Annotated in this window: 48 protein-coding genes and 1 pseudogene; 28 read left to right on the forward strand and 21 right to left on the reverse strand. The window is 37.2% G+C overall.

The window, feature by feature from the left end; all coding sequences use genetic code 11:
- Nucleotides 1-183: 183 nt before the first annotated feature.
- Nucleotides 184-366 (forward strand): annotated as a pseudogene (locus AOB46_RS22850) (helix-turn-helix domain-containing protein); the annotation flags it as partial.
- A 105-nt stretch (nt 367-471) separates the two neighbouring features.
- On the opposite strand, the gene glsA reads toward AOB46_RS22850, so the two are convergent.
- Nucleotides 472-1,485: a glutaminase A gene (glsA, locus tag AOB46_RS02815; RefSeq protein WP_062696511.1), complete on the reverse strand. Its 1,014-nt coding sequence runs from the start codon at nt 1,483-1,485 to the stop codon at nt 472-474.
- Nucleotides 1,486-1,658: 173 nt separating this feature from the next.
- Here glsA and AOB46_RS02820 point away from each other — a divergent pair, with 173 nt between their 5' ends.
- The 3 genes from AOB46_RS02820 (at nt 1,659) to AOB46_RS02830 (ending at nt 5,073) form a co-directional block, all read left to right on the forward strand.
- Entirely contained in the window at nt 1,659-2,240 is a 582-nt protein-coding gene (locus tag AOB46_RS02820) for a YdeI/OmpD-associated family protein (protein WP_062696512.1), read from the forward strand.
- 195 nt (nt 2,241-2,435) lie between these two features.
- On the forward strand, nt 2,436-3,134 hold the full coding sequence (locus tag AOB46_RS02825) for a DUF1826 domain-containing protein (RefSeq protein WP_062696513.1): 699 nt from the start codon (nt 2,436-2,438) through the stop codon (nt 3,132-3,134).
- 139 nt (nt 3,135-3,273) lie between these two features.
- Nucleotides 3,274-5,073: a POTRA domain-containing protein gene (locus AOB46_RS02830; RefSeq protein WP_062696514.1), complete on the forward strand. Its 1,800-nt coding sequence runs from the start codon at nt 3,274-3,276 to the stop codon at nt 5,071-5,073.
- A gap of 252 nt (nt 5,074-5,325) precedes the next feature.
- Here the strand turns inward: AOB46_RS02830 and AOB46_RS02835 are convergent, their stop codons facing one another.
- The 5 genes from AOB46_RS02835 to AOB46_RS02860 all read right to left on the reverse strand — a co-directional run bounded on the left by AOB46_RS02835 (nt 5,326) and on the right by AOB46_RS02860 (nt 11,048).
- On the reverse strand, nt 5,326-5,547 hold the full coding sequence (locus AOB46_RS02835; protein WP_062696515.1) for a hypothetical protein: 222 nt from the start codon (nt 5,545-5,547) through the stop codon (nt 5,326-5,328).
- Nucleotides 5,548-5,622: 75 nt separating this feature from the next.
- On the reverse strand, nt 5,623-5,910 hold the full coding sequence (locus AOB46_RS02840) for a helix-turn-helix domain-containing protein (protein WP_241489150.1): 288 nt from the start codon (nt 5,908-5,910) through the stop codon (nt 5,623-5,625).
- 23 nt (nt 5,911-5,933) lie between these two features.
- Nucleotides 5,934-6,362 (reverse strand): helix-turn-helix domain-containing protein, encoded by a 429-nt coding sequence (locus AOB46_RS02845; RefSeq protein WP_062696517.1) that lies wholly within the window; start codon nt 6,360-6,362, stop codon nt 5,934-5,936.
- Nucleotides 6,363-7,530: 1,168 nt separating this feature from the next.
- A complete protein-coding gene (locus AOB46_RS02850; RefSeq protein WP_062696518.1) occupies nt 7,531-8,982 on the reverse strand; it encodes a helix-turn-helix transcriptional regulator in 1,452 nt (483 codons plus the stop codon).
- A gap of 1,493 nt (nt 8,983-10,475) precedes the next feature.
- Entirely contained in the window at nt 10,476-11,048 is a 573-nt protein-coding gene (locus tag AOB46_RS02860) for a hypothetical protein (RefSeq protein ID WP_062696520.1), read from the reverse strand.
- Between the two features lie 308 nt (nt 11,049-11,356).
- Between AOB46_RS02860 and AOB46_RS02865 the strand changes: the two genes are divergently transcribed.
- From AOB46_RS02865 to AOB46_RS02895, 7 genes are all read left to right on the forward strand, one after another.
- Nucleotides 11,357-12,592, forward strand: a complete 1,236-nt coding sequence (locus AOB46_RS02865) for an exonuclease SbcCD subunit D (RefSeq protein ID WP_062696521.1) — start codon at nt 11,357-11,359, stop codon at nt 12,590-12,592.
- Between the two features lies 1 nt (nt 12,593).
- On the forward strand, nt 12,594-16,331 hold the full coding sequence (locus AOB46_RS02870; protein WP_185113839.1) for an AAA family ATPase: 3,738 nt from the start codon (nt 12,594-12,596) through the stop codon (nt 16,329-16,331).
- A 28-nt stretch (nt 16,332-16,359) separates the two neighbouring features.
- Entirely contained in the window at nt 16,360-18,384 is a 2,025-nt protein-coding gene (locus AOB46_RS02875; RefSeq protein ID WP_062696523.1) for an ATP-dependent nuclease, read from the forward strand.
- Nucleotides 18,365-20,218 (forward strand): UvrD-helicase domain-containing protein, encoded by a 1,854-nt coding sequence (locus AOB46_RS02880; RefSeq protein ID WP_062696524.1) that lies wholly within the window; start codon nt 18,365-18,367, stop codon nt 20,216-20,218. Before AOB46_RS02875 ends, AOB46_RS02880 begins: the two co-directional genes overlap by 20 nt.
- 139 nt (nt 20,219-20,357) lie before the next feature.
- Complete coding sequence (locus AOB46_RS02885; protein ID WP_062696525.1) at nt 20,358-21,977, forward strand: hypothetical protein; 1,620 nt, start codon at nt 20,358-20,360, stop codon at nt 21,975-21,977.
- A 433-nt stretch (nt 21,978-22,410) separates the two neighbouring features.
- The gene (locus tag AOB46_RS02890; RefSeq protein WP_062696526.1) at nt 22,411-24,138 is read left to right on the forward strand and encodes a caspase family protein; all 1,728 of its coding nucleotides are present in this window, start codon (nt 22,411-22,413) and stop codon (nt 24,136-24,138) included.
- The gene (locus AOB46_RS02895) at nt 24,138-25,022 is read left to right on the forward strand and encodes a hypothetical protein (protein WP_062696527.1); all 885 of its coding nucleotides are present in this window, start codon (nt 24,138-24,140) and stop codon (nt 25,020-25,022) included. Before AOB46_RS02890 ends, AOB46_RS02895 begins: the two co-directional genes overlap by 1 nt.
- A 678-nt stretch (nt 25,023-25,700) precedes the next feature.
- On the opposite strand, the gene AOB46_RS02900 is transcribed toward AOB46_RS02895, so the two are convergent.
- The 6 genes from AOB46_RS02900 to AOB46_RS02925 form a co-directional block, all read right to left on the reverse strand.
- Nucleotides 25,701-26,807 carry a site-specific integrase gene (locus AOB46_RS02900; RefSeq protein WP_062696528.1) on the reverse strand — a complete coding sequence of 369 codons (1,107 nt, stop codon included), beginning with the start codon at nt 26,805-26,807 and terminating at the stop codon, nt 25,701-25,703.
- A 75-nt stretch (nt 26,808-26,882) separates the two neighbouring features.
- Nucleotides 26,883-27,263 carry a helix-turn-helix transcriptional regulator gene (locus tag AOB46_RS24025; protein WP_062696529.1) on the reverse strand — a complete coding sequence of 127 codons (381 nt, stop codon included), beginning with the start codon at nt 27,261-27,263 and terminating at the stop codon, nt 26,883-26,885.
- A 119-nt stretch (nt 27,264-27,382) separates the two neighbouring features.
- Nucleotides 27,383-27,664, reverse strand: a complete 282-nt coding sequence (locus AOB46_RS02910; protein ID WP_062696530.1) for a hypothetical protein — start codon at nt 27,662-27,664, stop codon at nt 27,383-27,385.
- A 119-nt stretch (nt 27,665-27,783) separates the two neighbouring features.
- On the reverse strand, nt 27,784-28,098 hold the full coding sequence (locus AOB46_RS02915) for a hypothetical protein (RefSeq protein ID WP_131724308.1): 315 nt from the start codon (nt 28,096-28,098) through the stop codon (nt 27,784-27,786).
- 804 nt (nt 28,099-28,902) lie between these two features.
- Complete coding sequence (mnmE, locus tag AOB46_RS02920) at nt 28,903-30,288, reverse strand: tRNA uridine-5-carboxymethylaminomethyl(34) synthesis GTPase MnmE (protein WP_062696532.1); 1,386 nt, start codon at nt 30,286-30,288, stop codon at nt 28,903-28,905.
- A 437-nt stretch (nt 30,289-30,725) separates the two neighbouring features.
- Complete coding sequence (locus AOB46_RS02925) at nt 30,726-32,495, reverse strand: aminopeptidase P family protein (protein ID WP_062696533.1); 1,770 nt, start codon at nt 32,493-32,495, stop codon at nt 30,726-30,728.
- A 301-nt stretch (nt 32,496-32,796) separates the two neighbouring features.
- On the opposite strand from AOB46_RS02925, the gene AOB46_RS02930 reads away from it, so the two are divergent.
- The 5 genes from AOB46_RS02930 to AOB46_RS02945 all read left to right on the forward strand — a co-directional run bounded on the left by AOB46_RS02930 (nt 32,797) and on the right by AOB46_RS02945 (nt 35,987).
- A complete protein-coding gene (locus AOB46_RS02930; RefSeq protein WP_062696798.1) occupies nt 32,797-33,234 on the forward strand; it encodes a DUF6526 family protein in 438 nt (145 codons plus the stop codon).
- A gap of 21 nt (nt 33,235-33,255) precedes the next feature.
- Entirely contained in the window at nt 33,256-33,423 is a 168-nt protein-coding gene (locus AOB46_RS22855) for a phosphatidate cytidylyltransferase (RefSeq protein ID WP_082377001.1), read from the forward strand.
- 9 nt (nt 33,424-33,432) lie between these two features.
- Nucleotides 33,433-33,633: a hypothetical protein gene (locus AOB46_RS02935; RefSeq protein WP_062696534.1), complete on the forward strand. Its 201-nt coding sequence runs from the start codon at nt 33,433-33,435 to the stop codon at nt 33,631-33,633.
- Nucleotides 33,634-33,895: 262 nt separating this feature from the next.
- Nucleotides 33,896-35,521: an L-glutamate gamma-semialdehyde dehydrogenase gene (pruA, locus tag AOB46_RS02940; protein ID WP_062696535.1), complete on the forward strand. Its 1,626-nt coding sequence runs from the start codon at nt 33,896-33,898 to the stop codon at nt 35,519-35,521.
- A 250-nt stretch (nt 35,522-35,771) separates the two neighbouring features.
- Nucleotides 35,772-35,987, forward strand: a complete 216-nt coding sequence (locus AOB46_RS02945; RefSeq protein WP_062696536.1) for a hypothetical protein — start codon at nt 35,772-35,774, stop codon at nt 35,985-35,987.
- A 56-nt stretch (nt 35,988-36,043) separates the two neighbouring features.
- Here the strand turns inward: AOB46_RS02945 and AOB46_RS02950 are convergent, their stop codons facing one another.
- Complete coding sequence (locus AOB46_RS02950; protein ID WP_062696537.1) at nt 36,044-36,916, reverse strand: TraB/GumN family protein; 873 nt, start codon at nt 36,914-36,916, stop codon at nt 36,044-36,046.
- A gap of 237 nt (nt 36,917-37,153) precedes the next feature.
- Between AOB46_RS02950 and AOB46_RS02955 the strand changes: the two genes are divergently transcribed.
- Nucleotides 37,154-37,363, forward strand: a complete 210-nt coding sequence (locus AOB46_RS02955; protein WP_062696538.1) for a hypothetical protein — start codon at nt 37,154-37,156, stop codon at nt 37,361-37,363.
- 331 nt (nt 37,364-37,694) lie between these two features.
- Here AOB46_RS02955 and AOB46_RS02960 read toward each other — a convergent pair whose 3' ends face one another.
- Nucleotides 37,695-39,296, reverse strand: a complete 1,602-nt coding sequence (locus tag AOB46_RS02960; protein ID WP_157845031.1) for an AraC family transcriptional regulator — start codon at nt 39,294-39,296, stop codon at nt 37,695-37,697.
- Between the two features lie 319 nt (nt 39,297-39,615).
- On the opposite strand from AOB46_RS02960, the gene AOB46_RS02965 reads away from it, so the two are divergent.
- Complete coding sequence (locus AOB46_RS02965; protein WP_062696540.1) at nt 39,616-40,776, forward strand: thioredoxin family protein; 1,161 nt, start codon at nt 39,616-39,618, stop codon at nt 40,774-40,776.
- Between the two features lie 91 nt (nt 40,777-40,867).
- On the opposite strand, the gene AOB46_RS02970 is transcribed toward AOB46_RS02965, so the two are convergent.
- Complete coding sequence (locus AOB46_RS02970; protein WP_062696541.1) at nt 40,868-41,890, reverse strand: 3-oxoacyl-ACP synthase III family protein; 1,023 nt, start codon at nt 41,888-41,890, stop codon at nt 40,868-40,870.
- A 72-nt stretch (nt 41,891-41,962) separates the two neighbouring features.
- Between AOB46_RS02970 and AOB46_RS02975 the strand changes: the two genes are divergently transcribed.
- The 4 genes from AOB46_RS02975 to AOB46_RS02990 all read left to right on the forward strand — a co-directional run bounded on the left by AOB46_RS02975 (nt 41,963) and on the right by AOB46_RS02990 (nt 46,623).
- A complete protein-coding gene (locus AOB46_RS02975) occupies nt 41,963-42,862 on the forward strand; it encodes a CorA family divalent cation transporter (protein WP_062696542.1) in 900 nt (299 codons plus the stop codon).
- A 54-nt stretch (nt 42,863-42,916) separates the two neighbouring features.
- Nucleotides 42,917-44,503 carry a patatin-like phospholipase family protein gene (locus AOB46_RS02980; protein ID WP_062696543.1) on the forward strand — a complete coding sequence of 529 codons (1,587 nt, stop codon included), beginning with the start codon at nt 42,917-42,919 and terminating at the stop codon, nt 44,501-44,503.
- A gap of 57 nt (nt 44,504-44,560) precedes the next feature.
- Nucleotides 44,561-45,025 (forward strand): hypothetical protein, encoded by a 465-nt coding sequence (locus tag AOB46_RS02985; RefSeq protein WP_062696544.1) that lies wholly within the window; start codon nt 44,561-44,563, stop codon nt 45,023-45,025.
- Between the two features lie 122 nt (nt 45,026-45,147).
- Nucleotides 45,148-46,623 (forward strand): T9SS type A sorting domain-containing protein, encoded by a 1,476-nt coding sequence (locus tag AOB46_RS02990; RefSeq protein ID WP_082377002.1) that lies wholly within the window; start codon nt 45,148-45,150, stop codon nt 46,621-46,623.
- A gap of 64 nt (nt 46,624-46,687) precedes the next feature.
- Here the strand turns inward: AOB46_RS02990 and AOB46_RS02995 are convergent, their stop codons facing one another.
- Nucleotides 46,688-47,218 carry an NAD(P)H-dependent oxidoreductase gene (locus tag AOB46_RS02995; RefSeq protein WP_062696546.1) on the reverse strand — a complete coding sequence of 177 codons (531 nt, stop codon included), beginning with the start codon at nt 47,216-47,218 and terminating at the stop codon, nt 46,688-46,690.
- A gap of 92 nt (nt 47,219-47,310) precedes the next feature.
- On the opposite strand from AOB46_RS02995, the gene AOB46_RS03000 reads away from it, so the two are divergent.
- Together AOB46_RS03000 and AOB46_RS03005 are read left to right on the forward strand one after the other, a co-directional pair.
- On the forward strand, nt 47,311-47,676 hold the full coding sequence (locus AOB46_RS03000) for a winged helix-turn-helix transcriptional regulator (RefSeq protein WP_062696547.1): 366 nt from the start codon (nt 47,311-47,313) through the stop codon (nt 47,674-47,676).
- A 255-nt stretch (nt 47,677-47,931) separates the two neighbouring features.
- A complete protein-coding gene (locus tag AOB46_RS03005; protein WP_062696548.1) occupies nt 47,932-48,441 on the forward strand; it encodes a hypothetical protein in 510 nt (169 codons plus the stop codon).
- A gap of 86 nt (nt 48,442-48,527) precedes the next feature.
- On the opposite strand, the gene AOB46_RS03010 is transcribed toward AOB46_RS03005, so the two are convergent.
- Complete coding sequence (locus tag AOB46_RS03010; RefSeq protein WP_062696549.1) at nt 48,528-49,088, reverse strand: DNA-3-methyladenine glycosylase I; 561 nt, start codon at nt 49,086-49,088, stop codon at nt 48,528-48,530.
- A gap of 196 nt (nt 49,089-49,284) precedes the next feature.
- On the opposite strand from AOB46_RS03010, the gene AOB46_RS03015 reads away from it, so the two are divergent.
- Genes AOB46_RS03015 through AOB46_RS03025 form a run of 3 tightly spaced genes read left to right on the forward strand, consistent with a single transcriptional unit; the run spans nt 49,285 to nt 51,651 of the window.
- Entirely contained in the window at nt 49,285-50,199 is a 915-nt protein-coding gene (locus tag AOB46_RS03015; protein ID WP_062696550.1) for an alpha/beta fold hydrolase, read from the forward strand.
- Between the two features lie 37 nt (nt 50,200-50,236).
- Nucleotides 50,237-50,590 carry a hypothetical protein gene (locus tag AOB46_RS03020; RefSeq protein ID WP_131724309.1) on the forward strand — a complete coding sequence of 118 codons (354 nt, stop codon included), beginning with the start codon at nt 50,237-50,239 and terminating at the stop codon, nt 50,588-50,590.
- Nucleotides 50,591-50,640: 50 nt separating this feature from the next.
- Nucleotides 50,641-51,651: a TQO small subunit DoxD gene (locus AOB46_RS03025; protein ID WP_062696552.1), complete on the forward strand. Its 1,011-nt coding sequence runs from the start codon at nt 50,641-50,643 to the stop codon at nt 51,649-51,651.
- Between the two features lie 51 nt (nt 51,652-51,702).
- Here the strand turns inward: AOB46_RS03025 and AOB46_RS03030 are convergent, their stop codons facing one another.
- From AOB46_RS03030 to AOB46_RS03045, 4 genes are all read right to left on the reverse strand, one after another.
- A complete protein-coding gene (locus AOB46_RS03030; RefSeq protein ID WP_062696553.1) occupies nt 51,703-53,280 on the reverse strand; it encodes a DHA2 family efflux MFS transporter permease subunit in 1,578 nt (525 codons plus the stop codon).
- A 125-nt stretch (nt 53,281-53,405) separates the two neighbouring features.
- The gene (locus AOB46_RS03035) at nt 53,406-54,509 is read right to left on the reverse strand and encodes an HlyD family secretion protein (protein WP_062696554.1); all 1,104 of its coding nucleotides are present in this window, start codon (nt 54,507-54,509) and stop codon (nt 53,406-53,408) included.
- Nucleotides 54,510-54,525: 16 nt separating this feature from the next.
- Entirely contained in the window at nt 54,526-55,842 is a 1,317-nt protein-coding gene (locus tag AOB46_RS03040; RefSeq protein WP_062696555.1) for a TolC family protein, read from the reverse strand.
- On the reverse strand, nt 55,826-56,452 hold the full coding sequence (locus AOB46_RS03045; RefSeq protein WP_062696556.1) for a TetR/AcrR family transcriptional regulator: 627 nt from the start codon (nt 56,450-56,452) through the stop codon (nt 55,826-55,828). The genes AOB46_RS03040 and AOB46_RS03045 overlap by 17 nt, the downstream gene beginning before the upstream one ends.
- Nucleotides 56,453-56,562: 110 nt before the next feature.
- Between AOB46_RS03045 and AOB46_RS03050 the strand changes: the two genes are divergently transcribed.
- Nucleotides 56,563-57,630, forward strand: coding sequence for a hypothetical protein (locus AOB46_RS03050; protein ID WP_062696557.1), 1,068 nt, complete (start codon nt 56,563-56,565; stop codon nt 57,628-57,630).
- Nucleotides 57,631-57,671 lie beyond the last annotated feature (41 nt).

The raw sequence follows: 57,671 nt of genomic DNA on the forward strand, positions 1-57,671 counted from the left end.
AATGATGTGTAAACTTACGAACTTTGCTCCAGTCTGTACCCGAAGCATATTGCTCAGGTAGTTCGGACTTAAATTCAGTTGATCTGCTATAAAATGAACGGTGGGAATGCCTTTGGCAGCAAGATTATCAGCTTCAAAATAATCATCGAGAAGAGCTTCCATTTTGGTCAGAAGATCATTGTTACTACTCAGCAGCACATCCAGAACCGGCTGATAGAAAAAGCCAAACAACTTTTGTCTACTACAAAGATGTCTGTTTCTGAAACTGCATATCATCTGGGATTTGAACATCCGCAGTCATTTCACCGTCTGTTTAAAAACCGTACTGCTGTTTCGCCTTTGGAGTTCCGGGCTTCATTTAACTGAAGCGGTTTCATCTTCTGACTTACGTTGTTTTAAATAGAAATTTTTATGGTTCTTGAAAATTTTATCAGATTTAGCATTTTTTTTAAGCTCAGTCAAAAAAAGAACTTAAAATATGCTCAGATTATATTGTTTCACCAGATCCAGGATCATATGATACCCTGCGAGTGAGTTTCCATGCTGATCCAATGAAGGACTGAATACCCCGATTCCCATTTTTCCGGGAACACTTACGGTAATTCCTCCGCCAACACCGGATTTACTTGGAAGGCCAACAGTTCGGGCATATTCTCCGCTGAATTCATACATCCCGGCAATCAGCATCTGTGATTCTATCAATTTAGCTGTCTCAGCATTCTTGTAGGTAGAGTCTCCGTCGAAACGGGTACACTGATTGGCAAAGAAATATCCGATTTTAGCCAGGTCTTCTGCTGTCAGCTCAATGGAACATTGCTTGAAATAGTTATCCAGCTGATCTTCATTTCCTGAGATCAGTCCGTTATTTTTCATCAGGTAAAACATTCCCCGGTTCCGGTGGCCGGTAGATTTTTCTGATTCATAAACGGATTTACTGTAATCAACTGATGGTTTTTTTGTAATATAACGTACCATATCCAGTACTTTAAGGAAAGGTTTTTCTCCATCTCCTGAGATCAGGGAAACAGTAAGGATAGCCCCAGCATTCATCATCGGATTAAGCGGCTTTCCGGTTGTTTCCAGATTGGAAAAATGGTTAAAAGGCTTATCAGACCCAAAATATCCCATTTTGCTGAATACATCAGCCTCTCCCCTTTCATTTACTGCAATCATCAGGGCAATAATCTTAGAAATGCTCTGCATGGTAAATTTCTTGTGAACATCTCCTACATTCAACACTTTTCCGTTTTTATCCACTACTGAAAAAGCAATGGCTTTGGCATCCATTTTCCCCAGCTCAGGAATATAATCAGCTACTTTACCCTGAGTATAATACGTTCTGTTTTTTTCTAAAATACTGTTCAATGCTTTTTCTGAAACTACCGGAATGTCCACCGTTTTCTGGGCATAAACCATTGTGTTGAAAGACAGAAAAGCTGCTATAAAAATTCCTTTTGCTGAAAACAGAATGCTATTTTTTTTCATGTAGAATATTTTCAATTACCTGTTGGAATGAGTTCCGGAACAAAGATAAAATATTTTGGATTGTGGAGGTTATTCTTTGTAGCATCAGATTAATAAAAAAATATTTTTCCATCCTGACACACTGCTGTCATTACTCCTGTTTAATTTTACATCGTCAGCAAAATGAAATCAGCATGCAAACACTAAAAGAAAGACCTACCGTATATGTAAGCACAAAGGCAGAATGGCGCCAGTGGCTGCAGGAGAATCATCAGACGGAAACATCTATATGGCTGGTCTGCAACACCAAAAAATCGGGCTTACCCAGCATCAGCTGGAGTGAACTGGTTGATGAAGCCCTTTGTTTTGGGTGGATCGACAGTACCCGGAAAACAATTGACGAATATTCTTTTGTACAATTGTTCAGCAAACGGAAACCCAACAGCACATGGTCAAAAATCAATAAGGAGAAAGTAAAGAAACTGATTGACAGCCAAATGATGACAGAGGCTGGCTATGAAACCATTAAAACAGCAAAACAAAATGGTTCGTGGACTCTCTTAGACAGCGTTGAGAAACTTGATATACCTCAAGACCTTAACGAAGCCTTTGAAAATTACAGCGGTTCACGGGATTATTTTATGAGCCTGAGTAAATCTATAAAAAAGATGCTGCTTCAATGGATTGTTCTTGCCAAACGACCGGAAACCAGGAAGAAACGTATTGATGAAATTGCAGAACTCGCAGCCCAGGGAAAGAAACCAAAGCAGTTTTGATTGCCCCCACAATAAAAATTGAAAGGCTGGAAGATGGAAGAGGGAGGTTGGAAGTTAATTTTAGTGATAAGCATTGAAAGCCTCCGTAAAATCAGATTACTTTAAAAGAGATAAAAACAAATTTGGCCTGGTTATCTTCTGTTCTATTCCTTATTTTTGCAAAGAATTTAAACGGCATAACAGTTTACTTTAAATATGGACGATCTATTTTCTAACAGCAATCAGATTGGGATAGTTTCCACTTTTTCCGAACTTGTCAACACCCATTTTCAGGGAAGTATGAATGCCATCTGCTGGCACAGAAATTTAGCCGGAGATTTTAAGGAAATTGTATCTAAACTTCAGCTAAAAGAGAATATTACAGAAGTCTCCTCCGAAGATCTTTTAACATTGCAGCTTTCAGAAGAAGGCCATATTGCCAGAGAAATTATTTTACATGATCTGCAGCTTTTAACAGATTTCGAAGCATCACCCTCTCTTAATTTACTAAAATGTTATGAACGGGATGAGGAATTCGATTTCATTTCAACAGATGTCTATTCCTTCCATGTAGACCGTTCTCCCATTGGAACGAATACTTTTTTATGCACCTATCACGGTACGGCAAGTGATATTTTACCTAATGATCAGGCAGAACAGAAAGTTATGGTACCGGAAATCAAGGAAAAGCTTAAAGAGCTCCACGACGGTCCGGAAGCAGAATTTGAAAATTTCCTGAAAGACTGTTACTTTGACCTTCATTACCAGCCAAAGCCCAATGCAAAACCTGTCAATTTAGGGTTGGGACATTTGTGGCGTCTGGCAGTAGATCATCCGGACCAGGAAGTTTTACCCTGTATACACAGAGCGCCTGTTGAAAATAAAGGAGAATACCGGCTGCTTTTGATCTGTTAAACCTTTTAAGCCTGAATTTCGTTTTTATACCTAATGAAAAAATCAATAAAATAATAATTGCTACAGTATATTCCTTTGTTTTTATTGGGCATTGGCGTATTAATTGATGCTGTTAATTTCATTGAATTCCCGATGGCTAATGACTAGATCAATTATAACTTTACTTTTCTTTTTATATGGTTTTTTCTTTATAAATGCGCAGGAAAAAAAAGATTCGCTTTATTATAAAATAGAGGAATTTTCCGATAAAAGAAAAGTTACCAAATTTATTCACCGTTTAATATTCCGCAGGGAGGCAGATTCAACGTCTGTTAAATCCAGAACTGAAAAACTGCTGCAGGAGACTTATAATAAAAGATACATCAGAAATGTCCGTATTGAAACCATTGACCCTTTTGGATATGGCTCCCAAAACCATAAAGAAAAATTAAAATGGTACGATTGGGTGGCGGATCAGCTCCATTCCACTACAAAAACTTCCACGGTTAATAATTATCTACTTTTTAAGAAAGGGGAAGAATATAATGCTCAGAAGCTCTACGAGTCTGAACGTTTACTGAGAACCATGCCTTTTATAAACAGGGTTAACATAAGTGTTTCTGACAGTACTTCCGGCAAAGACTCTATTGATGTTGTTGTAAAAATTCTTGATTCCTGGAGCCTGAAACCAAGTCTGAATTATTCCGGGAGCAAAATTGGCCTGGGAATTACAGAACAAAACGTATTGGGCTTAGGCCACACGCTTGATTTTCTTTACAGAAACGATTCCAAAGAAAAACAAAATTATCTTTTGGGAAGTTACACCGCCTATAATCTTTTTGGAACCTATGTGAACGCCCAAATCCTGGGAGAGCGGGATTTTCTCAGAAATGAAAGAATCAATTTCAATATGAGAAGAGATTTTTTTTCTCCTCTTACAAAATGGGCAGGCGGCTTTACTTTTGAATATTTCATGCGGAATGTTTCACTTCCTACGGAAACTGATACTCCATTTCCGGAAGTTCAGATCAAGGTATACAGCCAGGATTTATGGGGCGGTTATCAGATACCGGTTTCCTCTGATCCGGTTGAAAAAGTAGCCAGTAATATTGCCATTATAGGAAGGTTTCAGAATTATCAGTATAAAGACAGTCCGGAAATAGATCATTACAGCTATTTCAGCTCTTATAACAGCTTTCTGATGTCTGTTGGACTTATTAACAGAAAATTTTCCGTGCAGAAGAATATTTTTCAGTATGATCTTCCGGAGGATATCGCTTATGGAAAATCGGTGAGTTTTATCGCAGGCGGTTTATCCAGAAACAGAGAGGTGAACCCGTATGTAGGAGTTTCTGCATCTTACGGTAATTTTACAAAGCTGGGATATTTCACTCTGAAAGCCCAGTTTGGAAGATTCCTTAATGAAGATAGCCAGAACCGTGAATCTTTCCGTTTAGACGGGACTTATTTTACCCATCTTCAGGACTGGAAGTTTGCCAGGGTAAGGCATTTTTTTTCACCTACCATAGCATTAGGAAATCCGCAGCATAATTATTCTTATAAAGACAGAATCAATCTTTCTTCTTCAGATGAGTTTCCGGTTTACAATCCTGATTATATAGGAACTAAAAAAATGGTTTTAAGATATCAGCTTCAGATGTTTATCAATAAAACCTGGAAGAATTTTCATTTCAGTCCTTATTTAACGCTGGCAGCCGGCTGGCTGGGAATGCCAAATGAAAAGCTTCTGAAAACGCGTACCAATACAAAAATCGGAGTTGGTGTTTTAATTAATAATCCGTTTTTGGTCTTCAACAGAATCCAGATCTCTTTCACTTATTATCCTCATGTTCCGTTTGATGATCATTCGGTTTTTGATTTTAACAGCAACCGGAATAATCTTCTTCCGATGAACAGTTTTGCCACGGAAGTCCCTCGTTTTGTTAATTTCGGGAATTGACGGTTTGAGTTTTTTTAAATCACATACAGCCTCCACAAGTGAAGCTGTTGATGAATTATAAATTGTGTTTTATTTCTTTATCAACTTAAAGCTTGGGGCTTGTTGTTTACCTGTACAAGATCATTCTTCAAAAATCTGAATTTATTATTTGTAAGGAAGAATCTGGAGTTATGAAAAATCAGGTCCTATTCTGTAAGGACTGCGTTGCCATATTTTTTTACAGCTTCAATAAAAGGGTTGATTTTAGCATGTTCATTCTTTGCCATACTTTGAAATGGTGTATTGCGCAATTACAATATCATTATCATCAAATTCAAGGTAAAGTACCCTTGTTTTTCCGTACCAATATTTTTTGACAATATAGCTCCATTTATGATCAAGATAAAAATTACATCCATCACCTATTTTTTGAATAAGCTCCTTTTTAGATAAGCCTATCAGCCTTTCATCTTTTCCGGAAAGTATATTTTTCATACAGGTGTGTTTTTACTGAGTATTGTGTATCCAAACAGATAAGCTTGACAGTCTAAAAAAACAGATATTTGAGAGTCAGACAAATATTTTCTTCCATTTGGTAACTGAATTTCTGCTGAGTTTAAAATGCCGTGCCAGCTCACGGTTATTAAGATTATTTTTTTTCTGATAATCCAGCATCCGCAGAATATCTGATTTGCTGTAAGAGCAGTATTTTCTGTTTTCTCTCGTCAATTCCTTATCTGAAATACCGAAAACCTTTTGATTAAGGTTCTGAATATCCAGCGCATTGAGATGTTTCTTTTCCAGAAGGCTTTGGCAGTCTTCCATCTTTTCCGGAAATTTTTTTTCCAGAATGTCCATATAAATACGTTTATAGTCGGGCACTATTTTTGAGGTTTCTCGTATTTGCTTATCCATTTGTATAAAGTTGTTTTAGGTATTTTATAACGTTCCATTATTTCAGTTCGGGACATTGTTCCCGTCTGTATCTCTTCCAGTATATAATCAATAACCTCCCGGGTATAAATATTTTTACGGAACTGTGGCAGTGATGTCTTTTTTATATCCCGTTCCTTATCTGGCAGAGTAGGTGCATATAAAATCAAATGCTGAGAATACACCCTGAAAAAATCATATTCTAAAAGTTTGCACCATTTTAGCAGTACCTCAGTGTCTATACTTTTTGTCTTATACATTTGTTGTATATCTTCTTCAGAGGACTTAAAAAAATTACAGATACGCTGGATTTCGACCCCTTGCTCTGAAACCAGGGTTTCTATCATCTGTCCGATATGGATGTCCTTAAAATTCATGGTTCTATAAAATCAGTTATTTAAATTTTTAAAAATTCGCAACCGGTTCCAAGGTCGCAAAAAGCTTTTTATTTAGGGTTTCCGGAAGCTCCAGACAGTGCGTTGAATACCGCCAGAGTTATGTTAAATTTAAGCTTGGTGAGAAAATAGCATAGAGACTGTAGTCATTCTCTATGCTAAAAAGTTTTAAATAGTATTTGATATGAGAATGTGTTTTGTTGTACAAAAGTCATCATTTCCCACATACTGCAACTTGGAGTTATACACTCAATATCACTTTATTACACCCCCAATTACACTCGAAATTGTTAAGTTAACCGGCCCCAATAAACAAAAAGAGCCAGATCATTATACCAATCTATTTAAGACCTTAAATTTTCATCTGTAGGGATTAGTATTTTTTCTTTAATCCTATATTTTGTTCAGCTGTTTTCCTGGATACCACTTCTTCCTGATATCAAAAATTGTGATTTATTAAAGAAGATATTCAAGATCGGGTGTTTTTAGCCGAAACAGCCAGACAATTTCCGGAAATACATTTTTTAAAAGACAAATAAAAAGTCAGGATCACTCTCATTTATCAGCTTGGCTAGTCTCCACTGACATAATAATCTCCGATTATCAGGGCAATAGGGAAGTAATTTTTTTTGGTTTTTCATAACTCTATGTTTTATGATTATATATTAAGCTAGTTCTATATTATTCGACTGTGACTCAATGTGTGCATACCCCTGCATAAGTATAGGAATGGAAATCTTAAAGATCATTTCTGAGTTCTGATTCTACTCCATAAAAGATTACAATTCACATGGTCTGATTTCCAAGTATAACATATTGGGATCAGATGAAATAAATTTTAAGACAGCTAAGATGTTACAAAAAAGGCTTCCGGATATTTTGTAAAACATTTATTATTCAGAATAACCTGCAAAGCAGAATTGTGAATGTTTTGGGAGTGAAATTTTATAGTCATCCATTTTAAACTTAAACTAGCATAGAGAAAGAGAAAATATTCTCTATGCTAAAGTCTAGTTTGAAATAAAATATTAGGACATTGTGTTTTCGGTTACAAAAATCATAATTCCCGGTGTTTTTCAATCTCATCCAGGCCCCCAACTCCACTCTACAATACACTCGATAACACTCAAAAACATTAAATACCTCATAATCAAATGGGATTTCTGTCATTTCTATTGGCCATCCATGAATATAGATTTTCCTCTGTAGGAATCTGCAGCTTTTTTTTCAATCTATATTTTTTATTTTCAACTGCTTTTACGGATGTATTTTTGAACACCGCTATCTGCTTGGTATCAAAATTGAGTCTTATTAAAGCACAATATTCAAGATCGTTCGTCTTTAATTGAGGATCAACTGATAATAACGCCCGAATAAATTCCGGAAATACATTTTTAAAATGCAGATAAAAAGCCGGATCACTCTCTTTTACCATTTGTGTCAGCTTAGTATAATCTTCTGACGGTGATTTTTGTTCAGAAATTTGTTCACCCGTTTCACTAATCTGCCTTGAAGTCTTACTGGTTTTACTCTTCATTACATACAGAAAAAAAATGCTCCCTATGATTAAGGGTACTACAATAGTATAATATGAAAAAGAGCTTTTTTTCCCGGCACGTTCACTGAAATAATGCTCGGTAATTTTCTTTTCAACCACCGCTAAGCTATCGGAAAGGATTTTTGATTTATTTAAATACAGAGAAGCATTTTTAAAATCCCCAGCACCTTCATATGAATTGGAAAGTTCATGATAGACACTTGGTAATTCATAAATCATCTTTCCCTTTTTAACCAGCCTAACAGTCTCCTGAAAGTTTTCAACCGATTGCGGATAATTCTTTTTTTTCTTACTCAGCAATCCTTTTGCAAAAAACAGGGAAGCAACTGAGCGGCTATCCTTTACTTTATCACTTATTTTTTCTGCTTCAAGTATTAATTTTTCTGCATAGCTGTCATTCTTTCCTAACAATATCATATTGATCGCATAATTGCTCGTCGACTGTACCATCCATCCGTAATGATTGGGAAATTTATAATTCAGTAATCCCGCTTCTTTATAAGCACTGTAAGAATACTTTAACATGCTATCCCTGTTATTATTCTTGGAAACATTGGCATTCCATAACATTGCATTGTATAGAGACAGTCTTACATAATGGTATTTATTTTTGTCTTTAATCTTTGAGGCATAATTAAAACCCTTCCTGATGCTTTCAGAAGCCTCTTCGAAAAGCCCTAATTTTGTATAACAGAACGCTTTTCCAAAAATCATATAAGCCAGTTCATAATAATCGTCAAGTTTTTCTGCAATGCGAATTCCTTCTTCCAGGTCAAACATTGCCTGGCTGATCTTTCCTGTATTGTAATACACATTGGATCTGTAATCCAGTGCCTTTAACTGTCCTTCTTTATAGTCTGCCTCCTTTGATTTATAATATACTTCGGTAGTAATCCGTAGTATATCCTTTTCTCCCAGCTTTTCATAAGCATCCGGGCCGGAAACTATGGCAATAAGACTATCCGTTTGTTTTCGTATATCTACCTGTGCCCAAGCAAAAACCGAAAATAAAAATGAGAATAGTAAATAATATTTTTTTAACATTTGAATTGGAGATTTAATTTATGTAGTTATCAGATATACTTATTCTTATTAATCTAATCAGAATATTATCAAGACAAGCTTAACAAGTACCACATTTTTCCTACAAAAATATTCTGTAGTGTAATAAAGTACATCAAAACCTGTTGTTAATAATTATTAATCCGATAATGAATATTTAAAAAAAACGTTAATCATTTTATCATAAAATACTCATTATAAATAAATTAAAAAAAAAATACTGTTAACTTTGACAACACATGAAATAATGAAGTATCCTTTCCTTTCCATTCACACAAAACCCAACTTATGCAAAATTCTTCCTTCTTCAGTTAAAATAATTATATTTTTATATCAATGCTTGGCCAGTTTTACTCTTGCAATACTTCCAGACAGGATGATGATTAAATTCAATGATGGAGGCTTCGGGAATTGGATTAAGAAAAAAACATACGCCTTCCCGGAAATCTGTAAAATAGGGTGATATTCTCTGATAAGCTCCCTGTAATGTACATCTTTAAAGTACACCTTAGCTATAAAATGTAACTTTAATCTTGAAAAAAAGACAATGACAGATCCCTTTTTCCAAGTTTTTAATTCTAATCTATAATCAATATTGTTACTACTTATTTAAACCGCGGAATAAAACACATCATTTCATTTAATCATCTGAAAATCATATACACTGATTTGTAAAAATGTTTTACATGGTCTTGTTTTTATAAAGAATATGAGTTATCTTAATTATGTACCTGAAACAAATTTAAAATGAAAACACAAATGATGAAATATATTAACAGGGTCAGATTACATGACAGATTTTTGCTATTTTCAACAATACGCAAACAGGGTCCTTCAAACTGCCCAGACAAATAATACACCCTCAGAAGCCGCCTGATAATTACTTAACAGATTATCCAACATAGTTTCAGCGCAAATAAGTCTAAAAAATATGCTTCTCCGGAAGAATATATTGAAAACTCGAATCACTGATGCTTTGCAGAAACGTATTGTCTTCAATCAGGAAGAAGTATTCTAAATTATGAGAGTAAGTAAATCAACCATTGACGTGATGTGATATTCCTACTAATATTATACCGGTAAAATCACAGGTAGCAATAGGCAAACAGACTGTTACCAATAATAGTTTCTTTACAATAAGCAGCATACTATAGAAGGAACTACTGAAAAGTAATAATGCTGAAATGCATAATATCAACTTCTATATAAATACGTCAAGCACTATTATACAGTGTTTGATTTGATGCTTAGAAATTACACATTTATAATTACTTCATTTTCAGCAAATTAAATTATTTCCCGATACAGAAAGTAAAAATAACTGATAAACAGATATTTATGCTTTTTGAGGGACAATGGGGTAACAGAATCCCACAAACTAATAATATTTATTACAAAGGTAGTGATATTTTAAAAATAACTCAATAATAATTGAAAAGACATTTCAAATCGATCTCAATGTCAGTAAGATCATTTCAGTAAACAATGATATCACCAAAGGATTTCCCGCTGGTTCTATAAATTATACCATCTTGAATAAATCTGGTGATTAGTGATGAATTCCTTAAATTTATAGGAAGTATTGCCATTTCATTTTCAAAAATCCAATAATCTGAATCCCTCCAATTACTTGGATGTATTTTGGTGATCATTGCTGCACTTACCCGCGTATTCTGACCTTTGTCATTTCTACCTGTAAAAAATCCGTCATGCTCCCGAAATTCCTGAAAAGCATTTTGGTTGGTAATTAATTCCGGTACGATACATGTTGAACCCATCAAGCAATCCATTACATCATCCTTATCTAGAGCCAACATATCAACTGCATTTATTGCAATAAGATACGGTTTATCTAGTATACCGTATCGTTCAGGCTTTACCTTTAAAGCTTTCCTTAAACTTTCCACGTTGTTTAATATCTTTGCATGCATCCCATAGACACCAATTGCACGATGATTTTTTTTGCCATGTTCTTTATTGCTTTTCGGAATTGGTCCATATTCTATATAAATATTGTTATCTTCATTCCGTATAAAAATATACATCATTTCCTTACTGTTTTCCGTAAACCCATCTTGTTTTATATAAGTAGTTTAGCCCGATATTTTGATAAAGCTTAAAGAATTTGTGAAGAGCATGCAAAATTGCTTGAATTTTAGTAGTGGTTTTGAATTAATTATTAAATTGCATAAACTAATAACTTTCACTATGAAAAACCAAATATACAATCCTCTTTAATTTAACAGCCTGCTTCATCAAAAGCATGGAATGATTTGTCCGGAGATTAACAGGCAAGTCAGGTCTGCACGTATCCCTAATTTATTGGGATACAGATTAACCGTCCTAAAACTGTATTATGAAATTTCTACATACCGCAGACTGGCACATTGGCCAGCTGTTTCACGAATACGACCGCAGCTACGAGCATCAGCAGTTTCTGAACTGGCTGGTAGGAATTTTATTAACTGAAAACATTGAAGTCTTGCTGATCAGTGGTGATATCTTCGATAGTTCCAATCCGTCGGCAGCCTCGGTGAGGATGTTCTACCGTTTCCTAAATGAAGCGACCAGAGCCGTGCCTCATCTGCAGATCATGATTACGGCAGGTAACCATGATTCGGCAGCACGGCTGGAAGCACCGAAACCTCTACTGGAATCCTCTAATGTTCACATTATCGGCCTGGTAGAAAAAGATGCAGTGGGAAACATTGATTACGAAAAACTACTGGTTAAAATACATGATGCTTCCGGAGCGATAAAAGCTTTTTGCCTGGCCATTCCGTTCCTGCGGATGGGTGATTATCCTGCCATTGCCGATTGTGCCAATCCCTACACCGAAGGCGTCGCGGCTTTATATCAGGAAGCCTTTGCGTATGCCCAACAATACAGCACGGAAGACCAGCCTATTATTGCCATGGGACACCTGCATACGCAGCAGGCAGAAATTACCGATCTGGATAAAACCGAAAGGCTGATCATGGGCGGTGTGGAATGTATTTCAGCGAGTGCTTTTCATTCCGATATCAAATACGTTGCGTTGGGACACATCCACAAGGCGCAGAAAATAGGCGGAAAGGAACACATCCGCTACTGTGGCAGTCCCTTGCCGATGTCCTTTTCAGAAATTCATTACATACATCAGGTGATTGTTTTTGATCTCGATCAGGAAATCAGCAATCTGAAGGCGATTGAAATTCCGGTATTTGTGCCATTGCAAAGAATTCCACATCAGCATCAGCCTTTGCATGAAGTCATTGCCCAGTTGGAGCAATTGCCAGAGTTGGTTGCCGGCATGGAAAACCTGCCTTATCTGCAAGTCCGTGTACTACTCGATGGACCCGAGCCTGCTTTACGTCATAAAATAGAAACCGCCCTGGCTGGTAAAGCGGTACGATTGGCTAAAATCGATGCCCAATATCCGGCCGCTGCCGCAGCAACACCCGAACTCATCACCGCTGAAAAGCTGAATGAACTGCAGCCCATTGATGTTTTCGGTAAAGCCTACCAATCCAGATACCAGAGCGAAGTACCACAGGAAATCATGCGATTGTTCCAACAGGTGGCGCAGGAAATCAACCAAAACGCCGGATAACATGAAGATATTAGCCATACGCATTAAAAATTTAGCTTCACTGGAAGGCACTACCGAAATTGATTTTACGGCAGAACCCTTATGTTCGGCGGGCATCTTTGCGATTACCGGCGCTACCGGAGCGGGGAAATCGACCATACTGGATGCGTTGTGCCTCGCCTTATATGGTAAAACACCACGTTACGTTCAGGCAAGAGGAGAAACGGGCATTGAAATAAAGGATGTACAAAATAGCACTATGAGCCAGGGCGATGTACGCGGTATCTTACGTGACGGCACGGCAGATGGATTTGCAGAAGTGGATTTTAGAGGGATCGACGGGCAAAACTATCGGGCAACCTGGAGTGTGCGACGGGCCAGAAACCGGGCCGACGGAAGCATTCAGTCGGATGCCGTGACCTTAAAAAACATTTCCAATCAGGTTGATCTTCCGGGAAGAAAAGCCGAAACCTACAGTGAAATTGCAAGGTTAGTCGGGTTAAATTTCGAACAGTTTACCCGCTCGGTATTACTGGCGCAGGGTGATTTTACTGCTTTTATGAAAGCCAACCGGGATGAGAAATCCTCCCTGCTTGAGAAGCTGACCGGAACCCATATCTACTCCGAGATTTCCAGGAAGGTTTACGAAAAATATAAAGCAGAAGAAGTGTTGCTGCGTGACCTTCAATTGCACAAAGAAGGCATTCTGACCTTAAGCGATGAAGAACTGCAAGTTCTGGCGGCAGATCAGGCGCTTTTGGAGAGGCAGATCACAGACCTCGATAAAGAAATCGAAAGATTAAACGCAGGAATCAGCTGGTATGAGCAGCTCGCCAAATACAGTCAGGGCCACGATGAAGCCATCCTGATGGTACAGCAGGCAACCGAAAACAAAGATTCCGCCTTGCCGAGAAGCAGGCACCTGCGAATGGCCGAACAGGCACAACAAACCCGAAGCTGGGCAGACGCTTTGGCGCAGTCACAGGAACAACATACCGTTAAAACAACAGCACTGGCAACGGTAAAGGAAACCCTGATTTCCTTACAGCAACAAAAAGAAAGCCTTGAAAAGCAGCTTCAACAGTCAGAACATCAACTTTCCGTTCAAAACAAGGCCCTTACCGATTCCCTACCGCTATTGGAAGAAGCCCGCAAACTGGATACCTTGCTGGGAGAGAAAAAAGAACAGGTCGACCGGCTGAAAGAAGAGGCTGAAAAAGCTGCCGGGCTGAATCGGAAACATCAGGATATCTTAAAAGGAAAACAGCAAGCCTTCACCGATCTTGTTTTACAGATTGAAAGCATTACGAAGTGGCAAACCGAACAGGCAGCCCGCAAACCTGTTGCCGAGCATACAGACCTCATTCTCGCCAAACTCGGAGATGCCAAAAAGCTGTTGGAGAACCAAAAAGCTTCTTCCGAAAAATTAGTGGCGTTAAAGGATAAAATCCAGGCGGCCGAAGTGCAGCAGAAAACCATTGAGGACAACTGGAAAAATCAGCTTCAACTGCTGGACGAAAACCGGAAAACGTATGAGGCAAAGTCCGAAGCGTTACGCTCCGTTCCGATGGAAAGCTTAACTCTCGATAAAACCGAAACCGATCAGAAAGTAGAAGAAACCGTCAGGGCACAGGCGCAATGGCAGCTTTTGTATTATGCACAGACCGAATGGGAAAACTTACGGCAGAAGCAGGTACAGGAACAAGCCGATCATCAGACCAGACAAGAACTTTTACAACAACTCAAACAAGAACTCCCCTTAGCAAAAGCGGAAAGCGATACCGCAGATCAGCTCCTGCAACAGGCCCGTCTGGCATCGGCTGAAAATGTAGAAACACTCCGGGAAGCTTTGGTGGAAGATAAACCCTGTCCGGTATGTGGCAGCACCCATCATCCCTACGCTATACAAAATCCGCAACTGGAAAAAGTGTTGGCCCAACTGGAAAAAGCCAGCCAGGAGAAAACACAATACCATCTCAGCCTCCACAGCCGTCATGATGCCCTGGAGCGGGAATGCACCACCCTACAGCAAAATATTCAGCGGCGAAATGAAGAAATACATGCTAAAGAATCAGCTCTGGCAACCCAAAAGCAAACCTGGGAACAATCTGATATCGCCAAAAATAGTTTGAATATTCCCGATGCCGGAAAAGCGGACTGGATCACAGCGCAATTACAAACCCTTAAAACCAAACAAGCCGATCTCTCTGCACGATTACAAGCCTATGCCGGGCAGAAGCAGGAATTGGAAGCCGCAAAAACAGGAATCGACCAACTGAAAGAAAATATCGATACCCTTGCCGGACAGCTGAAAGACCTTCAAAACAGCTTATCGCTTTATGACGAGCAGCACAGCCAGGCAAGGCGTGAACAGGAGCTGGCTACCGTCTATCTGGATGAAATTGAACAGCTTCTTGCCCCATATTTTACCATATCCGGCTGGATTAACAACTGGAAAGCAGCTCCGGAAACCTTTGTGGAAAGCATCACCGCCTTTGCCCAACAATGGAAAGCCCAAGCCGAAAAACTGGAAGTCCGTACCCGGGAAAAAGCAGCCCTCGAAGCCACACTGAAAGAGCTGGAAAGCCAAGCCAAAACGCTGGAAACGGAAGCCAGTAGTAAAATCGAAATCCACCGTGCGCAACAGCAATCGTATCTGGATCTTACTAGACAACGTAAAAACCTATTTGATGGTCAGCCTGCCGACGAAATGGAACTTCAGTTCAAACAGGCGGTTATCAAAGCACAGGAAGATGTAGCGCTACTGAAAACCAAACAGCAAACCTTGGCGATCGAACAGACCAAAATCCTCACCCAACAGGAGGAACTGGCAAACGCCTTAACTGCATTGAACGCAGCAATTCAGAAAACTTCCCGCCAAATACAGGACTGGCTGAACGATTATAATCAAAAAAATGAGCAATCGCTCAACCTGGAAGAACTTCACCAATTACTCGCTTTAGGAAATGACTGGATCGAAAATGAACGTTTAGCACTACAAGCTATTGATGAGGAACTGACCAGAGCCAACAGCATTCTTACCGAACGGAAACAGGCTTTAGACCGTCATCAGAAAAACAGTAACGCGGAAATACCACTCGAAGAACTGATGACCCTGCACACGAATGCCCGATCGGAAGTGGAAGAAAAGAAGCACAAAAAAGGGGAAAACGGTTTCCGCTTGCAGCAGGACGAAGCTAACAAAAACAAAATCGGCGACCTGTTAAAACGCATTTCGGAACAGGCTACCGTTACCGAAAACTGGGCCAAGCTCAACGATATTATCGGTTCGGCTGATGGGAAGAAATTCCGTCAGATTGCGCAGGAATATACGCTGGATGTATTGCTTGGTTATGCCAATATCCATTTGCAGGCGCTCACCAGCCGCTACCAGATCGAACGCATTCCGGCATCGCTCGGTTTGCAGGTGGTGGATCAGGACATGGGCGACGAAGTGCGTACGGTGTATTCACTTTCCGGCGGAGAATCTTTCCTGGTGTCACTGGCTTTGGCTTTGGGCCTTGCCTCCCTGTCGTCCAACCGCATGAAAGTGGAATCTTTATTTATCGATGAAGGTTTCGGCTCGCTGGATCCCAACACGCTCAATATCGCCATGGACGCCCTCGAACGCCTCCACAACCAGGGCCGTAAAGTCGGCGTGATCTCCCATGTACAGGAAATGACGGAACGGATCCCGGTGCAGATAAAGGTAAGCAAGCAGCAGAGCGGGAGAAGTAAGGTGGAGGTGATGGGAGTTTAGAACTAAAAAAAACTTAAAAATTATAACTATGAAAATAAGTAATTTAAAGATTAAAGGATTTAGATCATTTGGGCCAGAAGAAATTAAGATTCCTGTTGATGAAAAACTGGTTGGTTTTATTGGACTCAATAGTGCTGGTAAAACCACTGCTCTTGAAGCACTAAGAAAATTATTTGGACAATCCTTAACAGATAGGGAAATTTTCCGGCAAGATTTTCATATCGGCAAAGATGAAAAGCTTGAAGATATTACTGAAAGGACTCTTTCTATTGAAGCCAGAATTGATTTTGACGAAGAAGAGCAGGAAGCAGTTCCTCATTTTTTTACCGATATGGTAATTGATGAAGAAAACAGCAATCCATATCTCCGGTTGAGACTCGAAGCTTCTTGGATAAAAACTGATTATGGTCCTGAAGGTGAAATTGATAGTAAAGTTTATTATATTAAAGTTCCTGAAGGTAGTGTAGAAGGTGACGACACCAAACAAATATTTCCTAATCACTTAAAACGTCTGATACAAATACTTTATGTTCCTGCAATACGTAGACCTGTTGAACAATTAAAATATGCGTCTGGAAGTATATTATTTCGTGTTTTAAAAAAGATAAAATCAAATGATACTTTTAAATCAGAATTCGATGAAAAAATAAAAGATATAAATGATGCTTTTAAAGGTTTGGAAGACTTTAATATCGTACAAACATCTATTACAGAAAATTGGAGACAATTCCATAAAGATAAGCGTTATAAAGATACGACTCTTGGCTTTGGAGGAAGCGATCTTGATTCCATTCTGAAAAAGCTTGAAATATCCTTTAGTCCCACCGGAACCCACAAAACCTATCAGATTGATGAGCTGGGAGAGGGCTATCGTTCTTTATTTTATTTAACACTGGTATGTGCCTTACTGGAAATAGAAGAGAAATTAGCAGAAAATGATGACGAAGAGAATATTGGGATAAATAGGCCTCTTCTGACAATATTAGCGATAGAAGAACCCGAAAATCATATTGCTCCACAGCTTTTAGGTAGGGTAATAAAAATATTAAAAAAAATCGCAAGTAAAGATAATTCACAGGTTTTACTATCATCTCATACACCTGCGATCGTTAAAAGGCTGAATCCGGAAAGTATTCTTCACTTTAGAATTACGGAAAAATTTGAAACTGAAGTAAATAAAATATTACTTCCAGAGAAAACAGATGATGCATACAAGTATGTCAAGGAAGCTGTTCACAATTATCCCGAATTATACTTTGCTAGATTGGTTGTAATTGGCGAAGGAGATAGTGAAGAAGTGATCTTCAATAGACTTATGGAAGTAATGGAAGTTGATTTTGATGACAATATTATCACTTTTGCCCCACTTGGCCACCGATTTGTAAATCATATTTGGAGATTGTTAGAAACACTCCATATTCCTTATGTTACTCTCTTAGATTTAGACGTGGAAAGAGAAGGTGGAGGTTGGGGAAGGATTAAATATGCACTTAATCAATTAATTAAAATAGGTATAAAAAAAGAAGAGCTTCTAAAGTTGGCTGATGGAAGTATACTCTCTGATGATGCATTAAAAGAAATGCATACCTGGAGTTTGACAGAAAAAGATTCAATTGAAAATTTGAATGGCTGGGTGGATTACTTGAGAAAGTATAATATTTTCTATTCTAATCCTCTTGATTTGGATTTTCTAATGCTTACACATTATCCAGAATTTTATAGAAAAGCAATTCCAAAAAATGGAGGACCTCAAATACCAGATGAAACAACTGAAGCTGAAAAATTTGATGCTAAAGTGAAGGTAGCCATCCAAGCTACATTAAAATCAGAGAAAGCAACCGCAGCTACCTACTCTGAGGAAGATCGAAAATTAATGATCTGGTATAATTACCACTTTTTAGGCCGAGGAAAACCAACTACCCATATTCAGGTCTTATCGTCTATGACTGATGAAGAAATAAATGCTAATCTACCTCAGGTATTTATGGAGGTTTTTGATTGTATATCGTCACTTTTAAAAACAAATCAAGAAGATGAAGCCAATCAAATCTAAAGAATGGATCCCAACAGATGGAATGGATCTTGAAGAAAACGCGTTTAAAGTTGCAACCACTATAGAAAATAACCTTGTTGTGGCTGGTCCGGGTGCAGGAAAGACAGAGCTTTTAGCTCAAAAAGCTTGCTTCCTCTTGCAAACGAATACCTGTAAATTTCCTCATAAGATACTAGCAATAAGTTTTAAAAGAGATGCTGCATACAACCTAAAAGAACGGGTTAGACTTCGTTGCGGTGACGAATTATCTAAACGCTTTGATTCATTAACCTTTGACTCATTTGCCAAACAATTATTAGATCGATTTAAGCAAGCACTTCCAGATGAATATAAAATCTCATCAGAATATGAAATTGTGCTTGGGGATCAATTCATTTTAGCTTTATATGAAAGTGAAGATATTAATTATTTCAATACAACACATCGAAATACCATTATCCAACTTCATAACGCACAATTACCGCACTTATCAAATAATAAAGCTGAGGCTATAAGATATAAAGTTTGGCAGAAAATGATTCAGCAATCAAAGTTATCTTTCACCATGGTGATGCGTTTGGCTGAATATATTATCAATACAAACCCGAAAATTAAAGAATACCTTCAACAAACTTATCATTTTGTATTTTTAGATGAATTTCAGGACACTACTGAACTACAGTATGATCTATTCAAAAGTTGCTTTTTAGATAGTCACACTTCTTACACCGCTGTTGGTGATGATAAACAACGTATAATGATGTGGGCCGGCGCAAGAGAAACTGTGTTTGAGGATTTTATTACTGATGTAAATGCGACTAGAATTCCTCTCAATATGAACTTTAGATGTGCGCCCAGACTAGTGACTTTGTTAAATCATCTTACTCGTCATTTATTAGGAAAAGATGATTTTGCTACTCCATCGCCGAAATGGAACGCCGAACAGGGAGAATGTTACTTTTGGGTTTTTGAAAATCCAGAATCAGAAATGCAAATACTTTTTCGTGAAATTCAAGATTGGATAAATACAGAAGGGATAAATCCCAGGGATATATGTATTTTGGTTAAACAGCAATTAACGCAATATGCCGGAGATCTCATTACTTATTTTAATGAAAATGGTATTAAAGCCAGAGACGAAAATAAATTGCAAGATATTTTAACACAAGAAGTCTGTATTTATATCATTAATATTCTATATGCTATTTTTCAGAAAAAAGCCGGCGAAGCCAAACAAGCGGCATTTGTTTTTTTAAGCAATCTTCACACAGAATTAGAAGATGATCAATTAATAAAACTGCAAAATATCATTTCAGTTTTTATTAAGATAAAGCAAGATGCATATCAAAAGAGAACTCTCAGTGAAGAGCAGATCAATACACTTATTGATGAAATCATCGACTTCGCAGGTAAAGACCGCATTAGAGCAAGTTTTCCGTCATACAAAAATGCTGCTGAATTCGATCGAACCATTACTTCTTTGAAAGAGGTGCTTATTAAAGATTATCATACTACTAAGAATAATATGATTCTAGCGTTAGATATGGTACTTGGTAAAGACACAATACCAGTTATGACAATTCATAAAAGCAAAGGTCTTGAATATCATACTGTGATTTTTATTGGCTTGGAGGATGGTGCTTTTTGGTCATTTGAACGACAACCGGATGAAGATAAATGTGCATTTTTTGTTGCATTATCAAGAGCAAAAGAGCGTGTAGCATTTACATTTAGTAAGAAAAGAACTGGTCGTTTTGGATTGCGGGATCAATCAATAACAAATATTAGCGTTATTCTTGACGAATTAAAAAAATCGGGTATAGTTACAATGGCTGAAAGAAAGTTAAATAGTTGACATTTAACAATCAAATTAAAAAAAATATTAGAAATCATTAGAACCTTATCCAAAAATATAGTTTTTTACTAAAAAAATATATACGCAAATTGACTGCGTAGCTATTGGTTTTATTTGTATATAAAATTCAATTTAGTTTATGAAAGAAGACCTATTTATGCTACATGAACAACACACTTTAATAAAACAACGTTTCATTAAAGATGGATGGATAACAGTTTACCATGGTTATCATGAGGAAGAGAAAGTTAATTCTGGAATATATTGCCTATTAGTAAAACCTGAATATTTAACTACATATATGGAAAGTCGTAATTGGGGTATTCACTGGGGCTCTGAAGGTCACCCTAGCGTAATCACACAGTATAATGAGGGTAGCTCAATTACAGAATATTACCGCTTCGGTGATGAAGGGATGGAACCCTTTGTTTATCCTAAATGGTTTAGCCACAATAAGGAACGGTATGTTGATGTTTCCCAAGAATTTGTAAATTATTTTAATTTATTTGAAAAATCCATCTCCAAAAAGAATCGTACATATTATTATATTGATGATTCTGGCGATGAGGAAGAAGCGATTATTGTTAGAGAACGAGAAGTTAGAATTAAACTGAAGTTTATAGTAGAATATTTAGCAGTACGTAAAATCCATCTATCGTTGTGTTTCGATTTTATGCTGATTACGGATAAAGATGGTGAAGGAAACTCTTTCCAATCTAAAGACGAAGACTTCGTTGGCGAAGCTTTCAACTATAAACATTTGATTAGGGTAGTACATGGCATTAGTGGATATAAATACCAAAGCTGGATAATCGGTAAGACTTTGCTTAAATATGACCCGACTAAAAGTCAAATTTTTCATTTTGAAGTCAATGATGAATTAAACGAAAGTTTTATAATTGGCTATAATGAAGATGGAAGTGAAAAATTAGTTTCCTGTAATTCGGAAGAACATCAATTTTTCACGCCGGTTTTCTTTAAAAAGACTGTGCTCAATAAATACTATGATAATCCTCAAAAATACACTGTTGATGGTTTCCATATCAGTTCTAGTTTTATTACTTTAAAAATAGACAATAATCACGACGATTATGTAATGGTTTTTTTGAATGATTTGACAATGCTTCCACAGAAAGAACAAATCCATTGGAAATATCATAATATAGCGCCAGAACCGGAAATGGGGATAAGTGGTTCTTATTATGATACAATGGTAATGGGTAATTGGGCTCGGCCCTCAGATTCTATTGATGTAAGATTCAAGGAGAAATATAATAGATTCAACAAAAAATGGTTTGATAAATTTGGCTGGTATTTCTATAAAGTGCAGATTGGTACTGATAAGCATCGCTTTGACGCCCTTCATCTACCTTCGGAAAACACAGTAACATCATTTTCAGACCAGCTATTGACTTTAGTTAAACTGACCATTGATAGTTTGAATGAGGAAATGATGGTGAAAGGGCTAGAAAAAGTCCAAAATGAAAAAGGTATTGGAAAACTTGAAAGATTTTTACAGCACCACAATAGGGAGATTCCTGATATGATTAATTTTTTACGTAATTTACAAGATCTTCGGTCCGGAATGATAGCTCATAGGTATAGCAGTTCAAACAAGAGTGTCAAGAGAGCCATGGATTACTTTGGATTGACTGATGAAAATTATCGTCAAGTTGCATTTGATATTTTTGTTAAATCGCTATATACTCTTAATACTTTATCAAGCTTGTTTTCAATTGAAGAAATGCCAGAAGATTAAGAATAATGTTATTAAAATCAAGTAATATTTATTTCTCATATAGCAAATACTACTTTCTATGATGCTGTTTTCAATTAGGAAGTCCAGACATGACATTCTTTTGATAAAAACTGATTCCCTATCTTCTTTTTATATTATTTTGTGATAACAAGGAGTATTATTCCATATAGGGAATCGGAAGATAATTTTTGCTTGATTGGGAAGGGTAGACATATTGCAATTTGCTATATCATGGTGATCTAAAGTTCTTTTACGCGTTGGGATATTTTACTTGGGTAAATGTGCTTTGGCCTTTGCTGTGTAAACATAGAAAACTAAGATTGGAATACTAAAAATATTTTTTTATAGTCATTTAAGAGTTCAGTTCAGCGAATAAATGGTTGTTGTGTAACTAAAATATCAGTATTTTCGTTAATAAAACTTTTAGCAATTAATGACCAAACATGCTATATTAATAGGGATAAATCAAATACCTGAAATGCCATATCTGGCATCACCGTCAAGTTACGCCATAAAGATGAAAAACTGGGCAGAGGGACAAGGATATATTACCGCACTTTTTGTGGATGAGCCTAGAGGAGAGAGTACATCTGGCGAATGTACAAGAACTTACATTCTAAATACGGTTAGCACTATTATTGACGAGGGAACAGATCAGCTTTTAATTTATTTTGCCGGACATGGGGTTGAACGCGCAGCGGGTGAAGATATTTGGTTATTTCCCGGTTATTTGCGGGATACTTCAGAAAGCGCTAGTGTTCTGTCTTGCCAGCAGAGGGCTTACCGGTCAGGTATTAAGCACGTAGTTTTCATTTCTGACGCCTGCCGTAGCGCTTCTAGTGCAACCACGGTACAAGGATTAGATCCAGGTGCATTGTTCCCCAATCTAACTCGTAACAATAGGACAGAAATAGACACATTTTATTCGACTCATTCAGGAGCTAAGTCAATTGATGTGATGGATGAAGATGGAAATTACCGAAGTGTTTACAGTGATAATTTACTAAAATGCTTAAATGGTGAAGTTACAGAAGTTATCAGGCCGATAAAACGGCTAAATCCTCCATTTCCGGCGGTCCTTTCTCATGAACTCAATGATTATCTGAAAACGAAAGTGCCCGACGAAATCTATTTGGCAACGGGTAAGAAACAGTTTCCTATTGGTAGTGTTTCTTCGTCCGACCCACTTTTTTTATCCAAATTTAGTGAACAGGTTCTTGTCGAAACTATTGGTGAAACAGGGCTTTCATTGATAACGGACCAAGAGCCGATCCCAGTTGATACAGAAGTAGTTTCTGAAAAGCTGAATTTTTATTTACGTGCTAAAGGTGGCAGCTCCGCAAGGGAAATGCAACAAATAAAAAGGGATTTTAAACTTGACTATGACTTTTTCACTGCTGATGCACTATTTCAGCAAGGTGAGACTGGACTATATGTGAAGGGGGTGAGAAATCCTCTAGTTTTCAGCAGCAGGCAACAAGATCGTCAATGGAATGACGCAAGGCGGAATTTCTCATCTCCACAGATTTTTGATTTCAGCGATGTTGATCATGGTTCAAACGCGATGTATTTTATCGGAAATTATGGAGGTAAAAGATTTTACCCGATAACATTGCTCCGCGGTTTTTTTACTCAGGTTGTTTTTCATAAAAATGAATTATTGACAGTCAATTATTTTCCAACGGATCCAAATGGTAAACACGAGTCTAGGCATTATGCTAATGAGGTAGCCGAAAGGAAGTCAAATATAATTATGGCAGCCAAAAAAGGGATTTTTCAAAGTACCTATGAGTTAAATCAAGGTGGGAATTATTACCGGAAGTATAAACATCTTGAGCCTACATTAGGACTTTTTGCAGCATATGCTTATTTTCAAAATGGGGACTTTGAAGGGGTCCACTCTTTATATGATTTCTTACAACAAAATAACCAATCCATACTTGGAGATATCTCTTTATTGGAGCGACTTTCAAATAGATATCCCTCTACCCAACAAAATGACATGATACAGATCCCTTTACTAACCCAGGGCTGGTCTTATATTGACTTATTAGGCTACAATCCTTTGGAAAACTTGGTTCCATATCTTCAACCAGGTCTTTGGACCTCTTTTTCCAGGGAAGGCTTTCGAAATATTCACGATAATCTAACACAATTGTAATGCGTATCTTATTTATACACGGTAGGGCACAAGAGCACTCTAGCCAGGAAGAGTTACTGGATAAATGGACAACCGAACTTAAAAAGTCATTTGAAAATGCAGGTATTTCATATCCGGAAGGTGTGACACTGCACATGCCTTATTATGGCAAAGAATTAATTTCTTTAAGGGATCAATTTAAGGACGATGTGCATAGTGGAAAATATCAGATGCGTTCGGCCGAAGATCTGGACGAGATACAGGCCCTTCACAATGATCTGCTGAACGATATGGCTGAAAATGCGGGTATCACACCAAAACAGATATTAGAGGAAATGAAGATGGAAACGCAGGAGCGGGGACTCCAAAATAATCCTATAATTCTTGCTTTAGCAAGGATTCTGGATCGTTACGGAAAAAAATATGCTAATGACCTCATATTAAAGGAAACAGATGATGTCGTGACTTACCTTGTGGTTCCAGACGTAAAAGTTGTTATCAATAAATTGGTCACCGATGCCTTAACCAGTGAACCAACAATTATTATAGCACATTCACTAGGGACTGTGATCGCATATGAAGTTCTGCATATGTTGAAAAAAGAAGATTACAATATTTGTGGCCTGATTACTTTGGGTTCACCTCTTGGAATGAAGGCTATTATCAGACAACTGTACACATCACCAACTTTTCCGCTGGTAGTTAGTGGAAGTTGGACTAATTTATATGATAAACGTGACATTGTTTCATTACGAGCACTCGAAGCAGCGCATTTCAAGGTAAATCCCGAAATTTTGAATATTGACGTAATCAATAAAACAGATAATAGACATGGTATAGAAGGTTATTTGAGCAATGCTTTTGTAGCGAAGTCTATTTCTGATATCATGGCGTGTAATGAATAGAATTTGTACAGTTTTAGGTGGAAAGCATTGATATTATTACTACATTTCTCAAGTAGGCTTCTTGGATATATTTGCAAAAAAGACACTATTTACTAAGTATGTTTCAATATAGTATTGACGTTAAAAATTGAAGGGTAATTTAACCCCTCAAAAATTGTCTTCCTACTTTGTAATCAAGGAAGCATTTCTCTGATCAGGAATAAAATTTGCATCCCTGTTATTGTTTCCATTATGATTTGTTTTTTATATAATCAAGATGTACTGCGGTCTTTCACCCTACCTAGGCGGTAAAACTGATTTAAATACATGCATATATTAATAATTTGAAATTTTCATACGTCCCTCTGATAAGACAGTAGATTGCAAACCTGACTAGACTGCGTGTAGAGACAGTAATTCGCACCGTCAAAAAGATGGAACAGGATCGTTTTCTCAGGCTCATAGGTCGACGGATCCTATACTAAATATTGATAAAAAAATAAGCCTTCCAGTATGGCAATACTAATAATATAGTTATCGATGAAAAATGGATGGCTTATTTCTGTCAAATATATTTGCTAATAAGTAATATCTTATTTTACCATAGATTTTGCATATGCTTGTAGTTGTACCTCGCTGTCTGAGAATTACAGTTTAATGTATCAATACAATAAGAAAATTATTGTTATTTTCCAAATTTTAAGAAAAATCTAACTTAATTTTTAATGACGCTTCCCTGGTAACGGAATCTATTATTTTAGTATAAATTTCTGTTGTCTTAAGGTTTCTATGGCCCAAAAGTTTAGAAATTGTATAAATGGATGTGCCTGATGCAAGCTGTAATGTAGCAAATGTATGTCGAAAGCCATGAAACGTAAAGTATTTGTTGATGCCGGCATTCTTTAGCCATGGTTTAAGAAATTTAATAACATCATCATACTTAATTCCTTCAAAAACTTTTTCATTATTATCTTTTGGAAGACCTAATATTTCTAATGTCTTATCTGATATAGGGTAGTATTCTGCATTTCCAGTTTTACTTTGTTTGTATATAATGTAAAAACTGCCCTTAGAGCCTTGTATGTCACCCCATACAAGGTTTTTAATATCGGAAAAACGAAAACCGGTTAATGCGGAAAATAAGCCAGCTTTTTTAACTAATTGTGATTCACATTTTGCATCAGCCATACTTTGTAGCTCATGTAAGAACAGGAAACAGCGATGAGTTTCCTCTAATTTTATTCCTTTGAGCATTGTACTGAAATCTGTTAAAATATATTTATTATTAAAAGCACTCTTAATGGTATTTCTAAATTTGTCAAAATAAGATGATGCAGTATTAAGACTGATTTTTCTTTCGTATCTGCCAATAGATGGATTAGATAATAAAAAATTTCTAAACTGTTCACATGTAGGATAGTCGAGCTCAATAAAAGGTAAATTTTTTCCACAAAATTTCTGAAAATACTTTACGGCCATTTGCCAATTGTATGAATCTGGGCGTTTGTTTGCTTCAGCTTGAAAGAATTCTGTAAAATCAGCTATCCTTTTTTTAATTAAAAAATCATAATTTTTATTTTGAATATCTATTAAACGTTCGGCTTTTCTATATTCCACCAATTTCAAAGTTTCAATATTATGTTGTTTTTCTACATTATTCTTGGGATTCAAATAGCTATGTAAATGTAGAAAGTACTTTCTCTTAAGGTCTCCTGTTATTGGATGTGCTATGGGAGGATAGATATCCAAATAATGAGATTCTTGTCCATTACTTATGGGCTTTTGTCTTAGTGTTACCCTTGTCATCACCGTTTATTTTTCTCATTAATAAATAGTTTAAACAGTCAAAAAATATTTTACAATTACAATTTATTTCGATTGTTAATTCTCTTTGACTCTTAGAATACTAATCTTAAAAAGATTGTCAATTTCTATTCTACTAATTCTGGTGTTTCTTACTGATAGTTTTATTGATTTTAAACGACCCGAATTAACTAGATGATAGATCATTTGCTTACTGCATTTCAATAAGCAGGCTGATTCTTTAACAGTTAGAAAAGCAGAACTATTTATAATATCTATAGAGGATTCTTTAAAAAGCTGCATGTTGATATTACTTTCTTCTATCTTTTTTGTTTTTAGCGCTGTCTTATATGCCTTCTTATTACAGGTATGGCTGCAGTATCTCGTTACAGTTGTTTTTGCGATAAATTCCTTGCCACAATACTGGCATATTCTTATGGTTTTAATGTTAGAACTCATATCAATTTTTTTAACATGAAAAGTTGTTAACCAAATAATTGAGTATGGGGGGAACCCATAACATTTTGTAGTATGTATTCGTAATAATAGATACTTATTGCTTGAAAAGTCTCAGATGATTAGTAATTTCCTGATAATATACTCATTCGTAGTTTCTTACTAATCCTGTTGTTATATATTTCAAACATCATTTTTACTCTTAAATTCTCTGCTATGATCAATGTTTGGTCATTATGTTTTTTTTCAAGTTGCGATTTAGGTATGCGATACAGAAAAAGTTTTAAATAAAATTTTCGCTGCGATTTTCCAGTTAATGGATCATAGATAGGAGGATAGGCATCTAAATAAAGTCTAACAGTATTTTTAGCTGCAGGCTTTTTACGTAATTTAATAAGTGTCATAATATTTTGTTTTAGAGTTGTCTACAAAAATATTATGAACTCTGTTTATTTTTAAATTATGTCTTTGAAAAGCCTAATTTGTCTTTTATAGGCCTTTCAATAATATAAAATCAACTATATTAATTATTATTTTTGATAACTGTATTGAATAACCTACGTATAATTTCTTTAGATACATAAACAGATTTTCCCTTCTTTATTTTAATTATATTATATATTTTCAATTTATTGTAAAGGGCACTGGCAGAGATTTTATATAGGTTAATGATCTCATTTATTGTCCAACAGTTTTTTATTTTTGTATCTTCATCTTTAAATATAAAAGGTTCTATTTCTGTTTTATTTTGATATAATAACTTTTCAATCTCTTCCTTAAAAACTCTGGTTTTTCTCTGACTAAAATTAATAGAAGATAACTTTCCTTTTTTGATCATATCATAGATGTAGTTCGGGCGCATCCTATAATACTGGAAGCTTCTTTTATCGTCATGCAATCAAAGGGAGAATAAGTGTACATTTTAAAATTGCATAAATTCTTATTTTCTATTGTTTGAGCTGAATTTTTATCATATCTCTTATACATTTTTGTCCTACATCTTTGACTGCAAAACCTTGTTACAGTGGTTTTGGCTGCAAATTCTAATCCACAATATTCGCATGTTTTCAATATGTGGATATGTGTACTCATTGCTTTATTCTAACTAGTTGTGCATCTTGAATGTATATCTAAAAATAGAATGTTTGTAAATGAATGCAATAAATTATCCAAAGTCTAAAATAATACAGTTAAGTTGTCTCAAAAGTGGATTATAAAATGCTTAAAAGAATCTTAGAAATTAACTTTAATAATTGTTAATCAATTTATATAGAAATTAGACTCATTAAGTACAGTAAATTAACCTTTATACTAATGGTAAATTGTTTAAATCTAAATCGTTTTGTATGAAAATGAACTATTATAAAAAGGCTGTAAAAGTTCTAAACAATTACCTTTAAATAAATACTAATTAATTCATTTAGAGTATGCTAGTATATATTAAGTGCAGTGAATTAACCAATAAAATCGTACGGTTTTTATTTTGGAACTAGGGGACAAAACTGGGGACAAATTTAACTGATTTATAGTGCTAATTTTCTTTTGAAAAACACATAAAATGCTGTAATACAGTGATTTATAGGATGTTTAAAAGGATTTGCTTGATTATTATAAGTTGTTGATTTTCAGTAGTTTAAATATGTTATTTCCCGATACAGAATTTAGAAAAAATATTCCCAAGCACCTCATCGTTTGTCACTTCACCGGAGATCTCACCAAGATGTTCCAAAGCATTTCTCAGCTCATAAGCAAGCAGTTCTGTAGAGATCTGGAAAGAAATGGCTTCTTTTACTTTATGTATGGCATCCATTGATTTCTGCAAGGCTTCAAAATGACGCTGATTGGTTATTACCACATTATTTTCTTCGGTTTTTAAATGCTCTACATAGGATGACAATTCATTTTTAAGATCCTGGATATTCTGATTTTCCACTGCTGATATTTTAATAAAATCGAACTCGTGGGCAATTTCATTCCTGAAAATATTTTCTACTGATTCATATTTTGGAGGCAGCACTTCATCAATTTTTGTAGCGCAGATAATCAGCTTCAGATCATTTCTCAATAATGACCGTATCATTTCAATATCTTCCGAATAATCTTCTGTGGCAGCATCGGCAAGGTATACCAGAATATTGGCATTTTCAACTTTTTCCTTAGCTTTTTTCACTCCGATGGCTTCAATTTCATCCAGCGTCTCGCGAAGTCCGGCTGTATCAATCAGTCTGAAGGCATGACCTTTAATATGAAGTACTTCTTCAATGGTATCTCTTGTTGTTCCTGCAATATTGCTTACAATGGCTCTTTCTTCTTTTAAAAGAGCATTTAGCAGAGTAGATTTTCCTGCATTCGGTTTTCCGATGATGGCTACGGCTGTTCCGTTTTTGATGGCATTTCCGTATTGGAAACTTTCGATAAGAGAGCTTAGTTTTATTTCTATTTTATCCAATAGTCCGCTAAGAGCTGTTCGGTCAGCAAATTCCACATCTTCTTCGGCAAAATCCAGTTCCAGTTCAATCAGGGAAACAAAATTCAGAAGGTCTGTTCTTAATAACGATATTTCATTGGTAATTCCTCCTTTGAGCTGGTTGATGGCTACTTTTCTGGAGGCTTCATTTTCAGAGGCAATTACATCGGCAATCGCTTCTGCCTGTGAAAGATCTATTCTTCCATTTATAAAGGCACGAAGGGTAAATTCACCAGCTTTGGCCATTCTTGCCCCGTTTTTAATCAGGGTTTCAAGAATTCGTTTTCCGATATGGGGAGAGCCGTGAAATGCAATTTCCACAGAATTTTCTGTTGTAAAGCTTTTCGGAGCCAGGAAAATAGACAGCATTACCTCATCAATTGCCTCTTCACCATCCATAAAGTATCCGTAATGAATGGTATGGGATTTTTGTTTTTCCAGTTTCTTAGCCGGAAAACTCTTCTGAACGACCGGTAAAGCATCATTCCCGGAAACTCTGATAATCCCTAAAGCCCCTACTCCATTGGCTGTAGCCAGTGCACAAATCGTATCGTTATTCATGGTGCAAATTTACGATTTTTCAGGTTAATTTCTATTGAAGCAGTTTATCTGAATTGTCTATTGTTTCCATTGGAGTTTTACTTTTAAATTTTTGTGCCTGCGTAAGAATAATTAAAATATTGAAAAACTTTTTATTAACAAAAAAGCCATTTCAGGACGAAATGGCTTACTGCTTTTGAATTTACTAAAGTTATATATGAAGATATGAAATGATTGATGTTTCTTTTACTGAAGCAAAGATAGATACCTTCAGACAGATAAACTTCAGGAAAATCCCTAAAATTATATCCGTAAAAATACGGTTGCCTGTCATAAAAAAGCCCCGCAGAAAAGCTGCAGGACTTTCATAGTTTTATCTAACAATTATAATGTTCGGCGTTCGAGTTTAAAGCTTTAATTAATGTTCTACATTCATTATTACCTTTCACTTCTCAGTTTTAAAGCGGACTAACCAGAGTCAGGAACCATTCTTTAACGTCTCCTTCAAGATGAGGACCGATTTTTTCTTCACAGGTTCTGTGATAGTCATTCAGCCATGCAATTTCTTTTTCTGAAAGGATTTCTTTTACAATAGTATCTTTAAAGAATGGACAGAACGTCAGGGTTTCAAACTCATAAAAAGTTCCGTGAATGGTTTTCTCCGCTTCTTTTACGGCGATAAGGTTTTCATGACGGATTCCGTAATCTCCTTCCAGGTAATAGCCCGGTTCGTTTGAGCATACCATTCCCGGCAGAAGATCCTGCGGGTTCAGATCTTTTCTGATATTCTGAGGACCTTCATGTACATTCATAAAGCTTCCCACTCCATGCCCTGTTCCGTGGTTAAAGTCTTTTCCTTCCATCCATAGCGGAAGTCTTGCAACAGCATCAAGGTGAACTCCTTTTGTTCCTTTCGGAAATTTCACCATTGATAAACGGATCATTCCCTGAAGCACTAAGGTAGAATTTTTCTTAAACTCTTCAGAAACTGCTCCTAAAGCCAGGGTTCTTGTAATATCAGTGGTTCCTTCCAGATACTGCCCTCCTGAGTCTACCAGAATGCTCGCATCATTTGTTACTTCTTTGCTGCCTTCTTTTTTTGCAGAATAGTGCATGATGGCTCCATTATCTTTATACCCTACGATACTTCCGAAGCTTTCCCCTACAAAATTCTCTCCTTCTGCACGGAAACCTCTCAGCTTTTCACCGATTGAATATTCGTTCATGGCTTCTTTTCCTGCATTATGGGTCAGCCAGTAAAGAAATTTTACCATCGCCACCCCGTCTCTTACCATTACTTTTCTGAAACCCTCCAGCTCAGCCTCGTTTTTCTGCGCCTTCATAAGGTTACCCGGAACCGGAGCCTTAATAAACTGATTGTCTGCCTTCAATGTCTCAAAGATCTGCTGATTGCTGTTAGGTGACACCAGTACTTTTTCATTTTTAAAAGCTTTCAGATAATTATAAAATTCTTCGTAAGGCATCATTTTTACGAAAGAATCATCCATCTGCTTTCTGGCTTCTACTTCCAGCTTTTCAAGGTCTGTAAACAAAACTGCATCATTCTTTGTAATCACGATATATCCTAAAAATACAGGGTTGCTTTCTACATCGCTTCCTCTTAAATTCAGGGTCCAGGCAACATCGTCAAGGCTTGAAATCACATGAACGGTTGCTTCCTGCTCTTCCATTTTCTGACGGATGGCTCCAAGTTTATCGGTAACAGATTTTCCGGCTCTTTCTACCGGATGTACAAAAATAGGGTTCTTCGAAGGGGTTCCCCTGTCTTTCCAGATCTCTTTTAAAAGCGGAAGGTCTTCCAGAATCAGTTTTTTGGATTGCAGTTTTTGTGAAAGCAGTTCCCAGTTAGCATGTGAAGCTGCCTGAGCATTAACCGCCACTTTACCGCCGGCCGGAATTTCGGAAATAATCCAGTCGATATAATTAGGAGTTCCTTCCATTCCATCTTTGAAAAGATCTATTCCTGAGTCCTTCAGTTCAAGGGCAGCCTGCGTAAAATACCTTCCGTCTGTCCAGAGACCTGCTTTATCTTTTGTTACCACCACAAAACCGGCAGAACCTAAAAACCCTGACAGCCATGCTCTTTCCTGCCATTCTTCAGGCAGATATTCACTCATATGAGGATCTGCAGAATATACTATAAATGCATCAACATTATTTTTCTGCATTTCCTGCCGAAGTGCAGCAACTTTTTCCTTTGAAGTCATTCTTTTCTTTTTTAAACACCGAAAGTTACGAAAAATTTAAGCTCTAAAAATGTAAACTTTTGTGAACTTTCGGGGATAAAGCTAAAATCTGTTGTGACTGTTGTGGTTAAAAAAACCACAGATCTTTGTGTTTTTCTCTCGTTCATTTTATCAATGCCATCTGAAATTTAACCTCAGAGGTTTTGTAAACCTATAAAATTTGCAAGCATATTTTGAAATACCCCATATTTTAAGATACCACAAAATTAATTTTATTACCAATACCGTAAAATTTTGGAAAGATTATTGCTACATCTACAATATGAAAATACAGAATTACAAGAATCACAGGAAATTTTATCCGCCGCATCACTTTGTGTATCTTCCTTTGCTTATCTTTCTTGAAGCCTTTGGAATTTATAAAATATGGGATGATCCTGAAAACAGGCTCATCTGGATTTTATTCTCCGTTGTCATCTTTCTGCTTTTCTATCTGGCTATCATGCTCAGACAGCATTATGCTTTGGGGCTTCAAAATCGTATGGTAAGGCTTGAATTTAAGCAGCGGTATTTTGAGATCTTCGGTAAAAGATCTGATGAAATTGCTGAAAAACTGAGATTTGATCAGATTGCCGCCCTGAGATTTGCTTATGATGAAGAATTCAAAGAACTTCTGAACCGGGCTGTTCAGGAAAACATATCCGGGAATGAGATCAAAAAATCAATCAAAAACTGGAGACCTGATCTACACAGAATTTAACACATCCAAAATATATACATCATGAAAAAGTTGAGCTTATACAGTATGACGATACTCAGCTTGTTAACACTTACGAGCTGTGAAGCAGTAGAAACAATTTTTAAGGCCGGAATGTGGTGGGGAATTATCTTGGTCTGCGCCATTGTAGTTATTCTTTTACTGATCTTTTCGAGGGGTAAAAACTCTTAACCATTTTTTATGGAGAAGAATGCAGATACAGAGATCATTTCTCACCTTAAGCCTTCAAAAATTGTAAAAATTATGAATGATCCGGAAGCTTCTGCAAAGGCGGTACACCTTGTATATACCACCGATGCAGAAACCGCCGGAATTACCCGTAAGAAAACCGGAAAGAAATACTCTTACTTCAAAGACGAACACCTTAAATACAACTCATAAGCATTATTTATCAACTATGACAAGCTTTGCGGTGTTCATATTTATATAAGTATTAAAATCCGATACATTCTTACCTCCATTTTAAAAGATTGGGCAAAAAACACAGAAACACTTCTATTATCTGTCCGGAAAAATGATATTTTCTAAGGATCAGGCATTCATATTCCTGACTCTATAAAAATAAAGTGTATTTTTTCTTTAGCGTTAATTATTGTAAATTTGTATACCAACATATTTTTAATTTAAAATAATACGATATACTATGTCAAAAGCAATTTCGCAAGTACCATTAGCGGTAAATGAGCCGGTAAATTCTTATGTCCCGGGCTCTCCGGAAGTTAAAAGCCTTATTGCCACTTACAAAAAGATGTGGGCGGAAAAGACAGAAATTCCAATGATCATCAACGGGAAGGAAGTAAAAACTGATGAGAAAGTACAGCTTCAGTCTCCACAGGATCATGCGCATGACTTCGGATTTTACTACAAAGGTGGTATGCAGCATGTGGATGACGCTATTAACGCGGCATTGGCAGCTAAGCAACAATGGAATGAGTTAGGATGGGAACAGCGTGCAGCGATCTTCTTAAAGGCAGCTGATCTTTTGGCCGGACCTTACAGAGATGTTATTAATGCAGCAACGATGATCGGACAGTCTAAAAATGTACATCAGGCTGAAATTGATTCTGCATGTGAATTCATTGATTTCTTAAGATTCAATGTAGAATTTATGACTGAAATGTATGCTGAGCAGCCTGTTTCTGACAATGGCATCTGGAACCGTGTAGAGTACAGACCGCTTGAAGGGTTCTGTTTTGCGGTAACTCCATTCAACTTTACAGCGATCTCCGGAAATCTTCCTACGTGTATGGCTATGCTTGGAAATGTTGTGGTTTGGAAGCCTTCTGACAAGCAGGTATATTCTGCGAAAGTAATCATGGATGTATTAACTGAAGCGGGCCTTCCTGCAGGGGTAATCAACATGATTTTCACGGACGGAAAAGAAACTGCTGAAAAAGTATTGGCACACCCGGACTTTGCAGGTCTTCACTTCACAGGTTCTACGAAAGTTTTCCAGGGAATGTGGAAAATGATCGGTGACAATATTCACAACTACAGAACATATCCGAGAATTGTTGGAGAAACCGGTGGTAAAGACTTTGTCATTGCTCACCCGTCTGCTAACGTTGAAGCAGTAGCAACTGCTTTAGTAAGAGGAGCTTTCGAATATCAGGGACAAAAATGTTCTGCGGCTTCAAGAGCGTATGTACCTAAATCTCTTTGGGCTGATGTGAAAAAAGTAATGGAAGCTCAGATGAGCACAATCAAAATCGGTTCTCCTGAAGATCCTTCTAACTTTGTGAACGCTGTCATCGACAAAAATTCTTTCGATAAATGTAAAGGATATATAGACAGAGCTAATGCCTCCGGTGAAGCTACTATAGCCATTGGCGGAACATGTGATGATTCTAAAGGATGGTTTGTGCACCCTACAGTAATTGAAACTACCAATCCTCAGTACGAAAGTATGGTTGAGGAAATCTTCGGCCCAATCCTGTCTGTATTCGTTTATGAAGATCAGGACTGGAAAGAGACGCTAAAATTAGTTGATTCTTCTTCTCCTTATTCATTAACCGGATCTGTTTTTGCACAGGACCGTTATGCAATCAATGAGGCTTTCAAAGCTTTGGAAAATGCTTCTGGAAACTTCTATATCAACGATAAACCAACTGGTGCGGTTGTAGGCCAGCAGCCTTTCGGCGGAGGAAGAGCTTCAGGAACCAACGATAAAGCAGGTTCTAAAATGAATCTTCTAAGATGGACCTCGGTAAGAAGCATCAAGGAAACTTTTGTTTCTCCAAAAGATTATAAATATCCATATTTAGGCTAATCACGAGTAATGGGCAATAAGTAATTACTGCCTGTTTTTATTATACAGCCCCGGAACTTCAGTTTTGGGGCTTTTTTGATGGGGTCATAAGGAATGAGTTAAAAGGGATAAGGTTCAATTTTTTCACTTTACAGCTTAAATTCCCTGAAATCTAACACCTTTTAACAAACTTTATTGATGTTTTAATATTTCCAGTATAGGCTTAGGAACGGTTATTGGACTTTTATGAACACACCCCAAATAAAATAATATGAAAAAGTTACTGTTAGCAGCTATAGGCTCAGGAATATTGGCCGTGAGCTGCGGAACCAAAGAATCCACGATGTCACCTAAAAATTCTGACTCGGCTGCAGTAGACCGTATGAAAACCGTACCACCTTCTACAACTGACACTATGAAAACGACTACTCCTGATACCATCAGGAAGAAAATGGATTCGGCGGCAACGGCTCCACCGGCTAAATAATATATCATGTTTAATTTAAAATGGAAAATCCACAGATGAAAGCGCTGTGGATTTTTTTATGACTTCATAGCAACCGGTTCTACGGAATATCCTAAGCTTTTAAACTGCTCTATCAGTCCGCAGCTGTAGGAGAAATGCCCCAGCCCCACTGCTACAAAAATATTCTTTTTCTCTATCAGCCCGGGAAGAATCTTCATCCACTTACCATTTCTTTGGGTAACAAGGATCTGGTCCCTTTTGTTAAGGCTTTCACAGGATTTATTAAAGATATAGCGGTCCTTCAGCTCAAAGTAGTCATTCTGCATTCCCCTGCATTTATTATCATTGGATGCCATAGCCTTTTCATATCTTTTTAAGGTTCCTTTTATCACCGCTGTTCCGGATTTGTATCCTGATATTTTCGATTCTTCTATATAATTCTGCTGCATTTCTGAAGTTTCAAGATACGCCATCTCCTTACCGTTCTCTTCGCCTTGTTTTTGAATGTAGCTGTCCAGCATATATTTATCAGAACCCGTACATCCGGATTTCCAGATTCTCAGCTGCAGCATTTTTACAATTTCATCCCGGCGCAGCTTTTTGATGTTTATTCCTGTGTTTTTAAAAACAGATTTCAGTCTTGCATACTCCTCCGGCGACAGTTTAGCTTCAAGATCATTGGAGTCTTCCCGGGTGTTGAATTCATCAATAACTTTATCTCTTTTTGTTTCCGTTTCTGTTATCACCATATCACAGGACAAAAGAGAAGTATTAATAACCGGATACTTATGATAAAATGATTCACCGGCCATGTGCATGGTTCCAAAGAAATAAGAAATATGTTTTCCGTTCTTTGAAGTGATTTTCCATAGATAGGTTTCCTGTGCAGAACTAAATGCTGCCACCACTACAAACAGCATAATCAGGCTTTTAAATACATTATTTTTCATAATTGTCTATGTTTATTACTCAAAAATAAGGGGCTGTACAAGCAGAAAATTGTAAAAATGTAAACATTGAAGGAGCAACGGTCTTCTTTATTGATTTTTAACCGGCCTATAGACCAGGCAGACAAAGAAACTATCTATTACATTAGAATTAATTTTTCACAAAATCCATAACAGGTTGTTATAAAAATCTTATTATTTTTTTATATTTGATTACACCAAACATCAAAATAATAGAATATGAAAAAAACATTGATAGGAACAGCTTTGGGATTGATCTTTCTGGTAAGTTGTGCTCAGAATAAAGAAAAAAGAGAAGAATTCAAGGAAGCTCACGATAAAGATTTTATGAGAAACAATATGGGATCTACTGCTGTTTCCCATTCTGAACCTGCTGTAATTTCTAAAGATTCTGCAAAAGTAAAACCTGATAGTTCAAAAGCTAAATAATACAAAACAAATCCGCGGCAATGCCGCGGATTTGCACTTAAAAAAACTTGACTGAAAAAAACCGGGCAATCAACCCCGATTGTATGATATATAAATTCTAATTGTGTTTACCCATCAGTAAAAATCTGTTTCTACTAAAATTAAGGGCCGGATAAAGTCTGAAATTGAAGTAAACTTTACCTGATTTTAATTAAATATGCCGGTATTTTAAAAACAAAAATCTTCCGTATAAAGCTGGCGCAAAGATATAGCAGTGAACAGCTTACATAAAACAATAGGTTATCAGTTTTCATGAAAATGAAAAGACAGAATGCTTAAAACAGGCTGTATTTTAATTGTTTTCACGAAAATGGGTATTATCCGGCTGCGTTTCTGCATCAAGATGTTTAATGTAAGCCGAAGGAGAATAATCTGTAACTGCTTTAAAGACTGATGCAAATTTACTGTGCGAAGAAAAACCGCACTCATCTGCAAGAATACTGATCTTATACTGTCTGTACCGATCATCATTAATCAGCTTATCTACAATATAATTAATTCTCAAACGATTGACATAAGTTTTAAAGTCTGCATTTTTATGCTGGTTAATCACATAAGAAAGATACTTTGTATTGGTATTGAGCTCAGCGGCCAGAAATGATAGTGACATGTTTTTGTTGTTATACAATTCTCCCTTTTCAAAATCTTCCAGAAGTTCCAGAAGCTTGGTCTCTGTTTCCTGAGTCATGAGGGGTTCGTTTTTTTTCTTATTAATTTCGTTATCTTTATCATCTACTTCTTCAACTGAAATATTGGAGAATTCTAAACCTCCGGACGACTTTTCCTGTAGAGTTTCATCCTGACTGGTAATCAGCTGTATCTGCGTCCTTATAATGTTTCTTAACTTTGACCGTTGCTTTTTCTGTTTGACCCTGAAGAATATGACAAGACCTACCAGAGAGGTAAACAATACAATAATTGCTGCATTTTTAATGATACTGACCTCTACATTTTTTTTATAAAGTTTCGGTCTATTCTCAACAACTGCACCGGTGATCTCACGACTCCGGGCATTCATATCTTCATAAGCTCTTACATACTTTACGGCATACAATGAAGCTTTAAAATTATCCCCTATTCCTTCATAATAATCATTAATATTGGAGTAAACTGCTTTTTTCAGCTTAAGGCTCTGGGAGCTGTCGGCAATTTTTTCAGCTTTTTTAAGATACACCTCAGCTTCATTCCAGTTTTTCTGTTTCAGGCAAATCCCTCCAAGGCCATTATAAACTAGTCCCAGAATGCAGCAGTCTTCTTTCAGCAGTGATTCTGCCTCATGATAATAGGTTTCTGAAAGCTCATAATTTTCAAGCCTGAAATAAACATAGCCCAGCATCTGAAGAGAAGCCGCCTTGGGCCTTTCATTATATCCTATATCAATTTTTTCAAATTCTTTCAGTGAGCGTTCAATATAAGGAACAGCATTGGGAAAATTTCCTGAATCCATTTCGTAATAAGCCAGCTCCTGATTCAGCAATCCTGCTGCTTCACTTCTTTTACCTGGATCACTGATCTGTCCGGCAGATTTTAATCCCAGAAGGGTATATTTCTTTGATCTTTCATGTAAGCCTACCAAACGGTATTCTTTGGCAAGAAATTCATTAACCCTGGTGACCCATTCTGCATCTCTGATCTGGTTCAGCAGGGAATGGGCGTTTTCACCATAACATAGTGCTTTCTTAAATTCTCCGGCAAAATGATAAAGCTCCGCAGCAAGTATAAGACTCTTAACCTTTTCCAGAGGTTCATGTGCAGACATATATAGGGAATCTGCCTTTTTCAGAGCCTGGGGAATATCTTTTGGAGCAACCTGAACAGAAGTTCTTTCACAGATCTGATCGAAACTGTACTTTTTCTGGGCCAGAACAGGTACAGCAGTTATAAATAAAAACAAAAATTTCAACAGACTTCTGGACATAAAAGAATAAATTATTATGTAGATTGTATAATAATTCATCATTTTCATGGAGTGTCTTTTTGTTTTTTACAAAGCTACTAATATTTTATTTTTCAATGAAACATTATCTTATTATTTATTTTTTTAACTAAAAATGTAAATTAAATTTATTTTAATAACAATACTATCAAAATATGCGTTAAATTTTCTAAATAAATCACAACAATATTGTAAATAAAATTTTCGTAACTATTTTCAATTTGCATCGACTGATATGTTATCATAATTATTACATTTGTAAACAATAAAAAGTTTTATGAAAAAAATAGCAATACTTTCCTCTTTATTTATAGGAGTTTTATCCTGGGCACAGGGAATTAAATTTGAAGACAGCAATTTCGCTGCGATTCTGGCAAAAGCCAAAAAAGAAAACAAACTGGTATTTGTTGATGCTTACGCGTCATGGTGCGGACCATGCAAACTGATGGTGAAAAATATCTTCCCGCTTCAGACGGTAGGAGATTATTATAATTCTCACTTTGTAAATGCAAAGATTGACATGGAAAAGGGAGAAGGAATTGGCCTGGCAAAAAAATACAATGTAAAGGCATTTCCAACGTATCTTTTCATTAATGGTGATGGTGAAGAGGTACACAGAACTTTAGGGTATGTGGAAGAAAAAGACTTCATCCAGTTTGCTAAAGATGCAGAGGATCCTAATAAAAGACTGACTTCATTGAAGCAGAAGTTTGAAAAAGGAGAAAAGGATCCTGAATTCCTTAAAAACCTTGCCGGACTTACCATCTACAATGATGCAGATTTTGCCGGCAAAGTACTGGACCGTTATTTCCAGCAGAAAACAACTTTAGACCAGGAAGATGTGCAGATGCTTCTTTCCGGCCTTCAGAGTACAGAAAGCCCTGTATACAAGATTTTCCAGTCTAAAAAAGCTGATATCCTCAAAATCGTTCCTGAAAGTCAATATGACAGGTTCGACAAGAGCATCAAACTGAACACTATTGCTAAAAAGGCATATAATGCAGATACCAAAACATGGAATGACAGTTATTTCATTACAGAAACTGAAAAGTTCATGACCAAAGAAGAAGCTGAAAAAACGCTGAAAAGAGCAAAAGCTTCCAGAGCTTTAAAAGATAAAGATATTCCGGCTTACGAAAAACTGACCCTTGAACTGTATCAGGACATCAGTAAAGCAAGCTATCAGGAATTAAACTCCATAGCATGGAATTTCTTTGAGAATGTTAACAGTAAGCCTTCTTTACAGCAGGCCATCGTATGGGCTCAGGAGTCGGTAAAGAAAAAAGAAGAATATGCCAATACAGATACATTAGCGAATCTTTATAACAAGATTGGAGATAAAAAGAATGCAAAAATCTGGGCAGAAAAAGCAATCCAGCTGGCTAAAGCTGCAGGAGAAGACTCAACAGACACTGAAAAATTACTGAAAAGTCTTTAATCAATACCATTTAAAAGCCCCGCAGAAAATTCTCTGCGGGGCTTTTTTATTCTTAACAGGCAAATTTTATTTTTGTCTGTCTTTTCGTTTTTTAATATTCAAACAAAACACTTCCCCAGGTAAATCCGCTTCCGAATGCTGAAAGAAGAACAAGATCTCCTCTTTTTATTTTTCCTTCTTCAATGGCTTCACTTAAAGCAATAGGGATAGATGCAGCTGTTGTGTTTCCATATTTCTGAATATTATTATGGATTTTTTCATCCGGAAGTCCGAATTTCTGCTGTACAAACTGGGCAATTCTAAGATTGGCCTGATGCGGAATGAACATATCCAGATCTTCAATCTTTTTCCCTGCCTTATCCAAAGCTTCCTGCATAGTTTCCGGGAATCTTGTTACAGCATGTTTGAATACGAAGTTTCCGTTCATGATTGGGTAGACTTCTTTATTCGTCACGTTTTCCGGTTCTTTCCTCATCCTGTCGCTCCATCCGAATTTAGACCCGGGGAACTGGGTGCATAATTCATCTGCATATTTTCCTTCAGAATGCATATTTACAGCTAAAATATCTCCTGCATTTTCGTCTTCTGTAGCGGAAAGCACAATAGCTCCTGCCCCATCTCCGAAAATTACGGAAACTCCTCTTCCCTCATCAGAAAAATCAAGTCCGAAAGAATGAATTTCTGCACCTACAACCAGAATATTTTTATAGGTCCCCGATTTAATGAAGGCATTGGCAACACTCATCGCATAGACAAACCCTGAGCATTGGTTTCTTACGTCTAAAGCACCAATTGTTCCGCATCCAAGCATTTCCTGAAGCAATACTCCGCATCCAGGGAAATAATAATCCGGTGAAAGGGTTGCAAAAATAATATAATCAATATCCTGAGCTGTTAACCCGGCTTTTTTAATCGCTTTTTCGGAAGCTTTGAAACCTAAATAAGCACTGGTTTCCTGAGAGTCATTCCTGTTTTTCCTGTGTCTTCTTTCCTTGATTCCTGTTCTTTCCGTGATCCATTCATCATTGGTAGTCATTAGTTTTGCTAGATCATCATTGGTAACAACATTATCTGGCACATAAAATCCGATCCCTTTTATTGTACTTTTAATCATATAGTTTTTTAATTTTGGCAAAGATAAACTTATTTAACACATAGTATTTCAAAATATTAGTATTTTTATTATATGCCAATTGATACAATATACAGAGATTCCCAATGCGAATGGGTGGATGTAGAAGCCCCTACAGCAGAGGATCTGAAGTTTCTTCACGAAAGATATGAGATCAACAATCTTCTTCTGGAAGACACCATGGATCCTAATCACCTTCCGAAATATGAAGAAGACGGAAATGTAAAATTCTTTCTTTTGCGTGAAAGCACGGAACTGGAAAGGAAAAACCTGAACACGATCAGTGATATCAGTACCAAGATCGGGATCTTTCTGCTGGACAACACCATTATTACCATCCACAGGATGAAGACGAAAAGCATTTCGGAGACGAAAAAACAGCTTTCAGCCCAACAGGCAGAAGCTTCGCCTTCTAAAGTAGCTTTAATGATTGCGCTCCTGATCATGAAAAGTTTTGATGATGAATCCGTAAGCCTTCTGGAAACCATGGATAATATTGAGAACGAGATCTTTCTTAAGAACACCAACCATACGAACCAGATCCGGAGGCTTTATAAGCTGAAAAGAAAATCGGGACTTAATTCGCGGGTGCTTGTAATTTCCACAGATGCCGTGGATAAATTCAAATTATTAAACCTGCAGGATTCTGAAATTGTTGATTTAAAAGATAAACACAAGGATGTTGTTGCCGATTTTGACCATCTGAATATTCAGATTACCAACCTTATTTCCATGTTCCTGGCTCTTTCCGATCAAAAAGCCAATCAGGTCATGAAAGTACTGGCCATCTATTCAGTTTATTTCTTACCGATCACGTTTATTGCCGGGCTGTATGGAATGAACTTCGACAATATGCCGGAACTTCATCATAAATATGGCTATTTTATAACCGTTGGAGTAATGGCTTTGGTGGTGATTTGCACCTTTATTTATGCGAGAAGGAAACAATGGTAACCAGCCTGTAATATTCTCCCCCCAATAAACACCCCCAACTCTAAAATATCCACCATGAAAACCGAAGACCTGAATACAATTCTTAAAGACGATATTCTTTCCGCGGAATCTAAAGAAAAACTGATTGCTCTGCATGAGAACATCTCGTCCAAAGAGTTTTCTGATCTGCTGGATGTTCACGGAAACCAGTATGTGGAATTTGTACAGGAAGGCGGCGGTGTATGGGGAAGCGCACTCGTCGGTTATCTTTACGGGCTGGAAATTTTTGGTGTCCGTTTTCTGAAAGTGGCAGGAACAAGTGCCGGAGCCATCAATACCATGCTTATTGCAGCCTGCAAAACAAAAGAAGAGGCCAAAAGCGAAGTCATCAAGGACATTTTATTCAGCTGGAATTTTGCGGATTTTATGGATGGGAAAACGTACGTAAAAACCACCATTCACGCTATGCTGAACAATAAAAATTTCTTTAAGATCAATATCATTATTGCTATAGCATACATCATTCTTCTCATCACCATTCCTTTTGCGGTTCCCTCTGAAACGATTCTGAATGCCAAACTGATGTTCTTAATTCCCCTGATTCCGGCTGTCATCCTTTTTTTCTGTATTAAAAAGCTTTATAATAACTTCAGAAAGGCCAACAGCGGGCTCAATCCCGGAAATATTTTTTTAGATACTATGAAAGCTGCACTTGACGGTTTCGGCATCAAAACAGTTGCCCAGCTCAATCAAAAGTTTATTCGGAAAGAACATCATCTGAACCTTAGCTACCGTTACGGAAACAATCAGGAATATTATCAGAAAACCCTGCAAAGTATTGAGGCCATCAAGAATAAAAATATTGAGCACATTGATCTGACCCGATATAAAATTTTCTATGAAAGTGCTGCCAATAATGATTATTATAAAAACAACCCTTTTTATAAACTCCGGTCGGAATATGTAGTCATTGCTACAGACATCAATGCCAAAATAAAAGTAGAACTTCCTACAATGGCTAATCTATACTGGTCTGAAGAGGAACTGAAACACATCAGCCCTGCTGAATTTGTAAGAGCTTCAATGTCTGTTCCTTTCTTTTTTGAACCGTTTCAGAAAAGAATCAATAAAGATGAAGATTCTGTAAAATATGCCTGGAAATTCTGGATGAATACAAAACCTGAAGACATCTACCCTGCCGGAATTTTTATCGACGGTGGCAGTATTTCTAATTTTCCGATCGATCTTTTCCATGCCGATGATGTTTTTTATCCCAGATTGCCGTTATTCGGAGTACAGCTTACCAATGATTCTGACCTTCTTTCAGAGAAAGGGAAAACCAGTGAGGAAATTCTTAAAACTCCTTTTTCGTATGCAGGGAACATCATCAGCACTTTAAAAGGGTTTAATGATAAATCTTTCCTTACCAAGCACAGTTTTTACCGTCTGTTCAGCATCCAGTCTGTCAACTGCGGAACCAGCAGTTGGCTGAATTTCTTTATGAAAAAGGAAGAGAAAGAGGATCTTTTCAACAGAGGTTTTCAGGCGGCTTTAGATTTTCTTAATCAATTCGACTGGGAAAAGTACAAATATGAAAGAATGATGCTTTCAATGAAAGACAAAAAAATCCTGAAGGAAGAAGATACTCCAACGGTGGGGTAAGGAATTTTGAGTATTTTCAATTATTAAACTCTGAAGAAATTTCAATAATCAGAATACATGAACTGGATGATCAGAAGCACTAAAAAGGTGAAATTTCATACCAACCTTCAGGAAGTTTTAAAGCCTGTCTGGGAAGATCTTACCGCCTACAACTGGATTCTTACTGATCCTGATTTCGTGTCTGACGATATCATTCCTATTACCTTTGACCATGATTTTTTTATTTTGAACCACGGACAGTTTGAGCAGATTTATAACAGCAATACTCAGATCATCTGGGGAATCATTGCAGCTGTACCTTCTGCTATTGAACCGGATTCACTGTATATTTCCCGATTATCTGCTGAAGATCCTGATGTCTGGAAAAGCAATCATTTTTCAATGGAAGAAAGCATTTTAGAAATTATAGCTTTTGATAGTGGCTATACCATCGTAAAGTTTAAAGATAAAACCCTTTCTGATCGGTTTAAAGATTATTTCCAGGAGCAGGCAATGGATTTAGATTACTTTAATAAGAAATAACATCAACATTATTTTATACTATTAACTAATTGAAAATGAATTTATTTTTAATAAAAAGTTATATTTATATTTTGTAATTTCACCTATAATTCGCAAAAGCCCAACTTTCAAAACTAATATTTATGAAAAATATATTTACTTTTTTGTGTACTGTATCATGTATGGCCGTTTACTCACAAGGCTGGATACAAACCTGGAAAATAGCACAGTCTGAAAGAAATGTAGCCGCGGTTTTTGGCTTTGATATTCTACTTAAAAATAATGTTCTGTATTCCAGTGCTACGGGAAATAATACCGATTCCAACGGGCAGAACTCTATATTTCAGGCAGGCAGCCTGTATGTATTTGAGCTCGAAAATAATACATGGATACAGAAAGCTAAGATTGTTCCCAATGACCGGGCTATGGTTGACGGATTCGGAAAAAAATTTGCCGTAGACAATAATGATCTTTTTATCAGTGCTCCTTATAAAGACGGAAACCTATTTACTAATCAGGGAGCAGTGTATCGTTTCAGTAAAAACAATGCCGGAAACTGGATTCAACTTCAGAAAATTGACCCGCCCGCAGCCACTACTGAAGGAGGATTCGGATCAAGTCTGTCTGCAGAGTCAGGAGTTCTGGCTGTTGGATCTCTTCAATCTGATGTTTCGATTTTTGAATTTAGCAACACCACACAGCAATTTGAGCTGACGCAAAGTCTTCCTTTTTCAAACAACGGAAGTATCAATAATCCCACAGTCTTTATAAAAGGGAACAAGATATTTACAGGAAAACGAAATGCAGAGGTTAATGGTACTCCTAATGCCGGTCAGGTTAATATTTACGGTAAAAATGCAGCCGGAATCTGGGAAATCAAACAGACCATTGATTCTCCTGTGGCGGGAGAAACTGAATTTGGATCTAATGTTTATGCAAAAGATGATTATCTTTTAGTAACAGCCTATTCGGGTTTATTTGTTGCTGTTTACAAGTACAATTCTACATCGGACAGCTATGAATATAAACAAACCATTAATGATGACAACACTTCTTTTTTCGGGACTTCGGTTTCTATTGAAAACAATACCCTGGCTATAGGAGCTCCCAGCTCTATGAACGGGACCATTAATAGCGGAAGTGTCTTCATTTATAAACCTAAGACAGATAATGAATGGGCACTCACCCAAAAGATCTACCATTCCAATCCTTCTTCTTTTGATAATTTTGGCCGGGGAGTAAGTATCAGCAACGGAATGATTGCAGCAGGGGCTCCTCATCATGCTCTGGATCCTGCGGGAATGAATTATATATCCACAGCGGGCTCCGTATATGTGTTTAAAGATCCTACCCTGTCTGTTCATGAAGCTGAACCCGGGACTTCATTTCAGCTATATCCCAATCCTTTTTCCCATTCTGTTTCCATCCAGCTGGGAAAACTGTATGAACAGCTAACCGCAGAAGTATTTGATCTTTCAGGAAAAAAAATATTTACCGAAAACTTTTCACGAAAACAGGCTATTGATCTGCATTTAGGATTTCTTACTTCAGGAACTTATATGGTTAAAGTTTATTCAAAGAACAGCACACTGATAAGCTCAAAGATCATTAAGAAATAGTCCTCAATAACAGATAAATACAGTATGGAAGAGTTTATAAGAGCTATATAAAATTGATTTTATGCTACACTGCATCTAAGAATTGAAGATACATCGGGACACTTTTTTCAATCCATTCTTCTGAAGGATCGTTTTCTATTCCGTAGTATACAAAAGGTTCCTGATAGTCTGCTTTTATATAATCAAAAGTCAGTTCATAGGGTCTGAAAAGCTCGTTCATTGTATATTTATATTTTCCTGAAGCACTATATCCATCCTGATCAATTCCTGCGGAAACTGCCAGTGACATTTTCTTTCCTCCAAGTTTATAGCCGCTTTTACTCCCGTAGGCCCAGCCATATAAGACAACCTCATCCAGCCATTTTTTCAGAAGCGGAGGGCTGCTGAACCAGTAAAAAGGAAACTGAAAAATAATTTTGTCATAGGCTTCCATTAAATGCTGTTCTCTGGCGACATCAATTTTTTCATCGGGGTATTCTTCATACAATGCATGAACCGTATATTTTTCAGGATACTTTTTCAGCTCTTCCATCCATCTTTTATTGATTACTGATTTCTCTATATCCGGATGAATGACGATAACTAATGTTTTCATTTTTAATTCGATTTCTGTTACAAAATTAATATACGTAACTTACATTTCGTACATTAGCAACCTATTGTATGGTACTATAAAAAATGTAAGTAATGACTAAAATAAAGGAAACCTCCACTAATTTCGCTAATAAAAAAGCCCTTGCCGACGAATGTCCCGAAGTATATGCTTCCAACCTGATCGGAGGACAATGGTCTTTGGCAATCTGCTGCTATCTCATTAACGGAAAACTCAGATTCGGTGAGCTGAAAAAATGTCTTCCCAACATCACAGAACGTATGCTCACGCTTCAGCTCCGACGGCTGGAAGAAGAAAAGATCATTACCCGAAAGGTTTATGCCGAAGTTCCTCCCCGCGTGGAATATGAACTTACAGAAATAGGATATCAGCTTAAAACCATTATTCTTGAACTTGAAAAATGGGGAAAAGAACACAAACTGGCTGTTCAAAAGATATAAGGGCAAGAAAGCCGGAAGATGGAAACTACTCTTGTCCGGGACCTTCTAAAAAGTCTTTTATAGAATAGACAATTCCTTTGTTTATATTTATATTTTTCAGCTTTATATATATTTTTAGCGAATTAAAAATAAAACAATAGTAAAAAACAGAATTATTTTAATTTTTATCACTATTACGTTGAATTATTTTCTATTATAATATTATAAATGGTTTTTTTTGTAGATTTAATAAACATTATCCATCAAATAGATACTATGAAAAATCTGACTTTTTTAATCTGTATGACAGCTGCTTTATGCTGCGGAACTTATGCCCATGCCCAAAAGATCTCTGACGGCGAAACAATAGATGTAAACGGCATGAAAGTTACTTTCTCTATTCTTAACAAAGAAAGCATACAGGCAGGCGGAAAGCCTTATGACCGTTATAAAGTTTCTGCATCTGTAAAGAACACAACCGATAAATCTTATAATATCAGACTCTCTGCTTATCCCCAGATCATAAGTGATACAGGCATCGTAGAGCTGAACTGCATCAATGCTACGGGGGCAAAGCTTACTTCTAAAAAGATCCAGCTGAAAATGAAAACCCAACTCATTAATGTAACCTATTCTGCTTATGACAAATCCGGTAAATATATAACCAGTACCATTCCGGTAACAGGAAGTTATTATTTCGATTCCGGAGATACCATCAATGATAATGCTATTTTTATTGTTCCCCAGGGTGAAAAGCCTGATGTTTCAGTGCGAAGCTTACGATAGAAACATCTTTATAAACTAAATTCGGGGTTACAGGATGCGGCGGCTCCGCCGCCGCATCCTGTAACCCCGAATTTTACCTCATTATTTTAAGATCCTTCTGTTTCCTTCCACAAAGGCTTTTGTTCTAAAACCCGGGCATGTATCGGGCATGTTTCCTGATGCGCCCCTTTCAGGTATCCGGTGCTCATCAGAAATTCATTTACAATTTCGCCTCCTGTAAATTTGAATGTTTTTTTAAACAGCTTCATCCACTCCTGAAGCGTTTTGGGATGATGATGATTCAGCCATTTCTCGAATGAGCCGAATTCAGCCTGTAGTTCCAGGATCGTTTTGGCATTCTCAATAGCTGCATTCACTTTCAGTCTGTTTCTGATAATTCCCGGATCGCCCAGGAGCCTTTCACGGTCTTCTTCCGTATAGGAAGCAATTTCCCGGATATTAAAATTGCTGTAAGCTTTCCTGAAGCTTTCTTCTTTTTTCAGGACTGTTTCCCAGCTTAATCCTGCCTGATTGATTTCCAGGATCAGTCTTCCAAATAATTCATTATCATCATGGATCGGGAATCCGTAATAATTGTCGTGATAGTTTTTATGCAGTTCCTTTCTGCTTTCGGGCTGCATTCCGGATATAGCTAAGCAATAACTCATTGAAATATATTTTCGTTTAAACAAAATTTTTTAAAGCTAAAAAACTTTTCAGCCTATAAAGATAAGGCAGGATGCTGACAACTGTTTGTCAGCAGTATTAAAAAAATGAATATTTTCTTTCGTTTTTTTAATAGTTTGTTTTCTTTACCGTTGTTTCACAAAACATCCTAAATTAGCACAAAAAATCCGATAACCTATGAAACTTCTGCTAACAGTTGCTTTTTCACTGATCTATACCCTTTTCAATTCCCAGCATATCTATTCCAAAGCATATGGAAATCAAAAGAATCCTGCCGTTATTTTCATTCATGGCGGACCAAGTGGAAATGCTACCCTATTTGAGGGAACAACGGCACAGCGGCTTGCTGACAGAGGATTTTACGTAATTGTTTATGACAGACGCGGAGAAGGACGCTCTAAAGACAGCACTGCAATGATGACGTTCAACGAAAGCTTTAATGACCTGAACCAGATCTACCAGACCTATCATCTCAAAAAAGCTTCAATTCTGGCTCACAGCTTCGGAGGAATCATCGGAACATTGTTTACCAGGCAGTATCCTGAAAAAGTTAGTGCTTTAGTTCTTGCCGGTGCGTTATTTACGCAGCAGGAAACGTACGATCATATTTTAAAACAAGGAAAAGAAACGTTTAAGGACAATCCATCACAACTAAAAAAAATTGCAGAAATTGAGAGTCTGAGTAAAAATTCTGCAGATTACCGGAAAAGATGCTACGAACTGGCCAGCGAAATGCACTTTTTTACCATGCCCTCTCCTACCGCAGAAAGCCGGAATCTCAGGAAAACCTACGAAGACAGTGAGTTTTATGCTGCTAATTTCAGAAATCCGGAATCTCCGATAAAGTTTTACAAAAATGAACCGTTGAACAACCTGGATAATACCTCAGCTTTACACGCAATCAAAAAAGGAGGAATCCCAATTTATGCTGTTTATGGTAAAAATGACGGAATTTTCTCAGAAAAACAGCTTAATGATATAAAAAACATTGCAGGAAGAAATCATTTTAACCTCATAACCAATTGCTCTCACTACTTATTTGCAGACCAGCAGAATGAATTTCTGAAGTTGATGAGCCAATATTTAAAATAAAGTGTAGCTTTGTAATATGCCGGCAGCCAGAATTCATATGAAGACCTATAAAGCATTCCTGATCATGCTTATTCTGGCGTTTTCATTATCTCCGTGTTCTGTAAAACGGGATGTACTCAGTATTTTTGATATTCAGTACATCAGTGGCTTAAACAAAATAAAAATGACCTCCGGATCAGTATTTTCCTGTGACGGAGCTACTGAAAATCCAACGTCAAAATCCTCTGTTTCTAAATCCGACCGTAAACAGCAGAGCGGAGAGCCATCCCATCCATCAAGCAAACGATTATTCTTTATTAATGACCGTTCCAGCTCATATTCAGGAAGGGTTTCTGGAAACAGTCCTCCCAAATATATTTTATTTAAAAGATTGAAATTACATCTGGGTTAGATCATTTCCGAACCTATTTTTAATATTAATCTTTCAACACATAAAATATAATGAAATATACAGCAGACAGCCGTTCTTACGATCCGGCAGGTCTTTACACGTTGTCCCTCCGCCTTGTGATTGGATGGACTTACTTCTCGGCATTTTGGAGAAGACTTGTCCTTGAGAATAAATTAATTCCCGATGAAAACGGATATATTGGTGAAAAATTCAATCATTTCCTTCCCAATGCTTTAGGTATTAAACCTCTTATAGAATATCTGGTGACCCATCCGGATGCTTTGCAGAGGTCAATGATGATCTTTACCATCGTGGAAGCCATTGTAGGATTGTTGATTATTCTGGGATTTTTTACGAGACTGATGAGCTTCGGAATTTTCAGCCTGGCACTGGGAATCCTGCTCGGCTCCGGCTGGATCGGGACTACCTGCCTTGATGAATGGCAGATTGGCGTTTTAGGAATTGCAGGCGGATTTATCCTCTTTCTTTCCGGAAGCAGCACTTATTCACTGGATTATTACTTCATGAAGAAAAATAAAGCGTTTACCCATAAAAAATGGTTCCTATGGCTGGGCTCAGGCAGTCTTCCGCTATCCAAACCTAAAACATTTGTATTGGCAGGTTCTGCACTTATCTTTGGACTAACGTTATATACCAACCAATATTTCCACGGGGGAGTCTGGGGGAAGCTTCATAATAAATCGGTAAAGCCTAAGGTGGAGATTTCCAATGTATCTTTCAATCATCAGCATATTCAATTTGAAATATACAGAACGGAAGGAGCTGATGTCTACGGATCTTTCCTGATTGGGATTCAGCTGACGGATAAAGATGGAAAAATTTTAAAAGAACTGAATCAGGCTGATCTTTCAGAGTTTCCGAAAGAAAAAATCAAAAATCATTATGTGGCTAAGGTTAAACCGGGCAAACACAGCCTGATTATTCCTCTCGGCGCAAAAGCAGATCTGCTGATTACGATTGACGACCTGAAAAAAGAAGAAATCCATAGGATAAAACTGATAGACATCAGCGGAACGGAATGGACATTGGAAATTCAATGACGTAAACAATAAAACCTCCGGAGCTACCGGAGGTTTTATATGTAATTATAATTAGTGCATCGCTTCACTCAGGTCTATTTTCTCTTTGCTTTTCCTTTCTTTAATGAAAAGAATAAACGGAATACAAACCAGGAATATCACTCCCAGATAGAGGAAAACATCCATATAAGAAAGCACGGTTGCCTGCTTCGTCACGGAAAGATCCATCATTTTATAAGCGGCATTCATTGCGGCATCAGGTGTCATTCCCTTTGCAATAAAATTGGCCTTTAATGCGGCCAGCCTTTGCTGAACATCAAAACTATTCCCATCCAGATGGGAGATCAGATTATTCCTGTATTTCTGGCCTGCATTGGCAATGAAAGTGGTAATGGCTGCAATCCCGAAAGATCCTCCCAGCTGTCTCATCATTCCCGTAAAAGCGGCTCCCTGGCCAATCTCCTGACCTTTCAGTGTACTCAGTGACAATGAAGTGATCGGGATAAATAAAAGCCCTAAACCTGCTCCCCTTACAATAAGCATCCAGAAGAATGCATCCTTGCTGGTATCCGGTGTCAGGATTTTATATCCCCAGAAACTGTAAATAAAGAAAATAAACAGTCCCAGCGATACCAGAATCTGTTGTTTAGCTCCCTTGGTCAGAAGCCGTCCGATGATCGGCATCATGAAAGCAGTAGTCAGTGCGGCCGGAATCATCAGTGCACCCGACTGAAGGGCTGTCCATCCCAAAATACTCTGGGTATACAGCGGAACAATAAAGGTAGATCCATATAATCCGAACCCTAAAACAAATGACATCACCGTACCGATTCTCAGGTTTCCGTTTTTCAGTACCCTGAGCTCCACGATCGGATATTTGAAGGTAAGTTCCCGCCATAGGAAAAGGATGAATCCTAAAACAGCAGCTATCGTAAAGGCTACAATCATTCCGCTTTCAAACCAGTCTTCTTCATGTCCCCTTTCCAGAATAAACTGTAATGAACCTACTGTTACGGCTAATAAAGCGATACCAATCCAGTCCACATCTGAAACTTTACGTTTTTCTGCATATTTCGGACTTCTTACGAACTGGAGCGTCATTAGGGTTGCCGCAATCCCAATCGGAATATTGATGTAAAAAATATACGGCCAGCTATAGTTGTCTACGATATATCCGCCTAATGGCGGCCCTAAAGTCGGCCCGATAATCACTCCCAATCCGTAAATGGCCTGTGCCATACTTCTTTTTTCAATCGGATAAGACTCTGTAATAATTGTCTGTGAAGTTACCAGAAGGGCTCCACCGCCGATTCCCTGCATCAGTCTGAAAAATACAAGTTCCCATATATTGGTGGCATTTCCGCATAAAAACGAAAATACCGTAAATATAATGATGGAAGCTGCAAAGTAGTTTCTACGTCCGAACTGCTGCGAGAGCCAGCTCGTCATGGGTACGATAATTACATTCCCGATTGCATAAGCCGTAATTACCCAGCCTACTTCAGAAAGTGTGGCTCCAAGATTCCCCTTCATTTCATTCAATGCAACATTGACAATCGTGGAGTCCACAATTTCAAGCAAAGCACAGAGGATTGCTGTAATCGTGATGATTACTCTCCGTGCTCCATATTCTACTAATGATTCTTGCATACGTTTTTACAATGTAAAAAAGTCAATGGTGAACTTGCTGCGCAGTGAACGGTGAATTTTAATACAAACTGTTAAAAAAACACTATTGACAGCAGTCCCAATTGGCCTATTTACCATTTTAAGTATTATTTAAGCGAAACCTCTGCCTTTACATTCATTCCCGTTCTCAATCGTTTTGCAATGGATTTATCAAGATTCACAAAATCAATTTTTACAGGAAGACGCTGAACTACTTTAACAAAGTTACCACTTGCATTGTCCGGAGGAAGAATAGAGAACGTAGCTCCTGTTGCAGGAGAGAATGAGCTTACCACACCTTCAAATTCTTTATCAGGGAAAGCATCAATTTCAATTTTCACCTTTTGTCCTTCTACCATTTTGTCAACCTGGGTTTCTTTGAAATTGGCAACTACCCATTTCTGGTCATTTTTAACCAAAGCAAAAAGCTGGGCTCCTGCCTGAAGGTACTGCCCTGCCTGGGTAGGAACTTTCCCCACATATCCGTCTTCCGGAGCCAGGATTACAGTGTATGATAAATTAAGTCTGGCATTTTCCACATCTACTTCTCTTTGCTTTGCCACAGAACTTGCCACACTGATCTGCTGTGAACTTGCAGCTGTCTGGGAAGAAGCAATCGTTGTCTGCTGAGCGATCTGATTTCTCTGATCTACCAGAACCTGAAGCTGTTTATCTGCTGATTGTTTTGCTGCTAAAGCCTGCTCGTACTGCTGCTCTGTGATGGAATGATCTTTCACCAGGTTGGCATATCTTTTTAAGTCCTGTGATGTTTTCCAAACATTTACTTTCGCCGCTTCAATCTGCGCGTTTGCTGTTGCTACGGCTGCCTGTGAACTGTTGATGTTTTTCGAGGTAGCAGTAGTTGTTGCTTCCGCATTGGAGATATTGCTTTTTGCCGTTGATAAAGCCGCCTGAGCCTGTTCCAAAGACATTTTCTGATCCCTGTTATCAAGAATAACCAGAGTATCTCCTTTTTTTACGAACTGATTGTCTTTTACCTTTACCTCAGCAACATATCCTGAAATTTTAGAAATTACCGGGGCCATATTGGAAGAGATCTGAGCATCATCCGTTTCTTCATGGTACTGCCCGTAAGTATAAGCTCTGTAACCATAGATCCCCCCACCGATTACTACAGCTGCTAAAATGATAGGAAAGACTAAACTTTTTTTCTTTTTAGGTTCAGCTGCCTGTGTATTATTATTTTCCATTTTGGTTTCGATCTGATTATTTAATTGTTAAAGTTCCTGTTGTCTGTAATAATTTTCTGTAAGCCAGGGCAGCATCTGCCTTAGCATTGATTACGCCTACGTTTGCGGCAATCTGGGCGGCATCAGCATCCAGAAGTTCCGTCATGGTCGCAAGACCGTTATCATATTTATTCCTTGTAATTCTGTAATTTTCATTAGCCTGCTCAGCAGATTTTTCAAAAACGGAGATCCTCTTTTTAGAATAATCGGTGTTCTGATATTCTCTGTTAACGTCAAGCTTAATGTTGTCATTCAGTAATTCATCAGTGGCTGCCAATTGCATTTCTCTTGCTTTTGACTGTTTCAGGGATGAATTTTCTTTCCATAGATTGGATAAATTGTAGGAAATCCCGATTCCTACATTCAGTGCATTATACACTGTAAGAAATTTAGGAATATCAGCTGCCACATACCCTCCTGTGAAAGCTATTGAAGGAAGATTCTCGGCTTTCGCTGCTTTTGTTCCCAATTCTGCTGCTTTTCTCTGCTGTGCCAGAGCCTGAAGATCCTTACGGTTTTCTCTTGCTTCATTTATATAGAAACTCACAGGTTTTACATCATTTCCTTCTTCTATATAGTTCTGGTCCACTTCAATTTCTGTGGTTTCAGGAAGTCCTAATAACAGGTCCATATTGATATTGGCAATATTGTAGTTGTTTTTGGCTTCCAACAGCTGAAGTTCAATATTGGAGGTTTGCAGGTTCGCCTTCAGGCGGTCATTTCTTGCTATGATCCCGTTATTTTCCATCTTCAGGAAGGTCTCATCTCTTTTTTGGGAAGCTGTAAGGTTTTCCTCTAAAACTTTAATAGACTGATTGGCTTTAAACAGATTGTTATAGGCCTGAGCAACATTGTAAGCAATAGCAGTCTTATCATTCTCTGTGCTTAATTTCGAGGCTTCCACCAGATATTTTGCAGACTGAATGCCGTATTTAATTCTTCCTCCGCTGTAGATCGGAACACTCAGATTAGCCGATGCATAAGCAACCTGATGCACCTCCGGGCCTCCGGCACCTCCTGAACCTGTTGAAATCTTCAGGTCAACCGTTGGTTTGGTAGGAAGATACATATAGCTTCCCGAAACTTTCAGTTCAGGAAGCTGCCTGTTTTTTGCTTCCAAAAGATCTGCTGTAGCTTCTTCAATTTTAGCGGCATCAATCTTTAAGCTCTTGCTGTTCTGGATTCCCAGCTGTACGGCTTCATCAAGACTGAGATGTTTCTTCTCCTGAGCATGAATGGCTGTAATTCCCATTAACAGGGAGAGTGCCATAACCGAGTTATTTATTCTCTTCATAACCTAAAAGGTCTTTTAGTAAATATTTTATATGTTTATTAAGTTCTGTGTAGTACTTTTCGTCAAAAACCTCGTCTTCTTCTGTATCGTTCAGGAATTCCTTATACATTTCTTTGGCATTGGATGCATAAAACAAAGTTCCGCTTATGGTGGAATGAAGCAGATAAATAGGAGGCTTCTTGGTGAAAATCCCCTTTTTTAAACCACTTTCAAGCACCTGAGAATACATGGATAGAAATCCCATTTTTGTCTGTTTCAGAAATTCGATGATCTGTGGATTTTTGGTATGAAGCTGCTCCCGCTGCATAATCCTGTAAAAACATTTGTGATGTCTTACCCTTCCGGAAAACTGGTCTACAATTCTTTCAATTTTCTGCCATTCATCAATATCTGTTCTTTCCAAAAGGTCTTTTGAGAAGAACTGCCCTTCATTCATTCTGTATTCAACAAGTTTTTCGTATAATTTTTCTTTTGATCCGAAATAGTAAGAGATCATGGAGATGTTTACATTAGCTGCCTTTGAGATTTCCCTGGTTGAGGTTCCGTCGAAACCCTTTTCAGCAAAGAGTTTTTCAGCAGCAAATAATATATTTTCTTCTTTTGAAATCATATCACTTCCATTTTTTCAAGGCGCAAATGTACGCAAGATTTTTACAAAATCAAACGATTGATTGATTTTTTAATATAGATTTAATTTATATTTACAAAAAACTAAAACGTATGGGCCTATTTGATTTCCTTTTTAAGAGGAAGAAAAAAAAACAGACCAATGAAGTGACTTTAAAAAATGACTTTCCTGAGGAAGTGGCAGCTGTATTACCAGAGGAAACAACAGCCGGTCTTGCTGAAGATATCAATGTTGTATCAGAAGAAACAGCTCCCTCATCCAATGAAGACGGAAACCGCTTTGATCTTGAAATGACTGAAGCTTTCAAGAGGTATCATTCTGATCCGGGTATTGAAATCAATATCCAAATTGAAGATGGCAAAGGCGGGACTCTTCCTCCTTATCAGGCTTATGGGGATCTATTCGGGGAATGGATGGGCATTCAGTCAAAATGGGACCGTATATCATTATTCTATCGTTTCTGGGATCAATCCCAATTTGAAAAACTTGAACAATGGCAAGTCGTTGAGCGATTCGTAAAAGACCGTTATCCTAAGAAAGCACTCTCCTATTTTGAGGAAAATATGTCTGATAAAAGGCACTTTACCAAGGAAGAACTGGTTTCGCTTTCAAAACTTCACCGGGTATTGCTGGATAATCCCACAGCAAAGGAATATATTGAAACAGCCTATCAGAGCCACCCTGAAGATCCGGCTGTGAAAGTAGAATATGCAACTGTGCTCCACATCATAGGAAATCATTCTGAAAAAGAACTTTCCCATCAGTTATTTCATGATGTACTGGACAAAAAAATACAGCAAAATGATACGGAATCTGTTTTCGATTGTTTCAGGTTCTCTAAAGGCTATACTGATTCTTCTATTTTCGCCATGCTGTATCTGATGAATACCGAGGCTGATAATGATGCCTGGGACTATGTTGCGGAAGAATATTATTATTGTCCTGTTTTCAGATATGAACATGCCGTGCAGCTATCACAAACTGAAAACCCTTTGAGAGCCCTCGCAAAACTTACTTCCTTAAGCCAGGAATTTCCATGGTTCAGAATTGCTTTAGAAAGTACTATAGGCAACATAAAATCTATGCGGAAACAGCTTAATAACCCGGATTTTATGGAAAAGGAACTTCAGGAATTTCAGAATTCACTAAAAAATTTATAACATCTTTGGGAATCTGCTATAACTATCTAGTCAGGATTTAA

The organism is Chryseobacterium indologenes, from assembly GCF_001295265.1.
Taxonomy (GTDB): domain Bacteria; phylum Bacteroidota; class Bacteroidia; order Flavobacteriales; family Weeksellaceae; genus Chryseobacterium; species Chryseobacterium indologenes_A.

What these genes read in the sequence shown, in the direction of transcription:
- glsA (WP_062696511.1), bottom strand. Translation starts at nt 1,485, where the DNA reads ATGAAAAAAAATAGCATTCTGTTTTCAGCAAAAGGAATTTTTATAGCA.
- AOB46_RS02820 (WP_062696512.1), top strand. Translation starts at nt 1,659, where the DNA reads ATGCAAACACTAAAAGAAAGACCTACCGTATATGTAAGCACAAAGGCA.
- AOB46_RS02825 (WP_062696513.1), top strand. Translation starts at nt 2,436, where the DNA reads ATGGACGATCTATTTTCTAACAGCAATCAGATTGGGATAGTTTCCACT.
- AOB46_RS02830 (WP_062696514.1), top strand. Translation starts at nt 3,274, where the DNA reads ATGACTAGATCAATTATAACTTTACTTTTCTTTTTATATGGTTTTTTC.
- AOB46_RS02835 (WP_062696515.1), bottom strand. Translation starts at nt 5,547, where the DNA reads ATGAAAAATATACTTTCCGGAAAAGATGAAAGGCTGATAGGCTTATCT.
- AOB46_RS02840 (WP_241489150.1), bottom strand. Translation starts at nt 5,910, where the DNA reads ATGGACATTCTGGAAAAAAAATTTCCGGAAAAGATGGAAGACTGCCAA.
- AOB46_RS02845 (WP_062696517.1), bottom strand. Translation starts at nt 6,362, where the DNA reads ATGAATTTTAAGGACATCCATATCGGACAGATGATAGAAACCCTGGTT.
- AOB46_RS02850 (WP_062696518.1), bottom strand. Translation starts at nt 8,982, where the DNA reads ATGTTAAAAAAATATTATTTACTATTCTCATTTTTATTTTCGGTTTTT.
- AOB46_RS02860 (WP_062696520.1), bottom strand. Translation starts at nt 11,048, where the DNA reads ATGATGTATATTTTTATACGGAATGAAGATAACAATATTTATATAGAA.
- AOB46_RS02865 (WP_062696521.1), top strand. Translation starts at nt 11,357, where the DNA reads ATGAAATTTCTACATACCGCAGACTGGCACATTGGCCAGCTGTTTCAC.
- AOB46_RS02870 (WP_185113839.1), top strand. Translation starts at nt 12,594, where the DNA reads ATGAAGATATTAGCCATACGCATTAAAAATTTAGCTTCACTGGAAGGC.
- AOB46_RS02875 (WP_062696523.1), top strand. Translation starts at nt 16,360, where the DNA reads ATGAAAATAAGTAATTTAAAGATTAAAGGATTTAGATCATTTGGGCCA.
- AOB46_RS02880 (WP_062696524.1), top strand. Translation starts at nt 18,365, where the DNA reads ATGAAGCCAATCAAATCTAAAGAATGGATCCCAACAGATGGAATGGAT.
- AOB46_RS02885 (WP_062696525.1), top strand. Translation starts at nt 20,358, where the DNA reads ATGAAAGAAGACCTATTTATGCTACATGAACAACACACTTTAATAAAA.
- AOB46_RS02890 (WP_062696526.1), top strand. Translation starts at nt 22,411, where the DNA reads ATGACCAAACATGCTATATTAATAGGGATAAATCAAATACCTGAAATG.
- AOB46_RS02895 (WP_062696527.1), top strand. Translation starts at nt 24,138, where the DNA reads ATGCGTATCTTATTTATACACGGTAGGGCACAAGAGCACTCTAGCCAG.
- AOB46_RS02900 (WP_062696528.1), bottom strand. Translation starts at nt 26,807, where the DNA reads ATGACAAGGGTAACACTAAGACAAAAGCCCATAAGTAATGGACAAGAA.
- AOB46_RS24025 (WP_062696529.1), bottom strand. Translation starts at nt 27,263, where the DNA reads ATGAGTTCTAACATTAAAACCATAAGAATATGCCAGTATTGTGGCAAG.
- AOB46_RS02910 (WP_062696530.1), bottom strand. Translation starts at nt 27,664, where the DNA reads ATGACACTTATTAAATTACGTAAAAAGCCTGCAGCTAAAAATACTGTT.
- AOB46_RS02915 (WP_131724308.1), bottom strand. Translation starts at nt 28,098, where the DNA reads ATGATCAAAAAAGGAAAGTTATCTTCTATTAATTTTAGTCAGAGAAAA.
- mnmE (WP_062696532.1), bottom strand. Translation starts at nt 30,288, where the DNA reads ATGAATAACGATACGATTTGTGCACTGGCTACAGCCAATGGAGTAGGG.
- AOB46_RS02925 (WP_062696533.1), bottom strand. Translation starts at nt 32,495, where the DNA reads ATGACTTCAAAGGAAAAAGTTGCTGCACTTCGGCAGGAAATGCAGAAA.
- AOB46_RS02930 (WP_062696798.1), top strand. Translation starts at nt 32,797, where the DNA reads ATGAAAATACAGAATTACAAGAATCACAGGAAATTTTATCCGCCGCAT.
- AOB46_RS22855 (WP_082377001.1), top strand. Translation starts at nt 33,256, where the DNA reads ATGAAAAAGTTGAGCTTATACAGTATGACGATACTCAGCTTGTTAACA.
- AOB46_RS02935 (WP_062696534.1), top strand. Translation starts at nt 33,433, where the DNA reads ATGGAGAAGAATGCAGATACAGAGATCATTTCTCACCTTAAGCCTTCA.
- pruA (WP_062696535.1), top strand. Translation starts at nt 33,896, where the DNA reads ATGTCAAAAGCAATTTCGCAAGTACCATTAGCGGTAAATGAGCCGGTA.
- AOB46_RS02945 (WP_062696536.1), top strand. Translation starts at nt 35,772, where the DNA reads ATGAAAAAGTTACTGTTAGCAGCTATAGGCTCAGGAATATTGGCCGTG.
- AOB46_RS02950 (WP_062696537.1), bottom strand. Translation starts at nt 36,916, where the DNA reads ATGAAAAATAATGTATTTAAAAGCCTGATTATGCTGTTTGTAGTGGTG.
- AOB46_RS02955 (WP_062696538.1), top strand. Translation starts at nt 37,154, where the DNA reads ATGAAAAAAACATTGATAGGAACAGCTTTGGGATTGATCTTTCTGGTA.
- AOB46_RS02965 (WP_062696540.1), top strand. Translation starts at nt 39,616, where the DNA reads ATGAAAAAAATAGCAATACTTTCCTCTTTATTTATAGGAGTTTTATCC.
- AOB46_RS02970 (WP_062696541.1), bottom strand. Translation starts at nt 41,890, where the DNA reads ATGATTAAAAGTACAATAAAAGGGATCGGATTTTATGTGCCAGATAAT.
- AOB46_RS02975 (WP_062696542.1), top strand. Translation starts at nt 41,963, where the DNA reads ATGCCAATTGATACAATATACAGAGATTCCCAATGCGAATGGGTGGAT.
- AOB46_RS02980 (WP_062696543.1), top strand. Translation starts at nt 42,917, where the DNA reads ATGAAAACCGAAGACCTGAATACAATTCTTAAAGACGATATTCTTTCC.
- AOB46_RS02985 (WP_062696544.1), top strand. Translation starts at nt 44,561, where the DNA reads ATGAACTGGATGATCAGAAGCACTAAAAAGGTGAAATTTCATACCAAC.
- AOB46_RS02990 (WP_082377002.1), top strand. Translation starts at nt 45,148, where the DNA reads ATGAAAAATATATTTACTTTTTTGTGTACTGTATCATGTATGGCCGTT.
- AOB46_RS02995 (WP_062696546.1), bottom strand. Translation starts at nt 47,218, where the DNA reads ATGAAAACATTAGTTATCGTCATTCATCCGGATATAGAGAAATCAGTA.
- AOB46_RS03000 (WP_062696547.1), top strand. Translation starts at nt 47,311, where the DNA reads ATGACTAAAATAAAGGAAACCTCCACTAATTTCGCTAATAAAAAAGCC.
- AOB46_RS03005 (WP_062696548.1), top strand. Translation starts at nt 47,932, where the DNA reads ATGAAAAATCTGACTTTTTTAATCTGTATGACAGCTGCTTTATGCTGC.
- AOB46_RS03010 (WP_062696549.1), bottom strand. Translation starts at nt 49,088, where the DNA reads ATGAGTTATTGCTTAGCTATATCCGGAATGCAGCCCGAAAGCAGAAAG.
- AOB46_RS03015 (WP_062696550.1), top strand. Translation starts at nt 49,285, where the DNA reads ATGAAACTTCTGCTAACAGTTGCTTTTTCACTGATCTATACCCTTTTC.
- AOB46_RS03020 (WP_131724309.1), top strand. Translation starts at nt 50,237, where the DNA reads ATGAAGACCTATAAAGCATTCCTGATCATGCTTATTCTGGCGTTTTCA.
- AOB46_RS03025 (WP_062696552.1), top strand. Translation starts at nt 50,641, where the DNA reads ATGAAATATACAGCAGACAGCCGTTCTTACGATCCGGCAGGTCTTTAC.
- AOB46_RS03030 (WP_062696553.1), bottom strand. Translation starts at nt 53,280, where the DNA reads ATGCAAGAATCATTAGTAGAATATGGAGCACGGAGAGTAATCATCACG.
- AOB46_RS03035 (WP_062696554.1), bottom strand. Translation starts at nt 54,509, where the DNA reads ATGGAAAATAATAATACACAGGCAGCTGAACCTAAAAAGAAAAAAAGT.
- AOB46_RS03040 (WP_062696555.1), bottom strand. Translation starts at nt 55,842, where the DNA reads ATGAAGAGAATAAATAACTCGGTTATGGCACTCTCCCTGTTAATGGGA.
- AOB46_RS03045 (WP_062696556.1), bottom strand. Translation starts at nt 56,452, where the DNA reads ATGATTTCAAAAGAAGAAAATATATTATTTGCTGCTGAAAAACTCTTT.
- AOB46_RS03050 (WP_062696557.1), top strand. Translation starts at nt 56,563, where the DNA reads ATGGGCCTATTTGATTTCCTTTTTAAGAGGAAGAAAAAAAAACAGACC.